Genomic DNA, 56899 nt, shown 5'->3' on the forward strand with positions numbered 1-56899 from the left:
GCACCGCGCGGCGGCATGATTGATGCCGGTAAACGTGGCGCGCGCCGTGGCATCCGGGCCTGGCTGATGGTGCTGTTTACGCTGGTCGTGCTGATGATCGCCGTCGGTGGTCTCACGCGTCTGACCGACAGCGGGCTAAGCATCACCGAGTGGAAGCCCGTGACCGGGGCGTTGCCGCCGATGACCGAGGCGGTCTGGGCTGAGGAATTCGAAAAATACAAGACCATTCCGCAATATGAACTGCTCAACAAGGGCATGAGCCTTGCAGAGTTCAAGGCGATCTATTGGTGGGAATGGGGCCATCGCCAGCTTGGTCGCTTTATCGGTCTGGTCTGGGCGATTGGGTTTTTCGGCTTCCTGCTGGCGCGTCAAATTCCGGTGGGCTGGAGCGGGCGATTGCTTGTGCTGGGCGCGCTTGGCGGTGCACAGGGGGCGATTGGCTGGTGGATGGTGGCCTCGGGGCTTGAGAGTGAGATGATCGCGGTGGCCTCTTACCGTCTGGCGACGCATCTTGGGCTGGCCTTTGTCATTCTGGGGGTGATTGCGTGGTTTGTCTTTCTTCTGGGGCGCGAAGAGCGCGATTTGATGCAGGCGCGGCGCGGCGGCGAGGCCAGACTTTTCGCGCTCTCGACCGGCTGGATGCATTTCGCGTTCCTTCAGATCATTCTTGGTGCGCTTGTCGCGGGCATTGATGCGGGGCGCAGCTTTACCGACTGGCCCCTGATGGCGGGGGGCATTCTGCCGCCCGATATGATGGGGATAGAGCCCGCCTGGCGGAACTTTTTCGAGAACCCCGGCACGGTGCAATTCATTCACCGGCTGAGCGGGTATCTGCTTCTGGCCTTCGCGATCTTCGTCTGGCTCAGGGGGCGGCGCAGCGCCAATGAGGCCACCGCGCGCGCCTTTTCGGTCGCTTTTGGGGCTCTTCTGGCGCAGGTCGTGCTTGGCATTGTGACGGTGCTTTATATCGCGCCCTGGCAGCTTGCGATCGCGCATCAGTTTCTGGCGGTCATCCTCTGGGTCCTGATCCTGCGCGCGCGTTTCCTGAGTCAGTACCCGCTGGCGCAATCTATTCGGAGGACCTGAGATGTCTACCTATGACGATCTGATGGCGCATGAGCGCGAAACGCAGGCCCTGTCACAGGTGGCAGGGCGTCTGGGGTGGGATCAGGAGACCATGATGCCACGCGGCGCGGCCCACCAGCGAGCCGAGGAAAGCGGTGCGATGCAGGCGGTGATTCATGCCCGGCGCACCGATCTGCGGCGCGGTGAGTGGCTCGCAAAGGCAGAGGCGGCGGATGATGTGGCGCGCGCGCAGCTGCGCCATATCCGGCGCGATTACGACCGGCTGTGCCGGGTGCCGGGCGATCTGGCGGTGGCCTTGGCGCGCCTGACAAGCCGGGCGCAGGGCGAATGGGCCGAGGCGCGCGCCAATGACGATGTCACGCGTTTTGCCCCGGTTCTGGCCGAGGTGATTGCGCTCAAGCGTCAGGAGGCGGCGGCCCTGGCAGAGGGTGGCGATCTTTATGACGCCTTGCTTGAGGATTACGAACCGGGCATGACCTCGGCGCTGCTGGACGAGATGTTTGCCGTCCTGCGCCCCCGTCTGGTGGATTTGCGCGCGCAGGCCCTTGCCGGGGCCGAAGCCCCCGCGCTCGCAGGGCAGTATGACGAGAGCGCGCAAATGCGCCTTGCGCGCGACCTTGCGCAGGTCTTTGGCTATGACGGGACACGCGGGCGGCTTGACAAGGCGGTACATCCGTTCAGCTCTGGGTCGGGCGATGACGTGCGCATCACCACACGCACCAGTACGGTTGACCCGTTCAATTGCATCTATTCGACCATCCACGAGGTTGGCCACGCCTGCTATGAACAGGCGATTGACCCGGCCTATGCCCTGAGCCCGCTGGGGCAGGGAGTGTCGATGGGGGTGCATGAAAGCCAGAGCCGGATTTATGAAAATCAGCTTGGCCGCAGCGCCGCCTTTTGCGGGTGGCTTTTCAAGCGGATGCAGTCGGTCTTTGGCGATATCGGGGTGGCGGATGGCGATGCCTTCTACCGGATCGTGAACCGGGTGCATCGCGGCTATATCCGCACGGAATCCGACGAGGTGCAATATAACCTGCATATCATGCTGCGCTATGACCTTGAGCGCGCCCTGATCAGCGGCGATTTGCAGGCGGGTGATCTTGAGGCCGCCTGGAACGACCGCTTTGAGGTCGATTTCGGCTATCCTGTGGATCGTGCGTCAAACGGGTGCTTGCAGGATGTGCATTGGTCGGTGGGCCTATTCGGCTATTTCCCGACCTATAGCCTTGGCAATGTCTATGCCGGCTGTCTGAATAAGGCGATGCAGGCCGACTTGCCGGGATTGGAGATGGATTTGGCCAAGGGCGACCTGAGCGCGCCAACAGCGTGGTTGCGCGACAAGGTGCAACGCCATGGCGGGTTATATGAGCCGCGCGAAGTGATCACCCGCGCCTGTGGAACAGAGCCGGATGCAGAACCGTTGCTCGCCTATCTGGAACAGAAATTCGCGGCATTGTACCCAGGTTAAGGCGGCGTTATTCGTTAACGCTGGCCTCGTCCACGGGATCGGTCTGTTCAATCCAGCGCGACAGAACGGATCTGAGCAGGGCGACATCGCGGGTTTCAATGGCCTCTGACAGTGATTTCAAGGCTTTGGCAAGCTCAATTTCCGACAGGTGCCCCTCTTGCGCGCGCAAAATCTTGGAATGCGGCGTGGTCAGCATATCGCTGCCGATCAAGAGCTCCTCATGCAGCTTTTCTCCGGGGCGTAGGCCGGTGATTGCAATCTCGATATCGCCGTCGGGATTGGCGGCGTCGCGCACGCTCAGCCCGCTGCCTTCGATCATCTTGCGCGCCATGTCGCGCACCGCAATCGGTTCGCCCATATCCAGCACGAAGACATCACCACCGCGCGCAAAGGAGCCGGCCAAAAGAACAAGCCTGGCAGCCTCTGGGATAGTCATGAAATAGCGCGTGACATCCGCATGGGTCAGAGTGACAGGCCCCCCCTTGGCGATCTGTTCAGCGAAGAGCGGAATGACCGAGCCGGACGAGCCCATGACATTGCCAAAGCGCACCATCGAAAAGCGCGTGGTGCTGGCGCGGGTGGCGAGATCCTGAACGATCATTTCGGCAAAGCGTTTCGAGGCGCCCATAACGCTGGTTGGGCGTACGGCCTTGTCGGTCGAAACCAGGATGAACCGCTCAACTCCGGCATCGCGGGCGGCGTTGGCTACGACCCGTGTGCCGATCACATTGTTGCGCATGCCCTCAATGGCGTTTTCCTCGACCAGCGGAACGTGCTTGTAGGCCGCTGCGTGCAGGACGATATCGACCTTCTTGGACTGCATCAGCACATTGACCAACGCCTTGTCGGTCACCGAACCAAGGATCGGCGTGACCTTGATGTCAGGGACCAGGCCATGCAATTCGCGCGCAATTTGAAACAGCGCATGTTCGCCATGATCCAGCAGAATCAAATTGGCCGGACGACAGCCGCCGATCTGGCGGCAAAGCTCTGATCCGATGGACCCGCCGGCGCCGGTGACAAGAATATTGCGCCCGGCGTAGGTATCGCTGACGCCGGGAAGCTGATCTTCCAGACCGTCGCGGCCCAGCAGATCGCCAAGGTCGACCGGACGGCTTTCATAAAGCGTGCTCGCATTGTTGGAAATCAGATCGGCAAAGGACGGCAGGGCATGCACCTCGCACCCGGTATCCGTCAGTTCACGGATCAGCTGAGTGCGCACATTCCGAGGCGCGCTTGGCATCGCAAGCACGATCCGCTGCACGTCATACCGGTCGACAAGTTTGCGGATCCCCGAGGGGTTGTACACCTTTAGACCGGCAATGGTCAGCGCCTGGAGGCGCGGTTCGTCGTCGACAAAGGCAACCGGCATCACAGTTTTGTCGGTGGCAAGGGCGTTGGCAAGCTGTTGACCTGTCTGACCCGCGCCATAGATCAGCACGCGCAAGCGCCGGTTTCCGCTTCGATAAATACGCAACAAGGCGACACGCATCACCAGACGCAACAGCACCGACAAGATCAAAAAGATCATCCCGGTGATTAAAAATATGGTCGGATGCGTGGATTGACCGGGCAACAGCAAAGAGTTGATCACGCTGATGCCGACAATCGCGACGGCGATGAAAGCCGAATCCACCATTCCCTGCATCTCGTAGGCGTTCAACTTTACCTTGTTAAGGCCAAACTTCACACTTAGCGCAGCAACAACGGCAAGGATGGCGGCAATGTCGATCAGGCTGTCGACGCTCAGAGCATTCATCCAATTGCTGCCAAGGAACATTGCCGAGGCCGCGCCATAGGCAATCACCGCGAGGACAAGATCCATGGCAAGGAAGATTGCATGTTTATGCGATGAGCGCAGTGAATTCACAAAGTTGTAGAACATGGCCAAGTGAAAGCCTTTCTCGCGCGCTCAAAAACGCATCATCCCGAAAACCAGGGTCTTTATAGCTCCAATGTCACGTTGGGCAATGCGCCCTAAACGCGCACCAACATAGCGTAGTACGCATACCCGAAACAAGGCACATTTTCTGCGCCTGCGAAAAGTCGCTGCCCCCTAAGTCTGGTGTCGTTGAAGATTAACTGTGTCGTTTCAACTGGGTAAAGGCCCGAATCAAGGTGCGCCAAATCAGGCGCAGATCGTAACAGGTGTTGCTATGGCGCGCCCAGATCAGATCAAGCCGGGCCTTGACCGGGATACAGCGCCGCACATAGGTGTCTTCGGTCGCTTCGCGCGTGTCGCAGGCCCGCAAAAGCCGTTCTTCGGTGCGGTGGTAAATCAATGTGGCAAGCCCGGTGACGCCGGGCCTGTTGCGCAGCACCTTGGCATAAAGCTCCGGGCGCAGCTCGACATAGCGGCGCAGGGGGGGGCGTGGGCCAACAAAGCTCATGTCTCCGCGCAGGATGTTGATCAACTGCGGCAATTCGTCCAGACGCTGGCGTCGCAGCCAGGCCCCAAGCGGCGTGATGCGGTTGCGTTTGTATCCCGCCGACACTCCGCCATCATCGCCGGTATTGCGCATGGTGCGGAATTTCCACAGGCAAAACGATGTGTCTGGGGTCTTCATCCGTTCCGAGAGGTAAAAGATCGGGCGCCCGTCGATGACCAGGATCGCGACAGCGACCGCCACGATCAAGGGAGACAGTATAACCGCAAGAATAAGTGCCAGTAGAACATCCATTAAACGCTTGGCCGGGGTCATGAAACAAATTCCAGGTTGCGCCAGTCGGCGATTAATTCTTGGGCGTTTCTAAGAAGTTTCATCTGTGGGAACAAGTGTTCAAGTCTTTTCCCGTCCATGGTGACGCATTGATGGGCAGAATCCGGCGCATCGCGCCAGACGACCGGACGTCCTGCTGCACGGGCCAGATCCTCCATTCGGACCGGAACGGGGGCTGTCACATTTACCACCTCCGGCAGCGCTTCGCCGGGCAGCGCGGCAAGCGCCAGTAGCACGCGAGCAAGATCGCCCGGCGCGATATAGCTGCGCAACGGGCCATGCCCATCGGCAAACCGGTCAAGTGTTATCGGGGCCTCTTGCGGAGCAAGGGCAGGGGCAAGGCTATCGGCGCCGACGACATTTGCAAGACGCAGGACACAGTGGCGGATGCCGTTTCGTGGCAGGGCACGGATCGTTTCTTCCATGGTAAGTTTGGACGCGCCATAGGCGTTTGCCGGGGTCGGGGGGCTTGTTTCGTCAAGCTCTGTGCCCGGCCCATAGATCGCCGCAGAGGAAAAATGCAGGATGTTTCTTGCGCCGCAGGCCTCGGCCAGGGCCACCGTATAGGGCACGAGATCGACATTTGTTGCCAGGTCGGCCGCATCGCCAGAGGTACAGCCCCAAAGTGCAATCACTGTGTCCATACCAGGCAGGGGCGGCAAAGGATCGCCCGGTGACCACAGGATATCTGTCGGCGCCCGACGTGCCATGCACAGCGGTGCAGGCCCCGGGCACTTGCGCCATGCCCGCCGTAAAAGCAAACCGAGTTTGCCATTGCTGCCAGTGACAAGACAGGTGACGTTGTGCGATGTTTTGGCCATGAACGGGGGGGCTCTGCCTCAAAGTTGAATTTTTGATTGTGTAGCACGGCGCCCGTGGGTTAGGAAGTTTATCAAAGCACCATATATTGAGGGGGACAGGCTTTGCGGCGGATTTCAAAAGCACATCTTGGTCTTGCTCTTGTATTGGTTCTCGCAGGCTGTGGCGTGCCGCGTGGGGCGGCATTGCAATCCGAGGTTCTGGCCGAGCAAGATGCTGAAAATCCTACGTTTCAAGTGGTGAAAGTCACACGCAATGCCATGCCGGATTTGTCCGCTTGGCCGGCCACCGGCTGGAAAGGCAAATACCATTGGCTGGGAGCCTCGCGCGGTCCTGATTCTTCGCTGATCCAAAGCGGTGACAGGCTTGATATCATTGTCTGGGACAACCAGGAAAACTCTCTGCTGGCCTCGGAGCAATCCAAATCGACAGTGGTGCCTACCATGACCGTTTCGTCGAGCGGTACGATCTTCATGCCCTATGTTGGCGAAGTTGGCGTGCGTGGTCTGACCGCTGGGGCGGCCCGCACTAAACTACAAAAACGCCTTGAAGATATCGCGCCCACGGCACAGGTTCAGGTGGCGATCGACCAGGGCGGCAACAACTCGGTCGATATGGTCGGCGGTGTTGGCGCACCTGGAACGATCCCGCTCAAGACCCGCAACACCCGAATCCTGAGTGTTCTTGCCCAGGCCGGCGGTATCAGCCCAAGCCTGCGCCACCCGCTTGTGGTGCTGCAACGTAACGGCAAGAGCTATGAAACCCGCGCCGAAGCGCTTTTGTCCGACCCCGCGCGCAACACGCTCGTGCGCGGCGGTGATCAGATCGTCGTGATCGAGGATGACCGAAGCTTCAACGTTCTCGGGGCGGCAGGTAGCCAGAGACTCGTCAATTTCGAGAAAGAAACCATGTCGGCGATGGAGGCGGTCTCGGTCGCGGGCGGGCTAAGTGCGGCGCGCGCAAACCCGAAGGGGTTGCTGGTCCTGCGCGAATACAAGCCCGGCGACGTTAGCCTGAGTGAAAAGACTCCGGACATGCAGCAAGTCATTTTCACGCTTGATCTGACCAATGCCGATGGTCTTTTTGCCGCACGCCAGTTCAATATCAATCCCAACGATACAGTGCTGGCAACCGAATCGCCGATCACAAGGGTCCAGACCATTCTTGGCCTCTTTGGCACCGTGCTTGGTGCCGGTGCGACGGCAAACAATCTGACACAATAAACGCGCGATCTCGCTTGCGGGGACGGCTTATCGCCTAGACCAGCGCCATCCTTTCGGCGCGCTCGGGGTCTGGATAGGGGCGGAAAAGGGCGAAATCGGCTTTTGCGATCTGCGAATGAACGCGGTCATGCAATTGCGCGGTTTCGTCATCATGCTGCCCGGTCAGGCGAAAGGCGCGATCCAGATGCGACAGATCAGCAACCTCGATGTCGAGCCGGAAATCGCGATAGGCGTCGGCGGCAAGGTTAAGCTTGCTGCGATAGAGCCGCCACTGGCCGATGGCGCCGTGCGATTGCAGATGGGTCATCCAGGCCTCTAGCGCGGCGGCAAAGGCAAGCGCCTTGGCGTCCTGTTTCAGGTCGATCATGCAGCAATAAAGGTTCATCTGGCACTATCCTGCGGGTCATAAGGGTGCTCGCATCCTGCCGCAGAAGGTTTGACAGCCGGTTAACCGCCGCAATTTCTAAAGATTTGCAAAGATATTGAGGATCTCTGGCTCATCCGCCTCTTTACCGGGGCGGCGCATCAGTCTGGCCCCTGTAAGCGCACGCCGAATCTCTTGTTGGATCGGGCGTTTGCCGCGTGTTGCAAGGGTAATGCGGCGCGGATTGACGTCTTTGTCGCAGGCACGTTGCAGCCGGGCCCGATAGCCCAGAACCGAGGCGCGACGCAGGGCAGGGCCGCTCAGGCCGGAGTAGGTCAGCAGCACCGCAGCACTCAATGTCAGGTCACGCCAGAACGCCGAGACAGAGCCCGGTACGACATGCATCATGTTCTGGGTCAGGCTGTTGGAAAAGACGAAAATCGCAAGACTGAGCGCCACAAGCCGAAGCCGAACGCCGGCCATCAAACAGGCGCTGAGCAAAAACATCAGGGTCGCGCCCAGAAGATCCGCCGCCAGGGGCGGCATCAGTGGCGCAAAAATCACCGCTGGATCAAGCCCTGCCACAAGACCGATCGAGAGTGCCATGAAATACGAGCCGATTACGATGCGGATCAGGTTGAGACCGGCCTGGTCGAGGGAAAACCGGGGTTTAAGGCTCATGCGGTGACGTCCTTGTGCGGTGAGGGCGCGACCAACAACCAAAGACACCTACAACCAAGCGCGCAAAACAAACCCCGGATAGTCACGATGAATGGGGCGAAACTCGGCCCAAACGGTGGCTATCCGGGGTTTATTCAGAACAGACGTCCTGTTTCTGCACTAGTTTTCGGTCTCTGCGCTGCCCTCTGCCGCGCCCTCAATATCCTCGTCCTCGTCGCCCTGATCGGCGATCCAGGCGACGCTGACCACGACTTCGCCGCGCCCGGTGTCAAACACCTTGACCCCGCCGGCACTGCGCGAACGGAAGGAAATGCCCTTGATTGGCACGCGGATTGATTGCCCCTTGGAGGTGGCAAGCATGATCTGATCCTCAAGCGTCACCGGGAAGGACGCCACAAGCTCGCCGCCGCGCATCGCCTTGTCCATCGCCGCCACACCCATGCCGCCACGCCCGCGCACGGGGTAATCGTGGCTTGAGCTAAGCTTGCCCGTGCCTTTGGCGCTAATGGTCAGGATAAGGTTCTCGGCCTCGGACATTTCGGCGTAGCGTTCGGGGCTGATGCTGACGTTTTCATTGGCCTCTTCATCGGTGCCGGCGTCCTCTTCGGTGACACCGGCAAGGGCACGGCGCATCTTGAGATAGGCGGCACGCTCGTCCGCCGTGGCCTCGAAATGGCCAATCACAGACATCGACACGACCCGGTCGTCGCCGCTCAGGCGGATACCGCGCACGCCAGTCGACTTGCGGCCCTTGAAGACCCGCACATCGGTGGTCGCAAAGCGGATCGCGCGGCCCGAATTGGTAAACAGCATCACGTCATCATCCTGCGAGGTGATGCGCGCATTGACCAGTTCGACCCCTTCGGGCAGATCCATCGCGATCTTGCCGTTGCGCTTCACATTGGTGAAATCCGACAGCGCATTGCGCCGCACATCACCTGCCGAGGTGGCAAACACGATCTGAAGCGCGTCCCATTCATCCTCGGGGCGATCCACCGGCATGATCGCGGCAATCGACACACCGGTCGGGATCGGCAGGATGTTGACGATCGCCTTGCCCTTCGAGGTGCGCCCGCCAAGCGGCAAACGCCATGTCTTGAGCTTGTAAACCATGCCATCGGTGGTGAAGAACAAAAGCTGGGTATGGGTATTGGCGACAAAGAGGGTAGTCACCGCATCCTCGTCCTTGGTGGACATCCCCGACAGGCCCTTGCCACCGCGTTTCTGGGCGCGGAAATCGTTCAGGGCGGTACGTTTGATATAGCCGCCCTGGGTGATCGTCACGACCATGTCTTCGCGCTCGATCAGGTCTTCGTCTTCCATGTCGCCGGACCAGTCGACAATCTGGGTGCGGCGCGGCACGGCGAACAACTCGCGGACCTCGCGCAGCTCGTCGGCGATGATCTGCATGATCCGCTCGCGGCTGGCCAGAATGGCAAGGTATTCCTTGATCTTGTCGGCCAGATCCTGAAGCTCGTCGGTGACCTCTTTCACGCCAAGCTGGGTCAGGCGTTGCAGACGCAGTTCAAGGATCGCGCGGGCCTGTATTTCGCTCAGGTTATAGGTGCCGTCGTCATTGGCCGGATGACTCGGGTCATCAATCAGCGCGATATAGGGCAGGATATCGCCCGCAGGCCAGCGCCGTTCCATCAGCTTTCGGCGTGCCTCGGCGGCATCGGCAGAGGCGCGGATCGTCGCCACGACCTCATCGACATTGGACACGGCAACCGCCAGACCACAGAGCACATGCGCGCGCTCGCGGGCCTTGCGCAGATCATAGGCGGTGCGGCGTGCAACCACCTCTTCGCGGAAGGTGATGAACAGCGACAGGAACCGGTGCAGCGTCAGCTGCTCGGGCTTACCGCCATTCAGCGCCAGCATGTTACAGCCAAAATAGGTTTGCATCGGCGTGAAGCGGTACAATTGGTTAAGCACCACATCCGGCGTCGCATCGCGCTTTAGCTCAATCACCACACGTACGCCGTTGCGGTCGCTCTCGTCCTGCACATGGGCGATGTTTTCGATCTTCTTGTCGCGCGCCGCCTCGGCGATCCGTTCGATCATCGTCGATTTGTTGACCTGATAGGGGATCTCGTCGATCACAACGGCATAGCGGTCCTTGCGGATTTCCTCGACCCGGGTCTTGGCGCGGATGATGACGCTGCCGCGCCCTTCAAGATAGGCTTTGCGCGCGCCGGTACGGCCAAGCATGATGCCCCCGGTGGGGAAATCGGGGCCGGGCACGTATTCGATAAGGTCTTCGCTTTCCAGATCGGGGTTGTCGATCAGCGCCAGCGTGGCATCAATCACCTCGCCAAGGTTGTGCGGCGGGATATTGGTGGCCATGCCAACCGCAATACCGCCCGCGCCATTGACCAGCATATTGGGAAAACGCGCCGGAAGAACGGTCGGCTCGCGGTCCTTGCCGTCATAGTTGTCCTGAAAGTTGACCGTCTCTTTTTCGATATCGGCCAGGAGATAGGCGGCCGGCTTGTCCATGCGCACTTCGGTATAGCGCATCGCGGCGGCGTTATCGCCATCCATCGAGCCAAAGTTGCCCTGACCATCCAGAAGCGGCAACGACATCGAGAAATCCTGGGCCATCCGCACCAGCGCGTCATAAATCGCAGAGTCGCCGTGCGGGTGGTATTTCCCCATCACATCGCCGACCGCACGGGCCGATTTGCGATAGGGTTTGTCGTGGGTATTGCCGCTCTCATGCATCGCATAGAGGATGCGCCGGTGCACCGGTTTCAGCCCGTCGCGCAGGTCCGGAATCGCCCGGCTGACGATCACACTCATCGCGTAATCGAGGTAGGATGTTTTCATCTCCTCCGCGATCGAGATCACCGGCCCGTCATACGCGGGGCGCTCTGGCATGTTTTCTTCTGTATCTTCAGGGGGTTGGGGCGTATCGCTCACGGTTTTTCCCGTCCTGTGCATTGGGTCTATATCTAGTTGCCTGCACTATATCAGAGGCAGGATATTGGGTGCAATGGGCCAGCGACGTGGCGCCTGGCAGCCACCGCGCATAAGTGCTAACATGCTGTTTTCATTGAAAAGTAATTTCTTTCTGGCATCATTGATCTTACAGGCAATTTTAGGAGCAGAAAAATGCAAATGTCAGAGACTGAAATGATGCTGAAAGGCTATGGGCTGACCACCGCGGAATTTTTCTATCGGATGCCCGATTATCAGAATGTTCTCAATACCTACACCTGGCAGGACTATGATCTTGCGCCGGACCACCCCAAGCTGTTCGATTTCATCGAATTCTGGCAGCGCGAGCTTGATGGTCCCTTGCATTCGGTGCGCTTTAGCCATCGCAAATTGATTGCGCCGGGCGAATGGCGCAATGTGGTGGGCGAATTCACGCTTCATTGACGCGCGTGGGTTTCACCCACCCTACAGGTCTATTGCAGGGCGGGCGCATCCACGATCCGCGTTACGGGATGATACGGCTGTATTTCATGCCTTCAAGCGAGATTCCAGCCATTGCGCCGGCTTGGCCGAAGATCACTGCGACCACGGGAGAGGTCGATGTTGTGGTTTCTGCACGCAGGTTTTCGCCGGTGTCGTTGAACACATATTCGATATCTGCGCCCGCAGCCCAGCCCGACGAACGGCGGAAGCGTTCAAGCGCGTCCTGGGTCATGAAAAACAGCACATGCGCGAATTGCTGTGCTCCGATCTGAAGGCCGACACTGCCCTTGGTGGCCGAATAGTAATCGACCGTCACGTCGTTGATTCGTAATGCGCCACGACCAAAGCCGCCGCCGACGAGAAAGCCCGCCTCTGTCACCACGGGCATGACCAGCATGCCGGTGGATTTCTCGGCAAGGGTGCGGGTGTTGGGGTACTTTTGGTACATGTGGTTGACGGTGGCATCGACGCGCGCGTCGATTTTGGCGGCGCCGCCGTTGCCCACACCATTGCCACATGCGGCCAACAGCGGCGTACCCGCCACAAGGCCGAGAGTGAAACTACGTCTTGTTAGAATGCTCATGTCATTGCCTGTGTGTTGCCTATTGGGGCCGGTCTTTTGGCATACCGGTCTGGCGCAGAGTATAGGGGCAGGGGCGCGCCCTGTCACTATGGATTGCGGTCGTGCGCGGGATGTTGCGTAAAACGCCTAGCCGCGCGCCAGAGCACGCGCCACGCGCGGCGCGAAATAGCTCAGCACCCCGTCACAGCCCGCCCGCCTGAACGCCATCAGGCTTTCAAGCATCGCCCGGTCACCATCAATCCAGCCATTCTGTGCGGCGGCCATGATCATCGCGTATTCGCCCGACACCTGATAGGCAAAGGTTGGTGCGCCGAAATTATCCTTTACCCGTCGGCAGATGTCCAGGTACGGCATGCCCGGTTTGACCATCACCATATCGGCGCCCTCGGCCAGATCACGTTCGACAAGGCGCAGCGCCTCATCGGTATTGGCAGGGTTCATCTGATAGGTTTTCTTGTCGCCTTTCAGGGCATTTGACGCACCAACCGCATCGCGGAACGGGCCGTAAAAGGCGCTCGCGTATTTGGCGGCATAGGACATGATCATCACGTTATGGTGACCTTTGGCCTCAAGCGCGGCGCGAATGGCGCCGATCCGGCCATCCATCATATCCGAGGGGCCGATGATATCGACCCCGGCCTCGGCCTGTGACAGCGCCTGTTTCACCAGCGCCTCGACGGTGGCGTCATTGACGATTTCACCGTCCACGACAAAGCCGTCATGGCCGGTGTCCGAATAGGGATCGAGCGCCACATCGGTCATCACGGTGATCCCCGGCACCGCCGCCTTGATCGCGCGGGTGGCGCGGTTGCTCAGGTTTTCGGGGTTCCAGGCCTCGGCGCAATCGGCGGTGCGGTTTTGCGCCGAAGTATAGGGAAACAGGCAGATCGCGGGAATGCCAAGATCGGCGGCCTCTTGTGCGGCCTCGACCACCTTGTCGATCGAACGCCGCTGCACGCCGGGCATCGAGGGCACGGGTTCTTCGACGCCTTTGCCATCGCGCACGAACAGCGGCCATATCAGATCGGCCGCGCTGAGCGTATTTTCCGCCACAAGCGCACGGATTGAGGGCGATTGACGGGTGCGGCGCAGGCGGGTGGCGGGAAAGGCGGCTTGTGTCGGGCGCATGAACAATCTTTCTGGATTTCTTCTTCTGTCTGAGTGCCATGGAATTTCGCGCATCTCAAGGGTAGGAATTGCCGCGCAGCGGCGCTAAGAGAGGCGACGGTGATGGTTTAAGGGCTCTGTCGTGGACTGGTATCAAAACGTTTTCGAGCTGATCGACTTTCGCAGCTTCAGTAATCTGTGGTTCTGGATCGCGCTTGCCGTGACCTGGTCATCGGCAAGCCATTGGGTGCTTGGTGTGCCATGGGATATGGCCGTGCGCGCCCACAAAGGCAAAAACGCACAATCCGTTGTCGACTTTGAAGACATGGTGCGTATCAACACCAACCGGATATTGTTCATTGCTCATGAATCCGGGCTTTTGCTGTGCGGGATGGTGGCCTTTGCGATGACGGTTCTGGTGCTTCTGGGGTTTGTCTATGACAACGAATTCTCGCAAGCCGTGTTTTTGCTCGGCATGCCGCTCATTCTGGTGGGGTTGTTGTCGGTGCATACCGCGACGCGCATTCAGGCCGAGGCCCTTACCGAGGCGGCGCTGATCAAGCGGCTTCACAGGCATCGCTTCATCATTCAGGTGATCGGTGTGGTCTCGCTGTTCTTTACGGCTATGTGGGGCATGTATCAAAACATGAACGCCGGCGTTCTGGGCTAAGCAAGGCCCGCGCCCGGCCATGAAGGTTGGACTGGCATGACATCTGCGACCCATATCACAGTCGGCGGCGCGCCCGAGGGCTATGACGCCGCTCTTCTGCTGAAAGAGGTTGAAAAGACCGGTGCGCCGCTGGTGCATGTGGCGCGCGATGACAAGCGGATGGCGGCGATGGCCGCCGCCTTGCGGTTCTTTGCGCCCGATATGCCGGTTGTCACCTTTCCCGGCTGGGATTGCCTGCCCTATGACCGGGTGTCGCCCAATGCCGATATTTCGGCCACGCGCATGGCGACGCTGGCGGGGCTTGTGCATGGCATGCCGGACCGCTTTGTTCTGCTGACCACGCTCAATGCCGCGAGCCAATACCTTCCGGCGCGCGAGGTTCTGCGCGATGCGGCGTTTTCGGCGCGGGTCGGCGAGCGGGTTGACGAGGCGGCGCTGCGCAACTTTCTGGTGCGCATGGGCTTTACCCAGGCCCCGACGGTGACCGAACCCGGCGATTATGCGCTGCGCGGCGGCATCATCGACATCTTTCCGCCGGGCGAGGGCGGGCCGGTGCGGCTTGATCTCTTCGGCGATGTGCTTGACGGCGCGCGCCGGTTTGATCCGGCCACGCAACGTACAACCGAAAAGCTTGATCTGATCGAGCTTGCCCCGGTCAGCGAGGTTATTCTCGACGAAGCCGCAATCCGCCGCTTTCGGCAGAATTACCGGATCGAATTCGGCGCCGCCGGCACCGATGATCCGCTCTACGAGGCGGTGAGCGCAGGGCGCAAACATGCCGGTGTCGAGCATTGGCTGCCGTTCTTTCACGCCCACCTTGAGACGCTGTTTGATTATCTGCCAAAGGCCACGATCAGCCTTGACGATCAGGTCACGCCAACCCGTCTGGCCCGCTGGGACAGCATCGCCGATCAATATGAAACCCGCCATTTGGCGCTGAGCCAGAAGTCACGCGGCGATACGATTTACAAACCGGTGCCGCCGGGCCTGCTTTATCTCGACGATGCCGCCTGGGAGGCCGCGACAGGCGCGCGCCGGGTGCTGCAGCTTGTGCCGCTGCCCCAGGCCACCGGGCCGGCGGTGATTGATGCCGGCGGGCGCATCGGGCGCAATTTCGCGCCGGAACGCCAGCAGGAAAACATAAATCTTTTCAGTGTCCTGAAGGATCATGTTGAGGCAAAGCTTGCCAATGGTCCGGTGCTCGTCGCGAGCTATTCCGAGGGCGCGCGCGAGCGTCTTGAAGGGCTGCTTGAAGATGAGGGCCTGATCGGCGCGGTGACCGTGACCGATGCCCGCCGGATCGCCAGGCGCGGGCTGCATCTTGCGGTCTGGCCGCTCGAACATGGCTTTGAATCGCCAGACCTGACGGTGATTGCCGAACAGGATGTGCTGGGGGAACGGCTGATCCGCTCGGCGGGGCGGCGGCGCAAGGCCGAGAATTTCCTGACCGAGGCGCAAAGCCTGAGCGCGGGCGATCTTGTGGTGCATGTCGATCATGGCATCGGGCGCTATCTTGGGCTTGAGGTGATCACCGCCGCCGGGGCGGCGCATGAATGTCTGGTGCTGGAATATGCCGAGACCGCCAAGCTTTACCTGCCGGTCGAAAACATCGAACTCTTGTCGAAATACGGCCATGACGAGGGGTTGCTCGACCGTCTTGGCGGCGGCGCCTGGCAGGCCAAAAAGGCCCGCCTCAAGGAACGCATCCGCGAGATGGCCGAGCGGCTTATTCGCGTGGCCGCCGAACGCGCGCTGCGCCGTGCCCCCGCGATCGAGGCCGAGCATCACGCCTGGGAGGCCTTTGCCGCCCGCTTTCCCTATCAGGAAACCGACGATCAGCTGGCGGCCATCGCGGATGTGATGGCCGATCTCGACAGTGGCACACCGATGGATCGTCTGATCTGTGGCGATGTCGGATTTGGCAAGACCGAGGTGGCGATGCGCGCGGCCTTTGTGGCGGCGATGTCGGGCCTGCAGGTGGCGGTGATCGCCCCCACGACCCTTTTGGCGCGCCAGCATTATCAGGAATTCGCCAAACGTTTTCGCGGTTTTCCGGTCTCGGTGCGCCCGCTGTCGCGCTTTGTGTCAAGCGCCGAGGCCGCCAAAACCCGCGAGGCGATGGCCAAGGGAACGGTCGAGATCATCATCGGCACCCATGCTCTTTTGGCCAAGTCGATCCGGTTTCATAACCTTGGTTTGCTTATCATCGACGAGGAACAGCGCTTTGGGGTGAACCATAAGGAACGCCTCAAACAGCTGCGCTCGGATGTGCATGTGCTAACGCTGACGGCGACGCCGATCCCGCGTACCCTGCAACTGTCGCTGTCGGGGGTGCGCGATCTGTCGATCATCGGCACGCCGCCCGTCGACCGGTTGTCGATCCGCACCTATGTCAGCGAGTTCGATAGTGTCACCATCCGCGAGGCGTTGTTGCGCGAACATTATCGCGGCGGGCAGTCGTTCTATGTGGTGCCCCGGATCAGCGACCTGCCGGAAATCGAAGCGTTCATGGCGGCGCAGATGCCGGAGCTGAGCTATGTCATTGCCCATGGCCAGATGGCGGCGGGCGAGCTTGATGACCGCATGAACGCCTTTTACGATGGCAAATACGATGTGCTTCTGGCGACGACCATCGTGGAATCCGGCCTTGATATCCCGACCGCCAACACGATGATCATTCACCGCGCCGATATGTTCGGCCTGAGCCAGCTTTACCAGATCCGTGGCCGGGTCGGGCGCTCGAAAACGCGGGCCTATGCCTATCTGACGACCAAGCCGCGCGTGCCGCTGACGCCGGGCGCCGAAAAGCGCCTGCGGGTGCTGGGGAGCCTCGATACGCTTGGCGCGGGCTTTACCCTTGCCAGTCAGGATCTTGATATTCGCGGGGCCGGTAACCTGTTGGGCGAAGAACAATCCGGCCAGATGCGCGATGTCGGCTATGAGTTGTATCAATCCATGCTGGAAGAGGCGATCGCCAAGATCAAATCCGGCCAGATGGAGGGGCTGTCGGAAGCCGATGAACAATGGGCGCCGCAGATCAACCTTGGCGTGCCGGTTCTGATTCCCGAGGCCTTTGTGCCCGATCTTGACGTGCGCCTTGGGCTTTACCGCCGCCTGAGCGGGTTGGAGACCAAGGTCGAGCTTGAAGGCTTTGCCGCCGAGTTGATCGACCGGTTCGGCAAGCTGCCGCGCGAGGTCAATATGCTGATGCTCGTGGTGCGCATCAAGGCGATGTGCAAACGCGCCGGGATTGCCAAGCTTGACGGCGGGCCCAAGGGCGCGACGATCCAGTTTCACAACGACAAGTTCGCCTCGCCGCAGGGGCTTGTGGAGTTCATCAACGATCAGCGCGGATTGGCCAAGGTACGCGACAACAAGATCGTCGTGCGCCGCGACTGGAAGGGTGAAACCGACCGTATCAAGGGCGCCTTCGCGATTGCCCGCGATCTCGCGGAAAAGCTTATTGCGGAAAAGAAAAAAGCGTCGGCAAAGGGCTGAGGCCGGGCAAGGGGGCGCTGCCCCCATCGCTTGCAGCGATTCCCCCGGGATATTTTTGGCCAGAAGAAACAGGGTGTTGTGCTCTGCCATGCACGGTCATAGCCTGTGACGGGACAGAGGGAGGCGGGCGATGGATATCACGGGGCTTGAGGCGGGCGATCTTGTCGGGATGCTGTCGCGCAAGGAGATCGGCGCGCAGGAACTGATGCGCGCCACGCTTGAGAGGATTGCGGCCACCAACGGGGCTGTGAATGCGATTGTTGAGCTGCGCGACGAAGATACCCTTATGAAAGAGGCGCGGGCGGCGGACAATGCGGCGAGCCGTGGCGCGCTTTTTGGCCTGCCGATGGCGGTCAAGGATCTGGCCAATGTGGCGGGGTTGGCGACCTCGCAGGGCTCGCCGTTGTTTGCCGGTCAGGTGGCGCAGACGGACGATCTTCATGTGGCGCGGATGCGCGCGGCGGGGGCGATTTTCATCGGCAAAACCAACACGCCCGAGTTTGGCCTTGGCAGCCATACGTTCAACCCGGTGCATGGGGTGACGCTGAACCCCTATGATCCCGGTCGCTCTTGTGGCGGATCATCCGGTGGGGCGGCGGTCGCCCTGGCCTGTGGCATGCTGAGCCTGGCCGACGGGTCGGACATGATGGGCAGCCTGCGCAATCCGGCGGGCTGGTGCAATGTCTATGGCATGCGCCCAAGCTGGTCGCTGGTGCCGAGCGAGCCGCGCGCCGATACCTTTTTGCATCAGCTCTCGACCAACGGCCCGATGGCGCGCAGCCCGCGCGACATGGCGCGGCTTTTGGCGGTCATGGCTGGGCCTGATCCGCGTCAGCCGCATGGCGCAGCCGCGCCGGATCTCGGCGATATCAGGCCAAAGGCCAAGGACGCGCGGATCGGCTGGTTGGGCGACTGGGGCGGGGCCTGGCCGTTTGAGGCGGGTATATTGGACCTCTCGGAAGAGGCCCTGCGGGTGTTTGAGGGGCTTGGCGCGACGGTCGAGCCGGTGCAACCGCCGTTTAGCCGTGATGCGCTCTGGCAAAGCTGGGTCACCCTGCGCCACTGGGCGGTTTCGGCCAATCTGACGCCGCTGCTGGAGAGTGGGCGGTTGAAGCCCGAAGCGGTCTGGGAGGTGGAACAGGGGCAACGGCTGAGCGCGCTGGATGTGCACAAGGCCAGCGTCATTCGCAGCGGCTGGTTTGCCGCCGCCGCGCGGGTGTTTGATCACTATGACGCTCTTGCCCTGCCGACGGCGCAGGTCTGGCCGTTTCCGGCCGATTGGACCTATCCCAAGGAGATCGCGGGCCAGCAGATGGACAGCTATCACCGCTGGATGGAGGTGGTGGTGCCGGCCTCACTGGCGGGCTTGCCTGCGGTGGCGGTGCCGGCCGGATTTGGCGAAAACTGCCTGCCGATGGGGATTCAGCTTATCGGGCGGCGCGGTGACGATGCGCGGCTTCTGGAGCTGGCGCAGGCCTATCACGAGGCAACGCTTTGGCCAACCCGGCGGCCGCCTGTGCCAAGCTGAGTTTGAGTTATATCTTTGCGACGGGGGCGGTCTTGGCTACCCTTCGGCAAAACCGAAAAGGGGGCAAGATGCCAGCCAATGAGATCAAGCCGCTTGGACGGCCCGAAATGGGGGAGGTGCGCTTTGCCATGCTGGGCGAGGCGTTGCGCCGGGGCTGGCGCGACATGCGCCGCGCGCCGGGCTATGCGGTTGCTTTTGCGGGTGTATATGTGGCAGTGGGGCTTGTCATGGCCGGGGTCACCTGGAGCACCGGCAAAAGTTACTGGCTCATCTTTGCCGCCGTTGGTTTTCCGCTGGTGGGGCCATTCGCCGCCGTAGGGTTTTACGAGGTCAGCCATCGCCTTGAGCAGGGCCGCGCGCTTGTTGCCACCGAGGTGATGGGCGTGATTGCCCATCAGCGGCGGCGCCAGTTGCCGTCGATCTGCGCGATCATCATCATGGTGTTTCTGTTCTGGTTCTTTCTGGCGCATATGATTTTTGCGCTGTTCCTCGGGCTTTCAAAGATGACCAATGTGTCTTCGTCGTTTGAGGTTTATCTTACGCCAGAGGGGCTGAGCATGCTCACCGTCGGCACCGCCGTTGGCGCGGTTTTTGCGCTTTTCATCTATGCAATCACGGTGATTTCCCTGCCGCTTTTGCTGGATCGTGAGGTGGATTTCGTGACGGCGATGCTGGCCAGCCTTGAGGTGGTTGTGCATAATCCCGTGCCGATGCTGGCCTGGGGCGTGATGATTGCGGTGCTGACCTTTCTGGCGTTGCTGCCGGGGTTTTTGGGGCTGTTTATTGTCTTGCCGCTTTTGGGGCATGCGACTTGGCATCTCTACAGGCAAATCTGCGCGGCGGGTAAGGGATGAGCCGCCTGGATATGCCCTTTCGAGGCAAGCCGTTTGGATGTACACACTTGCCTGCGGGAAACCGACCCTGATTTCACCATCACAAGAGGCGTCCATGACGCGTAGGGATACACACATCTTCAACCCTATCAGATCGGGGGTTTTGGCCCTGATCCTGCTATCCAGCGCCACTGGTGCTTTGGCGCAGGACGCGCTCAGCCGATCCGTGCAGGACGTCGAGGCGCGGATCGGCGGGCGTATCGGCTATGCCATGAGCGACCTGCACAGCGGGCAAACCTGGGGCTACAGGGCCGACGACCGGTTTCCCGTCTCAAGCACGTTCAAGGCTTTGTTGTGCGGCGTGATCCTGGCCCGCGTCGATGCCGGTGAAGAGGCTCTGGACCGTCTTGTCACCTTCGGCGCGGGTGATCTGGTCACCTATTCCCCGGTGACTGAAACCCGGCTCGCCACCGGGATGACCGTCGGTGAATTGTGCAAGTCGGCGGTTACGATCAGCGACAACACGGCGGGCAACCTGCTTCTGGCAACGGTTGACGGACCTGAGGGGTTCACCGCGGCCCTGCGCGATATCGGCGACACGACCACCCGGCTTGACCGCTGGGAAACCGCGCTGAACGAGGGCGCACCGGGTGACATGAAAGATACCACGACGCCGCAGGCGGCGCTGTCCACGCTCAGGGCGCTGCTTTTCGGGGAGGTGTTGACGCCGACCTCGCGTCGGCAACTGGCCGACTGGATGATCGCCGATGCGGTCGCCGACGATCTCTTGCGCGCCAGCCTGCCCGAAGCTTGGGTCATCGGTGACAAGAGCGGCGCGGGGGGCCATGGCTCGCGATCCATTATCGCCGTGATCTGGCCGACACCGGACCGCCCGGTTCTGGCCGCGATCTATATGACCGAAAACGACGCGGACATGCCCGCGCGCAATGCGGCCATCGCCGAGATTGGCGCGGCGATGTTTGCAGAGCTTCGGGCCCGGTAGGCGCCAAGGCGGCCTGTCAAAACCGGCCCGATCCGGCCCCGTTGACCGGTGCCGATTAATGGCATGGCTCTTGGTTTCATCGGCCTCTGAATGCGCAGGTTCGGCGGTTCAGATCACGCCTCGCGGCCATGCGCCACAAGGCGCGCATGCAGGGTTTGCGTCTCATGCGCGCCAGCCTCCAATGCAAAAACATAGGCGTGCGTGAGAAAGAAACAGGCGGCATCGGGATCGTTGGCCGTATTGGCCGCCTGCGTATAGAGCCAGACCAACGCCGCCTGATCATGCGCCTCATGCGCTGCGATCATCTGTGCGTGCAGATCGCTCATTCAGCCGCCTTTGCCTTGGCGCGGTGGGTCTCGACCTTGCCCGCAACCCAGGAATGAAAGCAATGTGTCGGGCTATCCATCACCGGCGAAAAACGGCCGCCGTCAAACATGTCGGCGTGGCGGCCCTTTTGCATGCCCTGAACCACAAAGATGTCTTCCTCGAACACGGTTTTCCAAAGCTGGGTGTTGCGCGCGCGCAGGCCTTCGTCGCTGTTGGGGACCGAATAATAGAGGTGGATATGCTCAACCGTTCTTTCCGGCCCCTTGGGGTTGAGAATGATGGCAAAGGCATGGTCGCGGTGTACCCCCAGCAGCACATTGGGGTAGACGGCGATATATTCCGCCTGTTCGTTCCATTTGGCTCCGACCTCTTCGAAATCAGGAAACCTGTCGCCGTTTTCGTTTGTAAGCTGGCGATAAACCATGGTGCCCTGACCGGAAAATTCGCCGGGTTTTTCGATGTGATAATGATCTTCCAGTTTGGAATAGCTGTTCAGGCCCGGATGCACCCAGGGCAGGTGGTAGCTCTCGCAATAGTTCTCGACCGCGAGCTTCCAGTTGCACTGTACTTCCAGATCAAAGCGGCTGTCGTGGCCACCGTGATAGACCGGCAGTTCAAATTCGCTCCAGCGCGCGATGATGTCTGCCATGGCGACCTCGAAGTCCGGCGCATCGCCCGAGACGTTGATCCAGACGACATCGCGCCAGATATGGCTGCGCACCTCATTCAGGCCAAGATCATCGCGCTTGATCGCCGCGTGGGTGTTATGGCCCGGCCCGCCCACATGCGGCGTGCTGATCAGGTTGCCCTTGGTCGAATAGCACCACGAATGATAAGGACAGCGGATGGCGCCTTCGATCTTGCGCGGCTCTTCCACCAGGATCATGCCGCGATGGCGGCAGATATTCTGAAACACCCGCACATCGCCATCCTTGTCACGGATCAGCAAAAGCGGCATCCCGAGAAATTCCAGCGGCTTGGCATCGCCCGGTTCGGGCACATCGGCGCCCACCGCAAGCCCGGCCCATTGCGAATAAAGCAGCGCGTGCTTTTCTTCCTCGAACACGGCGGGGTCGATGTAATGGGCATTGGGCAGGCCATTGGCCGTTTCCACGCTGGCGCTTACCTTGGACAGATCAGTCAACTGGGTCATCTTGGATCTCCGGGTCAATCATTGTCAAAACGATTGCCCAGACAGGGCCTTATTGGCCGCCTGTCTGCGACGGGACTTTTCTCAAGGCGACAAGTTTTCGGCGGGTCAGGGGCAATTGCGACCCGCCAGCCCGAAAAACGGCGCCCGCATGGCCCCGCTTCCCGGCATGCCATGGCAGAGCGATCAGAGGCCGCGGGGCAGGGCCGCCACGCCGGTGCGCGCCATTTCGACAAGGCCAAGCGGGCGCATCAGCTCGGCGAAGGCTTCGATCTTTTCGGGGGCGCCGGTGATCTCGAACACAAAACTGTTGAGGGTGCTGTCGACGGCATTGGCGCGAAAGATATCCGCAAGCCGCAATGCCTCGACCCGCTTTTCGCCCTCGCCTTCGACCTTGAACAGGGCTAGCTCGCGCTCGACCGAGGGGCCTTCAACGGTGAGGTCATGCACCGTATGCACCGGCACGATGCGGCCAAGCTGTGCCTTGATCTGTTCGATCACCTGCGGCGTGCCGGTGGTGACGATGGTGATCCGGCTGGTGTGACCGGTATGATCCACCTCGGCCACGGTCAGGCTCTCGATGTTATAGCCGCGTCCCGAAAACAGGCCGATCACCCGCGCCAGAACGCCGGGTTCGTTATCGACAAGCACCGCCAGCGTGTGACGCTCGGTGATATCCGAAAAGGTGGGACGCAGATTATAGGCCGAATGCTTGTTCGAGCCTTTCTTGATTTTCAGAGCAGACATGTGGTTTTTCCTTTGTTCTGGCAGCCTGGTGCCGGAATTTTAAAAAAATTCCGGACCGTTTTCTTCAAAAGAAAACGGATGTCACACTAGCACCGCGCCGCCTTCCTTGATCGCGTCCTTGGTGCTTGCATCGCCCAGAAGCATGTTGTTGTGCGGCTCGCCCGAGGGGATCATCGGGAAACAGTTCTCGTGCTTTTCGACCAGGCAGTCAAAGATCACCGGCCCGTCATGATCGAGCATTTCCATGATCGCATCATCAAGATCGGCAGGGTCCTTGCAGATGATTCCCTTGGCGCCAAACGCCTCGGCCAGCTTGACGAAATCAGGCAGCGATTCCGACCAGCTTGAGGAATAGCGCTCGCCATGCAGCAATTGCTGCCACTGGCGCACCATACCAAGGCGCTCGTTGTTCAGAATGAACTGTTTCACCGGCAGTTTATACTGCATCGCGGTGCCCATTTCCTGCATGTTCATAAGCCAGGACGCCTCGCCGGCGACGTTGATCACAAGCGCGTCCGGGTGGGCCATCTGCACCCCGATCGAGGCCGGAAAGCCATAGCCCATGGTGCCGAGGCCGCCGGAGGTCATCCAGCGGTTGGGATCGTTGAAGCCAAGATATTGTGCCGCCCACATCTGGTGCTGGCCGACCTCGGTGCAGATATAGCGATCCCGATCCTTTGTCAGCGCCTCAAGCCGCGCGAGGGCGTGCTGTGGCTTGATCACCGCGCCTTTTTGCTCGAAGCGCAGGCAATCGACCTTTTTCCATTCGGCAATCTTGGCGGTCCATTTCTGGATGCCCTCACGGTTGACCTTGCGGCCGCGCGATTTCCAGACCTTGAGAAGATCCTCAAGCACATGGGCAATATCGCCGACAATCGGGATATCGGTCTTGATCACCTTGTTGATCGAGGAGGGGTCGATGTCGATATGCGCCTTGATTGAATGTGGGCTGAACGCATCCAGACGCCCGGTGATCCGGTCGTCGAACCTTGCCCCGATATTGATCATCAGATCACAGCCATGCATCGCCATATTGGCCTCGTAAAGACCGTGCATGCCCAGCATGCCAAGCCAATGCTCGCCATTGGCCGGATAGGCGCCAAGACCCATCAGCGTGCTGGTGATCGGAATGCCGGTCGCCTCGACCAATTCGCGCAAGAGGTGGCTAGCGGCGGGGCCGGAATTGATCACGCCGCCACCGGTATAGAACACCGGGCGCTTGGCGGTTTCCATTGCCGCCACCAGATCGGTGATTGATTGCATGTCGCCCTTGACCTGCGGCTGATAGTGGCTGGTACGGGCCTTTTGCGGCGGGATGTAATCGGCGCTGGCGAATTGCACATCCTTGGGAATATCAATCAGAACCGGACCGGGGCGACCGCTTGTCGCCACATGAAACGCCTGATGCAGAACATTCGACAGATCCTTGGTGTCATTCACCAGCCAGTTATGCTTGGTGCAGGGGCGGGTGATGCCAACGGTATCGGCCTCCTGAAAGGCATCGGTGCCGATCATGAAGGTCGGCACCTGACCGGTCAGAACGATGATCGGTATGCTGTCCATCAAGGCATCGGTCAGCCCGGTCACCGCATTGGTGGCACCGGGGCCCGAGGTCACAAGCGCAACGCCCGGCTTGCCGCTTGAGCGGGCATAGCCTTCGGCGGCATGCACCGCACCCTGTTCGTGGCGCACCAGGATGTGGCGAATATCGTTTTGCTGAAACACCTCGTCATAAATCGGTAGCACAGCCCCTCCGGGATAGCCAAAGACGACGTCCACGCCCTGATCCTTGAGGGCCTGAACCACCATTTTCGCTCCGGTCATTTGACGTGTCATGTGCTTTGCTCCGTGTATGACATCACTTCAGATCGCATAAAAAAGCCCCCGGTTTGATCCGGGGGCGCATGGGGTTCCATTATGGGTGCCTTACCGGCCCATGCGCCATGTACCTGACTGTACGACTAGGTTTTCCATGCGGCGACTCCTTTGCTGCGTGTGCGAGACATTATGGCCGGGGGCGAGGGGCGTCAACCCGATTTGACCGAGAAAATGTCGCAAAACGGGGTGAAATCTTTGCATTTATTGCGCGGTTCGCCTGAATTCGATGATTTCAACCTGTTTTTGGAGAGATGACCTGGTATTTGCCCGAGGCTCGCGATTGTCGCAGGGTCGTGGCGCTGCGCCCCAAAAGGTCACTCTCTGTATTATACCTCTCGATTTGTTGTGTTGGAGCGCGCGACGCTGCTGGCTAGGATCAGGCGGGCTGTGGTGTCAAAGGCCGCGGCCCGGCGATAGATTGAACCGATATAAACGGCATGCCCTGAGAAAAGCGAACAGGGCGCGCCGCCATTGAACAGGAGAGCGATATGACAAAAGGCACGATTACGGCGCTTGCGGGGGCCCTGCTTCTGGCAGGTCTGGCACCCGCCACCGCGCAGGAGCACCCGATGGGCTTTTTCGTTACCAGCACCGGGCTCGGCGATGGTGCCAACCTTGGCGGGCTTGAGGGCGCGGATGCCCATTGCGATGCGCTTGCCACTGCCGCCGGATCAACCGGTCGCGAGTGGCGCGCCTATCTGAGCACTCAGGCCGAGGGCAAACGCGGTGTCTCGGCGCGCTACCGGATCGGGATCGGCCCCTGGTACAATGCCAATGGCGAATTGATTGCAAGCGATCTTGACGATCTGCATGTCATCCCGAACCTCAAGAAACGCACCGCCGTGGATGAGAACGGCAATCAGATCAACGGCTATGGCGATAGCCCGAACGTGCATGACATCCTGACCGGATCAATGGCCGATGGCATGGCCTATTTCCCGAGCGATCCCGCCGATCACACCTGTAGCAACTGGACCAGCAATGGCGAAGGCAGCGCGCAGGTCGGCCACAGCGACCGGCACGGCGGCGGCAATGTGTCGTGGAATTCGGCGCATGCCTCGCGCGGCTGCTCGCAAGAGAACCTCGCAAGCACCGGCGGGGCGGGCCTGCTCTATTGCTTTGCCGCTGACTAGAGGCGGCTAAAGCCGCACGCCAGTGCCCTGCAACACGCCATGTTCCATGGCATAGCGGGTCAGCCCGGCGGTGCTTGAAATCCCAAGCTTGCGCTTGATGTTCTTGCGATGCGTCTCAACCGTGCGCACCGAGATATCAAGCGCAAGCCCGACTTCCTTGTTGGATTTGCCCTGCGCCAGCTGCAACAGGATGGTCTGTTCGCGATTGGTAAGCTGTTCGCGGTCGCTGCTGTCATAGGGCGCAAGCGAGCCCTGCGCGCCGGTACAAAGATAGCGCTGCCCGGCCATCACCGCGTCAATCGCGCGCTTGATCTCGTCGGTCGGCACATCCTTGAGGACATAGCCGGCCGCGCCATGGCTAAGCGCGCTGGTGATATATTCCGGGCTGTCATGCATCGACAGGATCAGAATGCGGGTTTTGGGGCGGCGTTCAAGGATGATTTCGGCGGTGCTCAGCCCGCCAATCCCCGGCATGTTGAGATCAAGCAGGATCACATCGGGATTAAGCGCGCCAACCTGCTCGATGATCTCATGGCCGCTGGCCAGATTGGCGATCACCTCGACATCGTCATAGCTTTCAAGGATCGACTGAATGCCTTCGGCGACCATCGGGTGATCGTCAACGATTGCGATGCGGGTGCGGGGCGTGGTCATGCGTTTGCCTTTGTCTTTGGTTCGGAGAGCGGCGAGCGGCCCTGCGGTTGCAAAAGGTGGCTCAGTGGTACAGTGGCCTCGATCACGGTGCCGGATTTCGACGAGGTCACGTGCAGCACACCGTCAAGCTGTTCAACGCGCTCTTGCATATTGCGCAGGCCGAGCCCGCCATTGGGGGACTGCGCGCTGCTCGCCTGATCAAGACCACAGCCATTGTCGGAAATCCGCAGGGTCGCGCCGCCGGCATGGCCGCGCACGTCGATCATCACCCGGCTGGCGCCGGAATGCCGCTCGATATTGGTAAGCGCCTCTTGTGCGACGCGGTAAAGGGCGATCTTGGCCTCGTCATCCAGGCGGTTGCGAAACACCACGGTGCTGAATTCGGTCGTGATGCCGGTGCGGGTGCTGAAGCCCTCGGACAGCGCCTTGATCGCCGGGCCAAGGCCAAGATCGTCAAGCGCGCCGGGGCGCAGGTCGCGGCTGATGCGGCGGACCTCCTGAATGGCGCCAGAGAGATGCGTGATGCCCCGGTCAAGCGTGTCGCCCGCGCGGGTGTCGCCCGCCGCCAGCCGCCGCTTGGCAGTATCAAGCGCATAGCGCACGCCGACCAGAATCTGGCTGATGCCGTCATGCAATTCGCGCGCCACGCGGCCGCGTTCTTCTTCCTGGGCGTCAAATACCCGCTGGGTCAGCTTCTTGAGTTTGGCATCGGCAAGACGGCGTTCGCGGATATTGATGAACAAACCCGACACGAAGACCAGTAACAGCGCCGCCAGCATCGCCGCGCCGATGTAGAGAAAGGTCTTTTGCACCCGGTCCTCGACCTTTTCGCGCGAGGCCGAGACCGCCGCGACCACATCGTCGATGAACACGCCGGTGCCCACCGCCCATCGCCAATCCTGCAGGCCGATCACATAGGCGACCATCCGGGCGCGCTCGCCGGTGCTGGGTTTGCGCCACTCATAGCTGTGATACCCCCCGCCAGAGCGCGCCAGGCGGATAAGCTCGTCGGTGATCGGCGCGCCGCTCGGGTCTTCAAGCCCGGTCCAGTTGCGCCCGATCAAATCGGTGTTGCGCGGGCTGACAAGATTGTTGCCATCGTAATCGAACACAAAGAAATAGCCATCCTGCCCATAGAGCATGCCCGCGAGGATCTGGCTGACCTGAAGCATCGCGGCCTCGTCATCGGGCGCGGCGCGGCCATAGATGTTGACGAAAGCGGTGCGCGCGATCGACAGGTAATTCCTGAGCTCGGCACGCTTGGCCTCGATCAGCTGCGCCTCAAGCGTTTCGATCTCGTGCTCGGCCAGCTGGCGCGACTGCAGCGTCACCACCACCGAAATCGCCACCGCCGTCATGATCAGCGGCAGCGTCGCAATCAGGAAAAGCTTTTGCCCATAGTTGAGCCGAAAAGAGGTGAACAGACGGGTCATGGCAAAGCGATACGTCGAAACCACCGCGATATCCAGCGTTTCGGCGTGTCAGGCGTCGGGCGGGGTCCAATCGGCCTCAGGGATGTCGCGCCTGCGCAACCGAAGTGCAAGCCCAAGCGCAACCCCGACACCGATCGCCACCGTAAGATCCGCCAACACGGTCAGCACCAGCGTCAACACAAGCAACACCTTGTCCGATCTCCGCTCGGCCATATAGCCGCGCCATTTATGCGGCTCGCTCATGTTCCAGGCGGTCAGGAGCAACAGGCCGGCAAGGGCGGGCATCGCGAAATAGCCGGCAAGCGGCGCCACCAGAAGCATCACCAACAGGATGGTCAGCGCATGGATCATCCCCGCCACCGGGGTCTTGCCGCCGGCCCGCACATTGGTCGCGGTGCGCGCGATGGCCCCGGTCGCAGGCATCCCGCCAAACAGCGCCGAGCCGATATTGGCCATGCCATTTGCCAGCACCTCGGCGTTCGGGCGATAGCGCCCGCCGATCATCCGGTCGGCGACCGCCGCCGACAAAAGCGATTCCACCCCGGCGAGAAAGGCAATCACCAGGGCTGAGGGCAACAAGGCGATGATGCGTTGCAGACTCAATTCGGGCAGGCTTGGCAGGGGCAAGGAAGAGGGCAGCGTGCCAAAGCGCGAATACAGCGTATCGACCGGCAGCAGCCAGATCGCAACCACGGCTGAGGTTGCCCCGACCGCAACGATCAGCCCCGGAAAGCGCGGCGCTGCGCGGCGCAGGGCCACGATCAACACCATCGTCGCCAGCCCGATCAAAAGTGCCATGCCGTTGAATGTCTCGCGCGCCTCCCAGAGCGCAGCCAGCTTTTCCAGGAACTCGCCGGGTAGCGCATCCGTCTCAAGACCAAAGAGATCACGCAGCTGGCTGGTGGCAATGACGATGGCAATGCCGATGGTAAAGCCGTTGATCACCGCCTCGGGGATATGGCGAACAAGGCTTCCGGCGCGCAGATAGCCCGCGATAATCAGGATCCCACCGGCCATAAGCGTCGCCAGAACAAGCCCATCATAGCCAAAATCGGCAATCACGCCATAGACCACCACGATAAAGGCCCCGGTCGGCCCGCCGATCTGAACCCGGCTTCCGCCGAGGGCCGAAATCAGGAACCCGCCGATGATCGCGGTGATCAGCCCCGCGCCGGGTTCTGCCCCCGAGGCGATGGCGATGGCGATGCTAAGCGGAAGCGCCACCATGGCGACGCTGATGCCGGCAAACAGGTCGGCCTGAAATAATCCGGCGGTATAGCCGGGCAGGGTGGTCAGAATTTTGGGTTTCATGGCGTAATTAAACCTCACGGCCTAGCGGCTTCAAGCCCAAATTGTACCACGCCGTCCGCGACCCGATCACAAACCCGCGCACAGAGACCGGCGCGCGCCAAATAATCTGGTCTAAATGCGCTATGTACGCAGTATCCGGTATTTTCTCATTGCACCCGCGCCTCTAAGGTCGCCCCACTTCAAGTGATCCGCTGAGGGGCCGCAAAGGGCCCCAGGCATCAATATAATGGGGAGGAAAAAACCATATGGATCGTCGTTCGTTTCTGAAAAATACCGCTCTTGGTGGCGGCGCCGCCGTTGCCACATCGGCACTGGCTGCACCGCTTTACGCCCAGGGCAAGCGCACGCTGACCATGGTCACCACATGGGGCCGTGGCCTTGCGGGCGTGTTTGACGCCGCACAGCGTGTTGCCGACAACATCAACGGCATGGCCGATGGCGCGCTGACCATCGACGTCAAAGGGGCTGGTGAACTTGTTGGCGCATTCGAGGTGTTTGACGCCGTGACCGCCGGTCAGGCCGATATGTATCATGGCGCTGATTATTACTTCGTCGGCCAGCACCCGTCCTATGCCTTCTACACCTCGGTGCCTTTCGGCATGACCGCGCAAGAGCTGGTGAATTGGTACTACATGGACGGTGGCGCCGAGCTTCACGACGAGCTTGGCCAGATCTTTGGTCTGAAATCCTTTCTTGCGGGCAATACCGGCGCGCAGGCCGGTGGCTGGTTCTCGAAAGAAATCAACGGTCCGGAAGATTTCAACGGTCTCAAGTTCCGCATGCCCGGTCTTGGCGGCAAAGCCCTTGGGAAACTGGGCGCGAGCGTGCAGAACATCCCCGGCGCCGAGGTTTATCAGGCGCTTGCCAGCGGCGCGATTGACGGCACCGAGTGGATCGGCCCCTGGGCGGATGAAAAGGCCGGCTTTCAGGAAATCACCAAGTTCTACTACACCGCCGGCTTCCACGAGCCGGGCGCGGGTCTGTCGATCGGCATGAACCGCGAAGTCTTTGAAAGCCTGACCCCCGCGCAACAGAAAATGGTCGAAATCGGCTGTGCCGAAGCGCACCAGTGGAACCTGGCGCAATTCCTGTCCAACAACGGTGCGGCGCTTCAGCGTCTGCAATCGAGCGGTGTGAAAACCCTGGAATTCCCCGATAGCGTCTGGAATGCCTTCGGTGAGGCCGCGAATGCGGTGCATCAGGAAAACATGGACGATGAGATCTATAAGCGCACCTACGACAGCTATATGGCGTCGCTGAAATCCTCTTCTGGCTGGATCAAGAAAGCCGATGGCGCCTATACCGCACAGCGTGACCGTGTTCTGGGCTGAGCCCCTCGCGTGATACGGGATATGGCAGGCTCCGGTTGATCCGGGGCCTGTATCCACAGGCAAAACAGGTGACCCGGACCTGACGAACCGGGCAAAGGGGGGAAGAGATGCTGGACGCAATCCTCTGGGTGTTCCAGAACATCGCGATGGCGTTTTACAATCTGGCCTACGCCGTAAGTCATCCACAGCTCTGGCTGGACTGGTCGGACAAACAGGCCATCATGCGGGTCGTCTATTACGGCGGCTCGGTCGAGCTTTTCTTTGTGGCTTTCACGACATTTCTGGTTCTGACCGCGATCGGGATCTGGAAAACGGGCTTTATGTGGGGCCTCGTGCGCGGGCTTGAGGGCTTTGCCAATACGGTCGGCCGCTTTGCCGCCTGGGCGGGGCTCATCATGGTGATCCAGCAGATCATCATCGTCTTTATCCAACGCATCTTTGCGCGCCCTGATCTTGTGATCGGCTTTGGTATCCCGCTTCAGTTCGACGTGAGCTGGTATTCCGAGGAACTCAAGCTTTACAACGCGTTGATCGTCACACTTTGTGCGACTTATACCTTTGTTCAGGGCGGGCATGTGCGGGTTGATCTGATCTATTCCGCGGTGGGGCACAGCACCAAGCGGGTGATCGACATGGTCGGCTCGCTGATCTTCATGATGCCGATGGCGGTGCTGACCTGGATGTATGGCTGGTATTTCATGTGGCGCCACCTGATCGTGCCGAACCCTTCGGCGAGCGACGGGCTTGACCGGCTGTTGATGAAATCGCGCGCCCTGCGCTGGAACGTGGAGACCATCGGCTTTAGCCCGAATGGCTTTAACGGTTATTTCCTGTTCAAGGTGCTGCTGATCTCATTCGCCGGCATGGTGTTCCTGCATGCCATGGCGTTTTTCTGGCGCTCTTATCTGGAATTCAGGGAAGGCCCCGAGAGCGCGAATAAATACCTCGACAAGGACACGCTTGGCGCAGGTGAAGAAGCCTATGAAGGCACACATTAAAGGGGCAGGGCACAATGCTATTCGGACTTGACGGCGTCGAGATCGGCCTGATCATCGTATTTCTTTGCCTCTTCGGGGGTATTCTATCCGGCTTTCCCGTGGCCTTTGCCATTGGCGGGGCCGGGATCATTTCCTTTGGCATCATTGCCGCGCTCGACAGCGGCGGCATCCTGATCCACCAGGCGATCGACACCGGCAGCGAGGCCTATAACGCCCTTCGTGCCAGCGGCGTGCGGGGCGATGCGATATCGGTGTTTCGCTATCCCGACCTGCCACGCATCGCACAGCCCGTTTTTGAACGTGGCTGGGAAGTGGCGCTAGATCGCAACGTGTCTTTCATCGTGAACCGGATCAATGAACGCGTACTTGCGGGCGCTTCGATCGAGACGCTTCTGGCGGTGTTGATGTTCGTGATGATGGGCATCACGCTGGAACGCTCGAAAATCGCCAATGACCTTTTGACCACCATGGCGCGGGTGTTTGGCCCGCTACCCGGTGGCCTGGCCGTATCAGTTGTGGTTGTGGGCGCGTTTCTTGCCGCCTCGACCGGGATCGTGGGCGCCACGGTGGTGACCATGGGCCTCTTGAGCCTGCCGACCATGCTGCGCGCAGGCTATAGCCCGCAGATTGCCACCGGGGTGATTGCCGCCGCCGGCACGCTGGGGCAGATCATTCCGCCCTCTATCGTGATCGTGCTGTTGGGCACGCTGGCGGGTGATCTTTACTCGGTTGCACAGGAAAACCGCGCCCTGTCGGTCGGCTGTAGCGATGCGCTGACCTATCTTGGCGAACCGGCGGTGGTATCGGTAGGCACGCTGTTTCAGGCCGCCCTTTTGCCGGGTATCCTTCTGGCGCTGCTCTATGCGCTCTATGCCTTCGGCTATGCTCTGATGAATCCCTCCAAGGCGCCCGCAGTGCAGATGGCGCCGGGCAACACCGGCGATGTGATCACCCGTAGTGAAAGCTTTACCTGGTTCCTTGGCGTGCCCGTTGCCCTGATAGCGGGGGTCATGCTTTTGTCCTCGCTCGGGGTTGTCGGCTCGCAAAACCTGATCGTCGACAGCTTTACCGATCAGGGCCAGAACGCGTCGCTGCGCACCAATGTGGGGCCTGAGTGTCAGGCGGCGATGATCGAGCTGCACGGTCAGGAGGCCTGGGATATCGCACTGGCCGAAACCGCCGCCATCGACGCCGCTGGCGGGATCGAGCAAAGCGTGCGCCTGAGCCCGGAAGAGATTACCGCGCTGATCGCCGAGAAAGAGGCCGACGCGGCCCCCATCGGTAGCGGTGTGGCGACGATCTTTGTCATTCTCGGGCTCGTCCTGGCAGTGGCGCGGGGTGTCAAACCCTCGGCGACTGCCGCGCCGCTCTTGATCGGCGCACTCGGGATCGTGTTAGGGCTATTGGTGGATATCGCGCTGATTGCCCCGTCAACCAGCGCCGGGGCGACGGTTCTGATGCTGGCGATCCCTCTGGCTCTGGCGCTTTATGGCTGTGCCCATGGCGCCGCCCGCATGGCCCGGAACGAGATCATTCGCGTGGTCTTTCCGCCGCTTGTCCTTATCGTGGCGGTGCTTGGCTCGATCCTGGGCGGGATCACCAACCCGACCCCGGCGGCCGGCCTTGGGGCGGGCGGGGCGATCATGCTCGCGGCCTATCGCAAGCTGCGCGATCAGGACCGCTCTCCCAAGATCATCATTCTGGCCACGCTGGCCGTGGTGGTGGCGATCCTGATGGGCATAAACTTTGATCTGCGCATCAATCAGGACGGCGTCAGTTTCGAATCCTGGGTGGCGTTCTTTGTCGCCTATGCGGCCTATCTCTATGCCGCCTTCGGTCTCTTGTTCGGCTGTTGGGTGCTTTATACCGGCGGGGTTCTGACACCGATCGTGCGCGAGACGGCCAAGGTCACCTCGATGGTGTTCACCATTCTCATCGGCTCGCAACTGCTGAACCTTGTGGTCATAAGCTTTGGCGGCGAGCATTACATTCAGGAATTCCTCAAGAGCTTCGACAACGAGTTCAAGGTTTTCCTGATCGTGATGCTGGTGCTGTTCGTGCTCGGCTTTGTTCTTGATTTCCTTGAGATCATCTACATCGTGATCCCGATTGTCGGCCCGGTGATCTATGGCGGCACCTTTGATCCCAAATGGGTGACGATCATGATCGCGGTGAACCTGCAAACCAGCTTTCTCACGCCGCCATTCGGCTTTGCGCTATTCTATCTGCGCGGGGTGGCGCCCAAGGAGGTCACGACCGGACATATCTATCGCGGTGTGTTCCCCTTTGTGCTTATTCAGGTGGTCGGGCTGGCGATCTTGTGGTTCTTCCCCTCGATCGTCACCATCGTGCCGGCCCTGATGCCAAACTAGGCCGGGCAGGCGATGAAAATACGAAACGCCGGGGTCATTGCCCCGGCGTTTCGCGTCTGTGCCAACTAAAAGGCGCCGCGTTAAACCATCATTTCCTTGGTCGAGGTCAGGGCCACATCCGGATAGTCGCGCGTCACCCGGTCGATATCCCACTGCATCCGCGTGAGATACACAACATCGCCGTCATTATCGCGCGCAATATGCTGTTTATTGGCCTCACAGAATTTATCGACCGCCGCCTTGGGGCCATTGACCCACCGCGCAGAGGTGAATTGCGAATTCTCAAAGCGCACCGGCAGGCCGTATTCCTGCTCGATCCGGCTGGCCAGCACCTCGAATTGCAGCGCGCCGACGACGCCCACGATAAAGCCCGAGCCAAAGGTCGGCTTGAACACCTTGGCGGCGCCTTCTTCGGCGAATTGCATCAGCGCCTTTTCCAGATGCTTGGCCTTCATCGGATCGCCCGCGCGGGCCTGTTGCAACAACTCGGGCGCAAACGACGGAATGCCCGTTACCCGCAGATCCTCGCCCTCGGTCAGGGTGTCGCCGATGCGCAATTGCCCGTGGTTGGGAATGCCGATGATATCGCCAGCCCAGGCCTCTTCGGCAAGCTCGCGGTCAGAGGCGAGAAACAGCACCGGCGCGGTCACGGTCATCGGTTTTTTGGAGCGCACATGCGTGAGCTTCATGCCGCGTTTGAAATGCCCCGAGGCAAGGCGCACAAAGGCGACCCGGTCGCGGTGGCGCGGGTCCATGTTTGCCTGAACCTTGAAGACAAAACCGGTGACCTTGGTTTCTTCCGGGGCAATCGCGCGCGGGGTGGCCTTTTGCACTTGCGGCTCGGGGCCGAAGTCTGCGATCCCGGTCATCAACTCCTTGACCCCGAAGGAATTGATTGCAGAACCAAACCAGATCGGCGTCATATGCCCCTCAAGCACCGATTGTGGGTTGAGGGCGGGCAAAAGCTCTCGCGCCATCGCCACCTCTTCGCGCAGTTGCGCCACGAGGGTGGCGGGCACATGTTCGTCCAGCTTGGGGTCGTCCAGCCCGTTGATCTCGATGGATTGTGCGACCTTGTTGCGATCGGCGCGATCCATAAGCTCAAGCCGGTCATTCAACATGTCATAACAGCCCATGAAATCGCGCCCGACCCCGATCGGCCAGCTGGCCGGGGTCACGTCAATCGCAAGGTTTTCCTGAATTTCGTCAATGATATCGAAGGTATCTCGGCTTTCGCGGTCCATCTTGTTACAGAAGGTCAGGATCGGCAGATCGCGCAACCGGCAGACCTCAAAGAGCTTCTGGGTCTGGCTTTCCACACCCTTGGCGCCGTCAATCACCATCACCGCCGCATCGACCGCCGTCAGCGTGCGATAGGTATCTTCCGAGAAATCCGAGTGACCGGGCGTGTCGACAAGGTTAAAGCGGAAGGGGCCGAAATCAAACGACATCGCCGAGGCCGAGACCGAGATTCCGCGATCCTTTTCCATCTGCATGAAGTCCGAGCGCGTGCGCCGTGCCTCGCCTTTGGCGCGCACCTGGCCGGCCATCTGAATGGCGCCGCCATAAAGAAGAAACTTCTCCGTCAGGGTGGTTTTGCCGGCATCGGGGTGCGAAATGATCGCAAAGGTGCGGCGCCGGGCAATCTCGGCCGGCAGATCGGGGCGGTTTGAGGCGGTGTCTAACATGACCGCGCATATAGAGGGCCAGAGAGAAGGGCGCAATAACGCTGTGGCAGGCGGCCATTTTCTTCGCGAAGAAAATGGACCAGAAAATTCGTCTAATTTTCTGGGGGCTACCGCGTCGAAGCGCGTTTAAGGATTTCTGCCGCGTCGGGATGGTCAAGCAGGGCTTGGCCAACCTCGAATTCCATATGCGCGCGTGCGCTGTGACCGATGCCGCCGGATGTCAGCGCCTCGCCGAGATCGGCCGGCAGTGCGGCGCGCGTGCGCGGATCAACCAGCAGGGTTTCGGCGGCGATGCCTTCGGCATAGATAATCTGATGGGCATCAAACAGAATCTGGAAGTAATCCACAAACCCGCCGGAGTCGCGCAGTACGGTATCGCCGTTCACAAGGTGGCGCGCGCGCACCAGAACCTCGTGACGCCCGGCCCCGAGGGCATCGGAGCGTTGATAGATGAACAATCGGTGATCGGGGCTGACCAATAGGTCGTTTTCGTTATGCAAGGCCCCTGCGCGAATGCGGATCGGGGCGAAATCGCCGACCGCGCGCACCGTCGACTGACCGATCCAGCGGATCGCCTGCGGGCCATCGTCGCGGGTCAGCACCATATCGCCAAGCGCAAGCTCCTCGACCCGGCGCTGTGCGCCCGAGGCCAGCGTGATATGGGTGCCGCGCGAAAAGGATACACAGGCCACCTGCGCAAATTTCTGCAATGCGGTGTCGCGATCCACCCCGACAAGCGCATAGCCTGTCTTCGGCGCCATTTGAGCCAGCGGCATGGCATAGATATCCGCCACATCGCCCGCGCCATCGACCTCGACAAGCACCAGCAATTCGCTGGTGCGGCCGGTGCCCGACATTAGCGTCAGGCAGGAATCAAGGTGCAGGTGAGAGCCGGGCGTACCCAGCTCTGTGTCGGGCGCGAGGATGAACGGCCCGGCCCCGTCAAGCACGAGCGACAGGCGGTACTGTCGCGCCTGCGGGCGCAATTCATAGACATCGTCAAGATCAAGCTCACTGGCGAAGGACAGCGCATCGCCGAGATTGGCGCCGCTCACCACACGCAGATCCACCGCCTGAAAGACAGGAACGGATTGCGCGGGGCGGGGGCTGGTCTTGGTCATGTAAATCGGCCGATATGAAAGGGGTGGGCAGGAAAGGTCCTGTTCTGGGTTATAGCTTAGAATTATGGCAGCATATGGTCAATGAGCGGGAAATCCTGAGCAGTTTCAGCAAGGTAAAGCGGCATCGCGGGGCTCCGTCGACAGCGGGCCTTTGGCAATTGTCTGGCCATTTTAATCCGGGCAGTGTTAATTCCGGGTTGAAACAACAGGGAGGTGCGACATGGACTTGGGGATTAAGGGAAAGCGGGCGCTGGTATGTGCGTCCTCAAAGGGGCTTGGGCTTGGCTGTGCGCGGGCATTGGCCGAGGCGGGGGTGAACCTTGTGATGAACGCCCGCGGCGCCGAGGCGCTTGAGGCCTCTGCGGCGGCGATCCGCGCCGATTACGGTGTCGATGTTGTCACGGTGGCCGCCGATGTCACCACCGAAGAGGGGCGCGCTCGCTTGCTCGCGACCGCGAACGATGTTGATATCCTGGTCAATAACGCCGGTGGCCCGCCGCCAGGCAAGTGGACAGACTGGGAGCGCGAGGATTTCATCAAGGCGCTGGATGCCAACATGCTGACGCCGATTGCCCTTATCAAGGCGCTGGTGCCGGGCATGATGGAGCGCGGCTGGGGTCGGGTGGTCAACATCACCTCGCAATCCGTCAAGGCGCCGATTGCCGTGCTGGGCCTTTCCAACTCTGCGCGCGCCGGGTTAACCGGCTATGTCGCGGGCACCTCGCGCCAGGTCGCGGGCAAGGGTGTGACGATCAACAACATGCTGCCCGGCATTCACGCCACCGACCGCGCGATCTCGCTTGATACGGGCGTGAGCGAAGCACAGGGCATTTCGATGGAAGAGGCCAGGGCGCAACGCTGTGCGGGCATTCCGGCGGGCCGGTATGGCACCCGCGAAGAGTTCGGCGCAACCTGCGCGTTTTTGTGCAGTCAGCACGCCGGCTTTATCGTCGGGCAGAATATCCTGCTGGATGGCGGCGGCGTGAACGCCACGCTTTAAGGGCCGATCAAAATCCTGGCCCGCCCGGATTTCGGGCGGGGCAAAGGCGCAACGGCGAGTCTATTCACAAATCCGTAGGTAGCTCTAATTCGTCTGGTCGCTGTGCGGGGCGGCTGCTAGGCAATTGACAGGCAATCCGCAACGGGGGCGTAATCTTGATGCAAGCGATGGTTATTATGGGGCTTTTCGGGCTTGTGGTTGTCGCCAGCCTTGTGGTGTCGCCGCGTCGCGCCACGATTGAAGGCTTCTTTAGCGGCGCCGGAGAGAACGGGCGCGCACCGGGGTTGATGGTGCTGGTGCTGAGCCAGGTGACCACCTGGATTTTTGCCCGCTCGCTGATGAATTCGGCGATCCTTGGCTATTTCTACGGCATCTGGGGCACGCTGGCCTATGCCGCCTATTATGGCTCTTTCCTGACCGGCGGGTTTATTGTCGGGCGGCTGCGCGCCGGTGGGGCGCGCTCGGTTCAGGACTGGCTCGGCACAAGGTTTGGCGCGCTCGGGGGGGCCTGTTACAACCTGGTGATCGGTCTGCGGCTGTTGTCCGAGGTGTTTGCCAATCTGCTGGTGGTGGGGCTGATCTTTGCCGCCGCCATGCCAGAGGTCGGTTTTGCGCGCGAGGCCTCGATCCTTGTCGTTGCGGTGCTAGGGCTGGCTTATAGCGCCTGGGGCGGGCTAAGTGCGGCGTTGCGCACGGATGTGTTGCAGATGGTTGTCTTTCTCGGGGTGTTTGCGGCGGCCTTTCTGGCGCTTGTGCTTAGCCCCGGTTTTGATCTTGGCGCAGTTCTTACCTCCAAGGGCACCTCGGGATCGTGGAACGGTCAGGTGCTGTTGCTGGTCGCGCTGCTTCAGGTGTTTTCCTACCCGGCGCATGATCCGGTGATGATGGATCGCGGCTTTCTCGCCGATCCGGCGACGACGCGGCGCTCGTTCCTGCATGCCTTCTGGATTTCGACGCTTTGCATCATCGGGTTCGGGTTTTTCGGCATTCAGGCGGCGCTTGTGGGCGCGGAATACGAGGGCCAGCTGATCGGCACTTGGGCGGGCATGTTTCCGCCCTGGCTTTTCGTGGCGCTTCTGGTGTCGTTGTTGATCTCGGCGCTCAGCACGCTGGATTCCGCGCTTGCCAGTGCCGCGCGCCTTGTGGTGGACGAGCTGCGCCTGAGCCCGCGCACCCTTGGCGGCGGGCGTGCCGCGATGGTCGTGTTCATGGTGCTTGGCACGCTTCTGACGCTTTGGGACAATCAGACGCTGTTTGATGCCACCGCCGTGAGCGGCACCGCAAGCATGTTCCTCACACCGGTGCTTGTGGTCGGGCTTGTGATGCGCCGCGAGATTGCGCTCTGGGCCTATGTGCTGGCCTTTGGCGCCGCGCTGCTTGGCGCCGCGGCCTATTTCGCGCGCGAGGCGCCATGGGTGGCGGCGATCCTGCCGGAAGGCCATAAATACGAACAGCTTCTGGCGATTTGCGTGGTCGTGCTGGTGACCGGCTTTGCGGCGGTGATCGCGGGCGCGCGGCGGCGCGCCTGAGGTTTTGACGGGCAGGGGCGCGCTCGTCAGGCCTGACAGCCTGCCTCGCGAGGCACACCGCAAGCTGTGCAGAGCCGCGCGGATGTCAAAGCAAATGCCCTGATTTGGCGGCCTTGGTGGCCAGATAGGCGTGGTTATGGGCGTTCTCGCCCAGTTTGAGCGGGACACGCTCGACCACCTCAATCCCGTTCTGGCACATCATCGCGATCTTGGCGGGGTTATTGGTCAACAGCCGCACCGCCGAAAACCCCATCAGCGTCAGGATCTGCGCGCCGATCCGGAAATCGCGCTCGTCATCCTCAAAGCCAAGCCGGTGGTTGGCCTCGACCGTGTCGAACCCCTGATCCTGAAGCGAATAGGCGCGCATCTTGTTGGCAAGGCCGATCCCGCGCCCCTCCTGATTGAGATACAATAGCACGCCGGCGCCCTCTGCGCCCATCTGCGCAAGCGCGCCGCGCAATTGCGGGCCGCAATCGCATTTCAGGCTGCCCATCAGATCGCCGGTGAAACAGGCCGAATGCAGCCGCGTCAGAACCGCTCTGTCGCGCGGCGGCTGGCCGATCTCGATCGCGTAATGCTCTTCGCCGCCATCCTCGGGGCGAAAGATGTGTAACCGCCCGGCCTCGGAGACATCCAGCGGCAGGCGCGCGCTGACCACCGGGTGCAGCGGGCTTGAGCGCAACAGATGCGCCGCGGCCTCTTCCCCCCTGATCAGCGTCAGACCGTTTTGCGCCGCAAACACGGCCCCGCCCGCAAGGCGCAGCACAAGGGCCGCGGGCAAAAGCCGCGCGGACTTCACAAGCTGCAACGCGATCCGGTGCAAATCGACGGTGCCATCGCGCTCGGTTGCAAGCGGCCCCTTCATCGGGGTCTTGAGGTCATCCGCCGGATCAGCCAGCCCCAGAACCCAGGGCAAACCCGCATCGGGCGGCACGATCACCCGCGCCAGATCGCCGTCATAGGCACGGGCCTTGAGGGTTTCGGCGCGCCGTGCCGTGATTGCCAGAACCGGCGTGCCGCCAAGCGCACGCAGATCGGCCAGACGCTGCGCATCCACCGTTTCCGCCGCCATCACAAGCGCGGCCCCCTCAGGCCCCGAAATCACCACCGGCACCCCCATGCGCAGGTCGCTGCGCGCGCGGGCGATTATTTCGGTGATGTCAGGGGCGAGGGTCATGGCGAAACTTTCCGATAGCAATCAACTGTATGTAGGCGGTTTTGAAATGAATTGAAAGAAACGCTCTCTTGGCAACACTTGGGCGTGATTGTTGTGTTGCAAACCTTGCCGCTGCGCGCCTTGTCTATCATGTTCTCACAAAGAACGAGGAAAAGCAAAATGGCACAAGTCAAAAAGATTCTGTTGGTGGATGACGACGACGACCTGCGCGAGGCGTTGGGCGAGCAATTGATCATGACCGAGGATTTCGATGTGTTCGAGGCCGCGAGCGGCGCGGATGCGATGACCAAGATCAAGGACTTGATCTATGATCTGGTCATTCTCGATGTGGGTCTGCCCGATACCGACGGGCGCGAGCTGTGCCGTCTGATGCGCAAGCAGGGGGTCAAGGCGCCGGTGATGATGCTGACCGGGCATGACGGCGATGCCGATACCATCCTCGGCCTTGATGCGGGGGCCAACGACTATATCACAAAGCCGTTCAAGTTTCCCGTGCTTCTGGCGCGTATCCGCGCACAGCTGCGCCAGCACGAGCAATCCGAGGACGCGGTGTTTCAGCTTGGACCCTATACCTTCAAGCCGGCCATGAAGATGCTGATCACCGAGGATGAGCGCAAAGTGCGCCTGACCGAGAAAGAGACCAATATCCTGAAATACCTCTATCGCTCGACAGAGGGCGTGGTGGCGCGCGACATCCTGTTGCACGAGGTCTGGGGGTACAATGCGGGGGTCACCACCCACACGCTTGAGACCCACATTTATCGCCTGCGCCAGAAGATCGAGCCCGATCCTGGCAATGCGCGCCTGCTTGTCACGGAATCCGGCGGCTATCGTCTGGTGCTCTGAGCGCGGCCTAAGATCAAAGTAGTATGCACAAGTCATGTTTATGTGCTACTATACGTTGTATGTGCGGTAACGCATATACCTCCCTGTTGGACTACCCCGGCCAGTGTGCCGGGGTATTTTTTTATGTGAGCCTCTTTTCCTAGATAAAGTTTCGCGCCGATTTCTGGGGTGAAAGACACCGCATTTGCGGAGCCCTCAAATGTCTGTCGAACTCTCTTTAATCTGTCAAAATATCGCCCCAATCCGCTCATAGCCTGCGGTCTATGGCAGATGGAAATTGGAAGATTGGCCCGTCGATTGAACGCGTTGCGGTTCTGGTGGATGGCGACAACATAAACGCAATGCATGCCGAGCAGGTTCGTTGCGCGGGGCGGCGGCTTGGCCGGGTCGATGTTACGCGGGTTTATGCGGCTGCGAATATCAAGTCGGATTGGCTGACCACACCGGGGTATCGCGTCATGCATGCGGGCTCCGGCAAGAATGCCGCCGACATTCTGTTGTGCATTGACGCGATGGAACTTGCGCTGACCAGTGGGATTGAGAATTTTGTGATCGCAACATCGGATGGCGATTTTAGCCATGTGGCGCAGCGCCTGCGCGAAAGGGGGCTGCATGTGCATGGAATGGGCGAGGCAAAATCACCCCAAAGTTTTCGTCTGGCCTGTACCACTTTCACCGTTCTGAAAACAGCGCGGTGCAGCGTCGCGACACCCGTCGCCAAACCACCGACACCTGTCGCAAAGCCACCCGCGCCGGTGGCGAAATCATCGCAGCCAGATGTGAGTGAGCTTGACCGCAACATCAAGGCCATGATCGCCTGCCATAGTGTGAAAGGGGGCGGCATGCGGCTTCAAGATCTTGCACTCAAAATGTGTCAAGCACATGGTACGCGGATCAGCACGCTGTCGGAAAAAAATTGGCGGGCTTACCTGGCCAAACGCCCCAACCTCTATGTCCTTGACCCACGCGGTCCCAACGCAACCGTCCGGCTTCACAGCAAAGCCTTCGCCTCGGCCTCGGCCTAGGGCAGGGCACCCGTCGCCGACCCCACTTTTTCACCGCCCCCCGTCGTTCCGGCTGGTGCCTTGGCGCGCATCGCTTTAGGGTCTGGCGCGACACCGGAACAGGAGACGCGGCATGGCTTTCACGATTGCAACATGGAACATCAATTCGGTCCGCCTGCGCGAAGGGCTTGTCTCGCGGTTGTTGCGCGAAGAGGCGCCCGATGTCCTGTGCCTTCAGGAATGCAAGAGCCCGGTCGAGAAAATGCCGCTGGAGAGCTTTGCCGCTCTTGGCTATGGACACGTCGTTGCGCGCGGGCAAAAGGGCTATAACGGGGTTGCGATCCTGTCGAAACTGCCGATTGAGGATGCGGGCGACAAGGATTTCGCGGGCCTCGGCCATGCCCGCCATGTGGCCGCGCGGCTTGAAAACGGTGTCACGATCCACAATTTCTATGTGCCCGCAGGCGGCGATATCCCGGATCGCGACAAGAACGAGAAATTTGGCCAGAAGCTCGATTACCTCACTGAAATGCGCGACTGGTTCCGCGACAGCCGCCCGGAAAAATCCATTCTGGTCGGCGATCTCAACATTGCCCCGCGCGAAGACGATGTCTGGAGCCACAAGAAACTTTTGAAGATCGTCAGCCACACCCCGATCGAGGTCGAGCATTTCCATGATGTGATGGAGGCCGGCGGCTGGGGCGATGTGACCCGCTCCGATATTCCCGAGGGGCTGCTCTATAGCTGGTGGTCGTATCGCGCCAAGGACTGGTCGGCGGCGGACAAGGGGCGGCGGCTTGATCATGTCTGGGCCTCGGGCGATATCGCCGCCGCGGCCCATTCAAGCTGCATCCTGCGCGATGTGCGCGGATGGGAAGGCCCAAGCGACCACGCCCCGGTTTTTGCAACATTTGATCTTTGAAAACGACGCAGGCTTGCTCATATAGGGGGCAAGCGAATGGAAGGAAGACAGTGATGATTGAGCTTGGCCAATCCCAAAATGCCCCGGCGGCGGGCGACCTGATCAAGGACGTCTCCGAGGCCGATTTCATGACCGAGGTTGTTGAAGCCTCCCAGACCGTGCCGGTGATCGTTGATTTCTGGGCACCCTGGTGTGGCCCTTGCAAAACCCTTGGACCGGCGCTTGAGGCGGCGGTGACAAAGGCCAAGGGTGCCGTGAAGATGGCCAAGGTCAACGTCGATGAAAACCAGATGATCGCGGGCCAGTTGCGGGTGCAATCCATCCCGACGGTCTATGCCTTCTGGCAGGGCCAGCCGGTTGACGGCTTTCAGGGCGCTGTGCCACCCTCCGAGATTGACGCCTTCGTGGCGCGTGTGATCGCGGCGGGCGGCGGCGCCGCCGATGGCGGGCTTGACGAGGCGCTTGATGCGGCCGACGAGATGCTGGAAGCGGGCGCTGCGGCCGATGCAGAGCAAACCTATGCGGCCATTGCTCAGGAAGATCCCAACAATACGCGCGCCTACGCCGGCATGGCGCGGGCGCATGTTGCCTTGGGCGATCTTGATCAGGCCGAGGCGATCCTGAACGGCGCCCCGGCCGAAATCGCCACCGCCCCCGAGCTTGAGGCGGTGCATGCCCAGATCGCCCTTGCGCGTCAGGCCGCAGATGCTGGCCCTGTCGCCGAATTGCGCGCCGCCGTTGACGCCGACCCAAGCGATCATCAGGCGCGCTTTGACCTTGCGCAGGCGCTTTATGCCAATGACGAGGCAGAAGAGGCGGTTGACCAATTGCTGGAGATTTTCCGCGCCGATCGCGAATGGAATGACGGGGCCGCCAAGGCCCAGCTTTTCACCATTTTCGAGGCGCTCAAGCCCAACGACCCGATTGTCCTGAACGGGCGGCGAAAATTGAGCTCGATGATATTTGCCTGAGGCATTTGCCGGGCTAGGTAAGGTGCATGACAAAAAACGTCGATCTGCCTGAGATTATTCCGGTTTTCCCCCTGCCGGGCGCGCTGCTCTTGCCGCGCTCGCGCTTGCCGTTACACCTGTTCGAGCCGCGCTATCTGGCGATGCTTGAGGATGCGATCAAAACGCCCACGCGGCTGATCGGGATGGTTCAGCCGAACCGCATTCCAGGGCGCGAAGAGGGGACCGGCCTTCATACCATCGGCTGTGTCGGACGGGTGACGCAGTTTTCCGAAACCGAAGACGGGCGGTATATGATCACGCTTACCGGACAATCGCGGTTTCGCCTTTTGGAAGAGGTCGAGGGGTTCATGCCCTACCGGCGTGCCAAGGTGTCATGGGCCGGGTTCGAGCGTGACATGGGACCGGAGGATGAAGACCGCTATTTTGACCGCGACGCCTTCATGAACCTGTTGGCGCGCTACTTTTCCGCGCGCGAGCTTCAGACCGACTGGGAGTCTTTGAAAGAGGCCGAAGACGAGCTTTTGATCAATTCGCTGTCGATGCTTCTTGGGTTTGAGCCCGAGGACAAGCAGGCCCTGCTTGAGGCGCCATCGCTCAGCACCCGGCGCGAAACGCTCGTCACGTTGATTGAATATGCGCTGCGCGGCGGCGACAGTGAGGATATCATGCAATGACCGACACAATTGAGCCAACACCCGCCTTTGACCGGCGCATGCTTGAGGCCCTGATTTGTCCGCAGACCCACCAGACCCTGCGCTATGACGCAGAGCGCCAGGAACTGATAAGCAAGGGCGCGGGTCTGGCCTTTCCCATACGCAACGGTATCCCGGTGATGCTGTTGGATGAGGCGCGCAGGATCGACGACTGACGCGCCGGGGCGGCGCGCCCGCTCAGGGCGCGCGGCTGGCGGTCAGATCGACCTTGATATCAACGCCAAAGCCAAGCGAGTTGGGATCGGTCATGCCGGTGCCAATATCAAATTCACGCCGATCCACCGACAGGCCGCCGCTCACGGTGGCGGTGTCGCCCTCGATCACAAGGTCAAAAGGCATCTCGACCGGCACCGATTGGTCGCGAATGGTAAGCGTGCCGCGCGCCACATGGCCCTGATCGGTCTTGATCAGATCGGCGCTGAATTGCGCGGTCGGAAAGCTGCTGACATTGAAATAATCCGGCCCCATCGCCTGTTTGGTGACCGAGCCAAGCGAGAGCGACTCGATGGCGATGGTGACCTCGACAGAGCCGTGCTTGCCGCTCGCATCGCCGGTTTCGTCATAGGTGATGTCGGCGGTCCAATCGGCAAAGCTTCCCTGCACCGATGATCCCATCTGTTGCACGGTGACCTGCAATTGGCCGTCCTGCACGCTCCAGTCGCTTTCGACCTGGGCAAGGCCGGTGGCCTGTGCGTTCTCGCCCGCAGCAAACCAGCCAAGCATGCCGGCCCCGCCAAGCGCCGCCAGCCAGACCGCAAGCGCGGTGACAAAGGGCAACAGATGACCGGGCTGGCGCGTCGTGGGCTGACCGGGGGCATGGCCCGGCAGCATCCGGCGCAGCGTGGCATCGCGATCCAGCAGATGATGCTTGAGCGCGCCCGCAACATGCGCGCCAATCGCGCCGATCAGCACCCATTGCAGGATATAATGCAGCGTGCTGGCAAGCGCCGACAGTGTCTCGGATTTCGGCACCAGCGGCAGGGTCTGACCAAAGGGCCACCAGATTGGCGCAAAACCAGAGGTCGCCGCGTGATGCACCCAACCCGAAAGCGGGACCAGCACAAGCGAGCCATAAAGCAGCCAATGCACGGTTTCCGCCGCCCAGGCCTCGGCCCATTTGTCGCCATTGAGCAGCCCCGGCTTGGGCTGGCTGATCGCCCAGGTGATGCGCGCGAGGGCCACGAAAAATATCGCCACGCCAATGGTTTTATGCAGCGAAAACAAAAACGCGGTGCGATTGATCAGGGTCTCGGTCGGGGCGATCTGAACCTCATGTGCAAGATCGCTTGCGATAAGGCCAAGCGGGATGTTGGACAGGATCAAGAGCGCAATCAGCCAATGAAAGGTTTTGGTCACACTGCCGTAGGTGCTGGCCGAGTTGGTAAGTGGCATCGCGCTGTTCCTTGTGGTTGCGCGCCCAATCTAGCCAAATGCACGCGCGGGGCAATCACATCTGGCGCACAGGCCCCGTGCGGCCCTGCGATATATCCGAAGGGCGTTGCCATAACCGGCCCGGCGCGGTATCCGGGGGCAGTTTCAGGGAGGCATAAAGCATATGAACCGAGCATTCGTATTTCCCGGGCAGGGGGCACAGACCATCGGCATGGGGCAGGCATTGGCCGAGGCCTATCCGGCGGCGCGGGCGGTTTTCGACGAGGTCGATGAGGCGCTTGGCGAAAAGCTGTCGGCGCTGATCTGGGAGGGCGAACAGGACAGGCTGACCCTCACAGAGAACGCCCAGCCGGCCCTGATGGCAACCTCACTTGCGGCGCTGCGCGCGCTTGAGGCGGAGGGCGTCGAGATTGCACAGGCGGCTGGATTTGTGGCCGGGCATTCGCTTGGGGAATATTCGGCCCTTGCGGCGGCTGGCGCGCTCAGCATTGCCGATACGGCGCGGCTCTTGCGTATTCGCGGGCGCGCCATGCAAAAGGCGGTGCCGGTCGGGGTTGGCGCGATGGCCGCCATTCTTGGGCTTGATTATGATACCGCGCGCGCCCTGGCCGAAGAGGCCGCGCAAGGCGAGGTCTGTCAGGCCGCCAATGACAATGACCCCGGTCAGGTCGTGGTCTCGGGCCACAAGGCGGCGGTCGAGCGCGCGGTTGAACTGGCCAAGGCCAAAGGCGCCAAACGCGCGCTGCTGTTGCCGGTCAGCGCGCCGTTTCATTGCGCCCTGATGGCCCCCGCCGCCGAGGAAATGGCCGCAGCCCTGGCCGAGGTCAGCTTTGCTATGCCGGTGGTGCCGCTGGTGGCCAATGTGCGCGCGAGCGCCGTGCAGGAGCCCGATGACATTCGCGCCCTGCTGGTCGAGCAGGTGACCGGCGCGGTCCGCTGGCGGGAATCGGTGCTTTACATGGCCGCCGAGGGCGTCACCGAAGCCTGGGAAATCGGCGCAGGCAAGGCGCTCTCGGGGATGATCCGGCGGATTGACCGCGACATGGCCTGCCGCGCGGTCGGCACCCCGGATGACGTCACGGCCGCCGCAGAGGCGTTTGCAGGCACCTGATCCACCAGAATTTTATTAAGAAAGGACCATAGATGTTTGATCTGACAGGAAAATCCGCACTGGTGACTGGCGCATCCGGTGGCATTGGCGCCGCGATTGCCCGCGTGCTCCACGGTGCGGGGGCAACCGTTGGCCTGAGCGGCACGCGGGTTGAGCCGCTTGAGGCTTTGGCCGCCGAACTTGGTGAGCGCGCCCATGTTCTGCCCTGCAATCTTGGCGACAAAGACGCGGTCGAGGCCCTTCCCAAAACCGCCATCGCCGCGATGGGCAGCCTTGATATCCTGGTCAACAATGCCGGGATCACCCGCGATCAGCTTTTCATGCGGATGTCGGACGAGGACTGGCATGATGTGATCGACGTCAACCTGACGGCGGCGATGCGTCTGTGTCGTGGGGCGGTGCGCCCGATGATGAAATCCCGCTGGGGCCGAATCATCAATATCGGTTCGATCGTGGGCACGAGCGGCAACCCCGGACAGGTGAATTATGCCGCTGCCAAGGCCGGTCTGGTCGGCATGACCAAATCCATCGCCTATGAGGTTGCGAGCCGCGGGATCACGGCCAATGTGGTCTCGCCGGGCTTTATCGCCACGCCGATGACGGACAAGCTGAGCGATGAGCAGAAAGCGGCAATCAATACGCAAATTCCCGCCGCGCGCATGGGCACGCCGGATGAGATTGCAGCAGCCGTGCTTTATCTTGCCAGCGCCGAGGCGGGCTATGTCACCGGCACCACATTGCATGTGAATGGCGGCATGGCGATGATCTAAACCGGATCCGGCTGGCGGGTTCAAATTGAGCGCTTCCGCGCACTTGATTTGCGAAAATGGAAAGGCGACGCTCTTGTCTCGAAGGGCGCGCCTTTTTGCCCGGAGAGGAATTTGAGTATTTGTGGAACGGTGAAAGCCCAGTTGCGCGTGGCGTGAGTCTGAGCCCCCGTGAGATCGCGCCTGGCGCGTCCGGGACTGGCCGGGATGTCGCGAGGAGAATCAGGTGATGGGATGTGCGGGAGGCTGTGAAATCGACAGGTCGGCCGTTCCCTGGTCTTGCCCGGCGGGATATCTTGGGGTTGTGAAAGCATTTGCCAACGCCGCGCCATGTGCTATAGGCGGCGCAGAATTACCGGAGGAACAAGCGGATTCCCCCGGTGGGCCGCAGTTTGCGGGTAGTCGAGAGCCGCCCGCTGGGGCACTATCAAAGCCGCTCCCTGATTTATCGGGGGCATAAAACGGGCAAGAGTGCCCATGAAACGATGAGGATTATGACATGAGCGATATCGCAGACCGCGTTAAAAAGATCGTTGTGGAACACCTGGGCGTTGAAGAGGACAAGGTTGTCGAAAAAGCCTCGTTCATCGACGATCTTGGCGCAGACAGCCTGGACACGGTCGAACTGGTCATGGCCTTCGAAGAGGAATTCGGCATCGAGATCCCTGACGATGCTGCCGATACGATCCAAACCTTTGGCGACGCAGTGAAGTTTATCAGCGAAGCGTCCTGAGTTTTTCGCCATGTGCGAGGAAAGGCCCTGCCATCCGGCGGGGCCTTTTGCGTTTTATCGGGCATGTTTCGCTTTGGTTGGATCGCCGCGAAAGGCCCATATGATGCCGATTTGAGACAAGTCATTGTGCCTCTCGACAGGCACAATTGATTTCGTCCGGTACAACAGCCGGGGGTTTGACCTTGAAAAGGGCGCGATGATGATCCTCTATCCGACGTTGGAAATTCTGAACGGTAAATGCGTTAGCCTGACGCGTGGACGGCTGGACGAGCCGGTGATCTGGCATGTGGATCCGGTCGAGACGGCCCGCAGCTTTGCGGCGGCCGGGGCGGACTGGATGCATCTGACGGATATGAATGGGCTGCGTGGCGAGGGCGGTAACGATGATTTGATCGCCGAGATCATTCGCGCGGCAGGCATTCCCGTGCAACTCGGCGGTGGCTTTCGCTCGCGCGAGGCGGTCAGCCGCTGGATAGACAAAGGTGCGGGGCGCATCGTTCTTGGTACCCTGGCGGTGCATGACCCCGCGGCCGTAAAGGAACTTGCCAAGTATCACCCGGATCAGATCGTTGTCGCCGTGGATATCTTTCAGGGGCAGATGATGACCGACGGTTGGCGCAGTTCAAGTGCGATAAGCCCGGAGACCTTTATTCAGGCCTTTGACGGCGTGCCACTTGCGGGGATCATCGTGACCGATATTGACGCCGATATCGAGGATAGCGATGGCAGCCTCGGGGTGATTTCGGGGCTTGCGGCCAAAACCCGTTTGCCGGTTATCGCCCGTGGCACGGTGCGCACAGCGGATGATGTGTCGCGGCTGAAGTATATGCCCAATATTGCCGGTACATTGATTGGCCGCGCGCTTTTGGCCAAGGATGTCGATCTTGGCGCCGCGCTTGCGCTTGCGCGTGCGGTATCAGAACCGACGGCACCGTTCGCATAGACCGACAGGGCCGGGTGACGTAGCCGCAACCCCGGAAAACTCGGCATGCTGCCGCGTAGCAATGCGCGCGGCTCTTGCCCCCCGGGGGTAAGCCGGGGTAAGAGCTTTTGAAGAATAAGCACTGAAAGGGCAGCATTATGCGGCGTGTCGTTGTCACCGGTCTGGGTTTGGTTACCCCGCTTGCATCCGGGGTTGAAGAAAGCTGGAAGCGTCTTCTGGACGGGCAGTCAGGTGCGGGCACCATTACCCGATTTGATCCCTGTAACGTGCTGACCACCTACGCCTGTGAGGTGCCGCTTGGCGATGGCAGCGATGGCACCTTCAATGCCGATCATTACATGCAGCCCAAGGAACGCCGCAAAGTCGGCGATTTCATTCTCTACGGTGTGGCGGCTGCCCAGCAGGCGGTGGAAGATGCCGGTTGGATGCCCGAGGATGAGGAAAGCCGCGCGCGTACCGGCGTGATGATGGGATCGGGCATTGGCGGGCTGAGCTCGATCGAAGAGACCACGCTTGTGATCCGCGACAAGGGCGCGCGTCGGGTGTCGCCGTTTTTCATCACCAGCGCGCTGATCAACCTGATCAGTGGACAGGTCAGCATCCGTCACGGTTTCAAGGGGCCGAACCACGCGGTTGTCACGGCCTGCGCAAGCGGGGCGCATGCGATTGGCGATGCGGCACGGCTGATCATGTTCGACGATGCGGATGTGATGCTTGCCGGTGGCGCCGAGGCGGCGATCTGCGAGATTGGTATTGCCGGGTTCAACGCCTGCAAGGCCCTGTCGACCAAACGGGCCGATAACCCAAAGGCCGCCAGCCGCCCCTATGACGCGGACCGTGATGGTTTCGTGATGGGCGAAGGGGCCGGTGTGGTGGTTTTGGAAGAGCTTGAACATGCCAAGGCACGCGGCGCCAAGATCTATGCCGAGGTGCTGGGCTATGGCCTGTCCGGCGATGCCCATCACATCACGGCACCTGCCGAGGATGGCGATGGCGGCTATCGCGCGATGAAATCGGCGCTCAAGCATTCCGGCCTTGAACCAGGGGATGTGGATTACATCAATGCCCATGGCACAAGCACGATGGCCGACACGATCGAGCTTGGGGCGGTAGAGCGGCTCTTGGGCAATGCCGCGGCCAAGACCTCAATGAGTTCGACCAAATCGGCCACCGGGCATCTGTTGGGGGCGGCAGGCGCGGTCGAGGCGGTTTTCTCGATCCTGGCGCTGCGGGATCAGGTGGTGCCGCCGACGATCAACCTGGACAATCAGGCGGTGGATACCCCGCTTGATCTGGTGCCGAATGTCAAACGCGAGCGTGAGGTGAATGTGGTCATGTCCAACAGCTTTGGCTTTGGTGGGACCAATGCCTCGGTCTGTTTCGGGAAACTGCGCTGATGTGGCGGCATATCGCCTCGAATTTCCTTACGCTTCTGGTTGTTATCGTCTTTCTGCTTGGGGGCATGATCCTCTGGGGCCAAAAGGAATACGGCACCAGTGGCCCTCTGAGCGAGGCGATGTGCCTCCGGGTTGAACCCGGTAGCACGATGCGACGCATTTCGCGTCGTCTGGAAGATGAGGGCGCGATTGCCAGCGGGACGATCTTTCGTATCGGCGCGGAATATGGCGACAAGAGCGATGACCTCAAGGCCGGCAGCTGGCTCATCCCCGAAGGCGCCAGCATGGCGCAGATCACCGAGATCATAACCCGTGGCGGCGCCAGCAGCTGTGGCACAGAGGTGGTCTATCGCATCGGTATCACCAACGCCGAGGTGGTGGTGCGCGAGCTTGACACCGGCACCGGGCGCTACGAGGAAAAGATCTCGTTTGATCCGGGAGTCGACGAGGCGCGCCCCGATCTTTTCACCCGCGTGCGCGGCCAGGCCGACACCCGCTATCGCATTGCGCTTGCCGAAGGCGTGACAAGCTGGCAGGTGGTCGAAGAACTGAAATCCGTCGATGTGCTTGAGGGCACAGTCGAGGAAATGCCCGCAGAAGGCTCGCTCGCGCCCGATAGCTATGAGGTGCGTGCAGGCGACACCCGCGAGAGCGTCATCGCCCGCATGCGCGCGGCGCAGGATATTATCCTTGCCGAGGCCTGGCAAAATCGCGCCGAGGACGTGCCGCTTGCAAGTGCCGATGAGGCGTTGATCCTTGCCTCGATCATCGAAAAGGAAACCGGCGTTTCCGAAGAGCGCCGACAAGTGGCCAGCGTTTTTACCAACCGCCTCAAGCGGGGCATGAGGCTGCAAACTGACCCGACGGTGATTTATGGTGTGACCAAGGGGCAGGGAATTCTGGGCCGTGGTCTGCGCCAAAGTGAATTGCGCGCCGCGACGCCCTGGAACACCTATGTGATCGACGCCCTGCCGCCGACCCCGATCGCAAATCCGGGCCGCGCCAGTATTGAGGCGGCGGTCAATCCAGACAGCACAGATTACATCTTCTTCGTGGCCGATGGAACCGGCGGACACGCCTTTGCCCGAACCCTGGAAGAGCATAATCGTAACGTCGCAAAATGGCGCGAAATCGAAGCAGAGCGCGCGGCCAACTAGAAGGGCCTGCGCGCGGTGGCCACCGTGGATTGAGTATTTATGGAAAGATGAAAGCCGGATGCCACGCTCTGGTTTCTTCTGGCCGTAAATATCCCCGCCGGAGGCTCCCCCGGCCGAAACGGAGTGCAGGGATTTGGGGCAGGTGCGCCTTAGCCATTGGCGCATGAAATACAGCGCGTCGCGGCCGGGTCAAGCACCAGACGGGCCTGGGCAATATCGTCGCCACAATCTTCGCAATAGCCGAAATCTCCCTCATCCATGCGCCGCAAAGCCATTTCAAGCCGGGTTTTGAGGGTCTGGCGGCGCATATGGCTGGCCTTGGCCATGGCCTGATTTTGCAGCGCGTCCATCCGGCTCAGCCGACCCACCGCCTGTTGATCAAGCTCGACTGTGGCCTGCCCCGAGTGACCAAGCGCATCCTCTTTTGCCAGGTCGATCAACAGGGCCTTGATCCGGGTGCGAAATTGGCTCTGGTCGTTCTCATTCATTTTGCTTATCCCCCCGATCACGCCTTTGCATTTCACTGATCCTGCCTATCTGTTACACTCGACCCAATCCAGAGGAGCATACACGTGGCGAAAACACATTCAAAACTGGCGGAGCTTGATCCGGTCTGGGCTCGGATTGCGTCCGAGGCGAAACAGGCGATTGCCGATGAGCCGCTCCTGGGCGGGCTGATCCATTCAAGTGTTCTGCACCATGATACCTTCGAATCGGCGCTGGCCTATCGGATTTCTCTCAAGCTGACCTCGAATGAAATGCCCGAACAGATTCTGCGGGAGATTTGCGACAAGGCGCTTGGCTCTGATCCTGACATCGGGCTTGCGGCACGTGCCGATATCGTTGCGGTGAATGATCGCGATCCGGCCTGTGACCGCTTTATTCTGCCGCTGTTGTTCTTCAAGGGCTTTCAGGCGGTGCAGGCCTACCGCATCGCCCATTGGCTCTGGACCTCCGGCCGTCGTGATCTGGCGCGGTTCTTTCAGATGCGCGCCTCTGAGGTGTTTGGCGTCGATATTCACCCCGCCGCGCGGATCGGCAAGGGCATCATGATCGACCATGCCCATTCCATCGTGATCGGCGAAACGGCAGTTGTCGGTGACAATGTCTCGATGCTGCATTCGGTGACCCTTGGCGGCACCGGTAAGGAAGAAGAGGACCGCCATCCCAAGATCGGCAATGGCGTTCTGATTGGTGCCGGGGCCAAGGTGCTTGGCAATATCCTCGTCGGCAATTGTAGCCGCATCGCCGCCGGTTCGGTGGTGCTGGAAGAGGTGCCGCCCTGCAAGACGGTGGCGGGGGTGCCTGCGCGCATTGTCGGCGAGGCGGGCTGTTCACAACCCTCTGTCAGCATGAACCAGCTTTTGGGTGTACGCGGCGAGGAAAATGGCGCCGATTGATCCGGCGTTTTCGACATTGCAGGACAAATTACGCCCCCGGATGGAGTGTTTCCAGCCGGGGGCGGTGTTGTTTCAGGCCAGCATGACCATCGGGTTTTCCAGATTTTCGACGATCTGGTTCAAAAGATCGGCGCCCATTGCGCCGTCAATCACCCGGTGATCGACACTTAGCGTGACCGACATGACTGTGGCCACGGCCAGCTCTCCGTCGCTGCCGACAACGGGCTGCTTCTTGCCCGCACCGACCGCCAGGATCGCGCCATGCGGCGGGTTGATCACCGCGTCGAAATTGTCGATGCCGAACATGCCGAGGTTGGAAATCGCGAAAGTACCGCCCTGATATTCCTGCGGCGCAAGCTTGCGGTCGCGGGCGCGGGCAGCGAGGTCTTTCATCTCGGTCGAGAGCGCCGAGAGCGATTTCATCTCGGCATCCTTGAGGACCGGCGTGAACAGCCCGCCCTCGATCGCCACGGCCACCGCCACATCCGAGGGTTTCAGCTTGAGCACCTTGTCGCCTGCCCAGACCGCATTGGCATCCGGCACCGCCTGGAGCGCAAGCGCACAGGCCTTGATGATGAAGTCATTCACCGAGAGTTTGACGCTGCGCGCTTCAAGCTGTTTGTTCAGCTCAGCCCGGAATTTCATCAGCGCATCGAGCTTGATATCGCGGCGCAAATAGAAATGCGGCACTGTCTGTTTGGCCTCGGTCAGGCGCGCGGCGATTGTCTTGCGCATCCCGTCAAGCTTGACCTCTTCATAGTCGCGATCCTGATACATCGCCATGACCGCATCCGAGGACGGGCCAGAGGCCGCCGCCGCCGGGGCAGGGGCCTTGTCGGTAGATTTCGCGGTCTCTTTCGTTGATGCGGCGGAGGGCTTGGCGCTCTCCACATCCGCCTTGACGATCCGGCCATGCGGGCCAGAGCCGGAAATACCGGCAAGATCAACGCCCTTGTCGGCGGCAATCCGGCGCGCGAGGGGCGAGGCGAAGATACGCCCGCCATCACCGTCAGTCGGCGCTGCGGGCGCCTTGGTCTGGGGGGTGTCAGGCGCGGGTTTGTTGCTGTCGCCCGTCTCGGGCTTTTCCGCCGCTTCGGACTTTGGCGAGGCGGCCTCGCCCGAGGCCGAAGAGCCGCCAGCCTCGATGTCATCGGCGCTTTCACCCTCTTCCAGAAGCACGGCGATGGCGGTGTTCACTTTCACGCCCTCACTGCCCTCTTCGATCAGGATCTTGCCGATCGTGCCTTCATCGACGGCCTCGAATTCCATCGTGGCCTTGTCGGTTTCAATCTCGGCCAGAAGGTCGCCGGAACTGACCGTGTCGCCCTCTTTGACAAGCCATTTGGCAAGGGTGCCCTCTTCCATGGTGGGGGACAGGGCGGGCATCAGAATTTCAATTGGCATCGCTCTATGTCTCCTTACCGATAGGTCACTTGGCGCACGGCATCGAGCACCTCATCCACGGATGTCAGCGCCAGCTTTTCAAGGTTGGCTGCATAGGGCATGGGCACATCCTTGCCGGTGCAGTTGATGACAGGCGCGTCAAGATAATCAAATGCGCGCTCCATCAGGGTGGCCGAGATGTGGTTGCCAATCGAGGCCACCGGCCAGCCTTCCTCGACAGTGACACAGCGGTTGGTCTTCATCACGCTGGCAATCACCGTGTCATAATCAAGCGGGCGCAGGGTGCGCAGGTCGATCACCTCGGCGCTGACGCCGTCTTCGGCAAGCTTGTCCGCCGCCTCAAGCGCATAGGTCATGCCGATGCCAAAGCTGACGATGGTCACGTCAGAACCCTCGCGCCAGATCTTGGCCTTGCCGAAGGGAATGGTGAAATCATCCAGTTTCGGCACCTCGAAGGAGCGCCCGTAGAGGATTTCGTTTTCAAGGAAAATCACCGGGTTCGGGTCGCGGATCGCCTGTTTCAAAAGACCCTTGGCACAGGCCGCCGAATAGGGCTGTACCACCCTCAGGCCCGGAATTTGCGCGTACCAGGCCGCGTAATCCTGGCTGTGCTGGGCGCCGACACGGGCGGCGGCACCGTTGGGGCCGCGAAACACGATTGGACAGCCCATTTGCCCGCCGGACATATAAAGCGTCTTGGCGGCAGAGTTGATGATCTGGTCAATCGCCTGCATGCCAAAGTTCCAGGTCATGAATTCGACAATTGGACGCAGGCCGCCAAAGGCCGCGCCAACCCCGATCCCGGCAAAGCCATGCTCGGTGATCGGCGTGTCGATCACCCGCTTGCCGCCGAATTCTTCCAGCAGGTTCTGGGTGATCTTGTAGGCGCCCTGATATTCGGCCACCTCTTCGCCCATGATAAAGACCGTCGGATCGTCGCGCATTTCCTCGGCCATGGCGGCGTTGAGAGCCTCGCGCACGGTCTTGGTTTCCATCTCGGTGCCCTCGGGCCAGTCGGGGCTTGTGTCGGCCTTCGGCGCCTCGGGCGCTTTGGCCTCGGCGGGGGCGGATTTTTTCGGGGCTGGGGCCTCGTCTTCCGGCGCGCTTTCCGGGGTGGCGACGCTTTCGATGTCGTCGGCGCTTTCGCCCTCTTCCAGAAGCACGGCGATGGCGGTGTTGACTTTCACGCCCTCGGTGCCCTCTTCGATCAGGATCTTGCCGATGGTGCCTTCATCGACGGCCTCGAATTCCATCGTGGCCTTGTCGGTCTCAATCTCGGCC

50 protein-coding genes (2 of these 50 only partly in view) are annotated in these 56899 nt (G+C 60.8%); 28 read left to right on the forward strand and 22 right to left on the reverse strand.

Features of this window, described 5'->3' with window-relative positions; translation table 11 throughout:
* Together ctaA and BMZ91_RS07845 are read left to right on the forward strand one after the other, a co-directional pair.
* On the forward strand, positions 1-1086 hold the 3' portion of the coding sequence (gene ctaA, locus BMZ91_RS07840; RefSeq protein WP_092836665.1) for a heme A synthase. It extends 60 nt beyond the left edge of the window; only the last 1086 of its 1146 coding nucleotides appear in the window; its start codon lies beyond the left edge, outside the window; the stop codon is at positions 1084-1086.
* Position 1087: 1 nt separating this feature from the next.
* Positions 1088-2557, forward strand: coding sequence for a carboxypeptidase M32 (locus BMZ91_RS07845; protein WP_092836668.1), 1470 nt, complete (start codon positions 1088-1090; stop codon positions 2555-2557).
* A gap of 7 nt (positions 2558-2564) precedes the next feature.
* Here BMZ91_RS07845 and BMZ91_RS07850 read toward each other — a convergent pair whose 3' ends face one another.
* The 3 genes from BMZ91_RS07850 to BMZ91_RS07860 form a co-directional block, all read right to left on the reverse strand.
* A complete protein-coding gene (locus BMZ91_RS07850) occupies positions 2565-4442 on the reverse strand; it encodes a polysaccharide biosynthesis protein (protein ID WP_092836671.1) in 1878 nt (625 codons plus the stop codon).
* Between the two features lie 193 nt (positions 4443-4635).
* Complete coding sequence (locus BMZ91_RS07855) at positions 4636-5259, reverse strand: sugar transferase (RefSeq protein ID WP_092836676.1); 624 nt, start codon at positions 5257-5259, stop codon at positions 4636-4638.
* On the reverse strand, positions 5256-6098 hold the full coding sequence (locus BMZ91_RS07860; RefSeq protein ID WP_092836679.1) for an NAD-dependent epimerase/dehydratase family protein: 843 nt from the start codon (positions 6096-6098) through the stop codon (positions 5256-5258). Before BMZ91_RS07860 ends, BMZ91_RS07855 begins: the two co-directional genes overlap by 4 nt.
* A gap of 102 nt (positions 6099-6200) precedes the next feature.
* Here BMZ91_RS07860 and BMZ91_RS07865 point away from each other — a divergent pair, with 102 nt between their 5' ends.
* A complete protein-coding gene (locus BMZ91_RS07865; RefSeq protein WP_245736257.1) occupies positions 6201-7319 on the forward strand; it encodes a polysaccharide biosynthesis/export family protein in 1119 nt (372 codons plus the stop codon).
* Between the two features lie 34 nt (positions 7320-7353).
* Here the strand turns inward: BMZ91_RS07865 and BMZ91_RS07870 are convergent, their stop codons facing one another.
* From BMZ91_RS07870 to gyrA, 3 genes are all read right to left on the reverse strand, one after another.
* Positions 7354-7704, reverse strand: coding sequence for a DUF6614 family protein (locus tag BMZ91_RS07870; protein WP_092836682.1), 351 nt, complete (start codon positions 7702-7704; stop codon positions 7354-7356).
* 78 nt (positions 7705-7782) lie between these two features.
* Positions 7783-8364, reverse strand: coding sequence for a hypothetical protein (locus BMZ91_RS07875; RefSeq protein WP_092836685.1), 582 nt, complete (start codon positions 8362-8364; stop codon positions 7783-7785).
* A gap of 159 nt (positions 8365-8523) precedes the next feature.
* On the reverse strand, positions 8524-11244 hold the full coding sequence (gene gyrA / locus BMZ91_RS07880; protein ID WP_092836888.1) for a DNA gyrase subunit A: 2721 nt from the start codon (positions 11242-11244) through the stop codon (positions 8524-8526).
* A gap of 234 nt (positions 11245-11478) precedes the next feature.
* Between gyrA and BMZ91_RS07885 the strand changes: the two genes are divergently transcribed.
* Entirely contained in the window at positions 11479-11748 is a 270-nt protein-coding gene (locus BMZ91_RS07885; RefSeq protein WP_092836687.1) for an usg protein, read from the forward strand.
* A 61-nt stretch (positions 11749-11809) separates the two neighbouring features.
* On the opposite strand, the gene BMZ91_RS07890 is transcribed toward BMZ91_RS07885, so the two are convergent.
* Both BMZ91_RS07890 and hemB read right to left on the reverse strand, forming a co-directional pair.
* Positions 11810-12370: a lipid-binding SYLF domain-containing protein gene (locus BMZ91_RS07890; protein WP_092836690.1), complete on the reverse strand. Its 561-nt coding sequence runs from the start codon at positions 12368-12370 to the stop codon at positions 11810-11812.
* 126 nt (positions 12371-12496) lie between these two features.
* The gene (gene hemB / locus BMZ91_RS07895) at positions 12497-13498 is read right to left on the reverse strand and encodes a porphobilinogen synthase (protein ID WP_092836693.1); all 1002 of its coding nucleotides are present in this window, start codon (positions 13496-13498) and stop codon (positions 12497-12499) included.
* Positions 13499-13619: 121 nt separating this feature from the next.
* Here hemB and BMZ91_RS07900 point away from each other — a divergent pair, with 121 nt between their 5' ends.
* From BMZ91_RS07900 to bla, 5 genes are all read left to right on the forward strand, one after another.
* Complete coding sequence (locus BMZ91_RS07900) at positions 13620-14147, forward strand: component of SufBCD complex (RefSeq protein WP_092836696.1); 528 nt, start codon at positions 13620-13622, stop codon at positions 14145-14147.
* A 36-nt stretch (positions 14148-14183) separates the two neighbouring features.
* Positions 14184-17645 (forward strand): transcription-repair coupling factor, encoded by a 3462-nt coding sequence (mfd, locus tag BMZ91_RS07905; protein WP_092836699.1) that lies wholly within the window; start codon positions 14184-14186, stop codon positions 17643-17645.
* Between the two features lie 130 nt (positions 17646-17775).
* Complete coding sequence (locus BMZ91_RS07910) at positions 17776-19173, forward strand: amidase (protein WP_092836702.1); 1398 nt, start codon at positions 17776-17778, stop codon at positions 19171-19173.
* Positions 19174-19241: 68 nt separating this feature from the next.
* Positions 19242-20027: a DUF2189 domain-containing protein gene (locus tag BMZ91_RS07915; RefSeq protein WP_092836890.1), complete on the forward strand. Its 786-nt coding sequence runs from the start codon at positions 19242-19244 to the stop codon at positions 20025-20027.
* Between the two features lie 94 nt (positions 20028-20121).
* Positions 20122-21009: a class A beta-lactamase gene (gene bla / locus BMZ91_RS07920; protein WP_092836705.1), complete on the forward strand. Its 888-nt coding sequence runs from the start codon at positions 20122-20124 to the stop codon at positions 21007-21009.
* 113 nt (positions 21010-21122) lie between these two features.
* Here the strand turns inward: bla and BMZ91_RS07925 are convergent, their stop codons facing one another.
* The 4 genes from BMZ91_RS07925 to BMZ91_RS07940 all read right to left on the reverse strand — a co-directional run bounded on the left by BMZ91_RS07925 (position 21123) and on the right by BMZ91_RS07940 (position 25069).
* Positions 21123-21335, reverse strand: coding sequence for a hypothetical protein (locus tag BMZ91_RS07925; RefSeq protein ID WP_092836708.1), 213 nt, complete (start codon positions 21333-21335; stop codon positions 21123-21125).
* The gene (locus BMZ91_RS07930; RefSeq protein ID WP_092836711.1) at positions 21332-22489 is read right to left on the reverse strand and encodes an aromatic ring-hydroxylating oxygenase subunit alpha; all 1158 of its coding nucleotides are present in this window, start codon (positions 22487-22489) and stop codon (positions 21332-21334) included. Before BMZ91_RS07930 ends, BMZ91_RS07925 begins: the two co-directional genes overlap by 4 nt.
* Positions 22490-22672: 183 nt before the next feature.
* Entirely contained in the window at positions 22673-23233 is a 561-nt protein-coding gene (gene ilvN / locus BMZ91_RS07935) for an acetolactate synthase small subunit (protein WP_092836714.1), read from the reverse strand.
* Positions 23234-23314: 81 nt separating this feature from the next.
* Positions 23315-25069, reverse strand: coding sequence for an acetolactate synthase 3 large subunit (locus BMZ91_RS07940; RefSeq protein ID WP_092836717.1), 1755 nt, complete (start codon positions 25067-25069; stop codon positions 23315-23317).
* 530 nt (positions 25070-25599) lie between these two features.
* Here BMZ91_RS07940 and BMZ91_RS07945 point away from each other — a divergent pair.
* Positions 25600-26244, forward strand: coding sequence for a hypothetical protein (locus tag BMZ91_RS07945; RefSeq protein ID WP_092836720.1), 645 nt, complete (start codon positions 25600-25602; stop codon positions 26242-26244).
* Positions 26245-26250: 6 nt separating this feature from the next.
* Here the strand turns inward: BMZ91_RS07945 and BMZ91_RS07950 are convergent, their stop codons facing one another.
* The 3 genes from BMZ91_RS07950 to BMZ91_RS07960 are packed head-to-tail and all read right to left on the reverse strand — an operon-like array spanning position 26251 to position 29642.
* Positions 26251-26898 carry a response regulator gene (locus tag BMZ91_RS07950; RefSeq protein ID WP_092836723.1) on the reverse strand — a complete coding sequence of 216 codons (648 nt, stop codon included), beginning with the start codon at positions 26896-26898 and terminating at the stop codon, positions 26251-26253.
* A complete protein-coding gene (locus BMZ91_RS07955; RefSeq protein ID WP_092836726.1) occupies positions 26895-28331 on the reverse strand; it encodes a cache domain-containing protein in 1437 nt (478 codons plus the stop codon). Before BMZ91_RS07955 ends, BMZ91_RS07950 begins: the two co-directional genes overlap by 4 nt.
* Before the next feature lie 48 nt (positions 28332-28379).
* Positions 28380-29642: a SulP family inorganic anion transporter gene (locus BMZ91_RS07960; protein WP_092836729.1), complete on the reverse strand. Its 1263-nt coding sequence runs from the start codon at positions 29640-29642 to the stop codon at positions 28380-28382.
* Between the two features lie 245 nt (positions 29643-29887).
* Between BMZ91_RS07960 and BMZ91_RS07965 the strand changes: the two genes are divergently transcribed.
* The 3 genes from BMZ91_RS07965 to BMZ91_RS07975 all read left to right on the forward strand — a co-directional run bounded on the left by BMZ91_RS07965 (position 29888) and on the right by BMZ91_RS07975 (position 34343).
* Positions 29888-30973, forward strand: coding sequence for a TRAP transporter substrate-binding protein (locus BMZ91_RS07965; RefSeq protein ID WP_092836732.1), 1086 nt, complete (start codon positions 29888-29890; stop codon positions 30971-30973).
* A gap of 107 nt (positions 30974-31080) precedes the next feature.
* Positions 31081-31971, forward strand: coding sequence for a TRAP transporter small permease subunit (locus BMZ91_RS07970; protein WP_092836735.1), 891 nt, complete (start codon positions 31081-31083; stop codon positions 31969-31971).
* A 14-nt stretch (positions 31972-31985) separates the two neighbouring features.
* On the forward strand, positions 31986-34343 hold the full coding sequence (locus BMZ91_RS07975; RefSeq protein WP_092836738.1) for a TRAP transporter large permease: 2358 nt from the start codon (positions 31986-31988) through the stop codon (positions 34341-34343).
* An 80-nt stretch (positions 34344-34423) separates the two neighbouring features.
* Here the strand turns inward: BMZ91_RS07975 and BMZ91_RS07980 are convergent, their stop codons facing one another.
* Both BMZ91_RS07980 and BMZ91_RS07985 read right to left on the reverse strand, forming a co-directional pair.
* The gene (locus BMZ91_RS07980; protein WP_092836741.1) at positions 34424-36031 is read right to left on the reverse strand and encodes a peptide chain release factor 3; all 1608 of its coding nucleotides are present in this window, start codon (positions 36029-36031) and stop codon (positions 34424-34426) included.
* 107 nt (positions 36032-36138) lie between these two features.
* Entirely contained in the window at positions 36139-37152 is a 1014-nt protein-coding gene (locus tag BMZ91_RS07985) for a Hint domain-containing protein (RefSeq protein WP_092836744.1), read from the reverse strand.
* A 220-nt stretch (positions 37153-37372) separates the two neighbouring features.
* Here BMZ91_RS07985 and BMZ91_RS07990 point away from each other — a divergent pair, with 220 nt between their 5' ends.
* Together BMZ91_RS07990 and BMZ91_RS07995 are read left to right on the forward strand one after the other, a co-directional pair.
* Complete coding sequence (locus BMZ91_RS07990) at positions 37373-38152, forward strand: SDR family oxidoreductase (protein ID WP_092836747.1); 780 nt, start codon at positions 37373-37375, stop codon at positions 38150-38152.
* Positions 38153-38310: 158 nt separating this feature from the next.
* Complete coding sequence (locus BMZ91_RS07995; protein ID WP_092836750.1) at positions 38311-39681, forward strand: SLC5/6 family protein; 1371 nt, start codon at positions 38311-38313, stop codon at positions 39679-39681.
* An 85-nt stretch (positions 39682-39766) separates the two neighbouring features.
* Here the strand turns inward: BMZ91_RS07995 and ribA are convergent, their stop codons facing one another.
* Positions 39767-40858 carry a GTP cyclohydrolase II gene (gene ribA, locus BMZ91_RS08000; RefSeq protein ID WP_092836753.1) on the reverse strand — a complete coding sequence of 364 codons (1092 nt, stop codon included), beginning with the start codon at positions 40856-40858 and terminating at the stop codon, positions 39767-39769.
* A 159-nt stretch (positions 40859-41017) separates the two neighbouring features.
* Between ribA and BMZ91_RS08005 the strand changes: the two genes are divergently transcribed.
* The 6 genes from BMZ91_RS08005 to BMZ91_RS08030 all read left to right on the forward strand — a co-directional run bounded on the left by BMZ91_RS08005 (position 41018) and on the right by BMZ91_RS08030 (position 45469).
* Positions 41018-41704 carry a response regulator transcription factor gene (locus BMZ91_RS08005; protein WP_092836893.1) on the forward strand — a complete coding sequence of 229 codons (687 nt, stop codon included), beginning with the start codon at positions 41018-41020 and terminating at the stop codon, positions 41702-41704.
* A 263-nt stretch (positions 41705-41967) separates the two neighbouring features.
* Positions 41968-42729, forward strand: a complete 762-nt coding sequence (locus tag BMZ91_RS08010; RefSeq protein ID WP_092836756.1) for an NYN domain-containing protein — start codon at positions 41968-41970, stop codon at positions 42727-42729.
* Positions 42730-42841: 112 nt separating this feature from the next.
* Positions 42842-43630: an exodeoxyribonuclease III gene (locus tag BMZ91_RS08015; RefSeq protein ID WP_092836759.1), complete on the forward strand. Its 789-nt coding sequence runs from the start codon at positions 42842-42844 to the stop codon at positions 43628-43630.
* Between the two features lie 53 nt (positions 43631-43683).
* Entirely contained in the window at positions 43684-44601 is a 918-nt protein-coding gene (locus BMZ91_RS08020) for a thioredoxin family protein (protein ID WP_092836762.1), read from the forward strand.
* Positions 44602-44627: 26 nt separating this feature from the next.
* A complete protein-coding gene (locus tag BMZ91_RS08025) occupies positions 44628-45275 on the forward strand; it encodes an LON peptidase substrate-binding domain-containing protein (protein ID WP_092836765.1) in 648 nt (215 codons plus the stop codon).
* Positions 45272-45469, forward strand: a complete 198-nt coding sequence (locus BMZ91_RS08030; protein WP_092836768.1) for a Trm112 family protein — start codon at positions 45272-45274, stop codon at positions 45467-45469. The genes BMZ91_RS08025 and BMZ91_RS08030 overlap by 4 nt, the downstream gene beginning before the upstream one ends.
* 22 nt (positions 45470-45491) lie before the next feature.
* Here BMZ91_RS08030 and BMZ91_RS08035 read toward each other — a convergent pair whose 3' ends face one another.
* Positions 45492-46706 (reverse strand): cytochrome b/b6 domain-containing protein, encoded by a 1215-nt coding sequence (locus BMZ91_RS08035; RefSeq protein ID WP_092836771.1) that lies wholly within the window; start codon positions 46704-46706, stop codon positions 45492-45494.
* A gap of 163 nt (positions 46707-46869) precedes the next feature.
* Here BMZ91_RS08035 and fabD point away from each other — a divergent pair, with 163 nt between their 5' ends.
* The 6 genes from fabD (at position 46870) to mltG (ending at position 52814) form a co-directional block, all read left to right on the forward strand.
* Positions 46870-47817 (forward strand): ACP S-malonyltransferase, encoded by a 948-nt coding sequence (gene fabD, locus BMZ91_RS08040; protein WP_092836774.1) that lies wholly within the window; start codon positions 46870-46872, stop codon positions 47815-47817.
* A gap of 32 nt (positions 47818-47849) precedes the next feature.
* Complete coding sequence (fabG, locus tag BMZ91_RS08045; RefSeq protein ID WP_092836777.1) at positions 47850-48587, forward strand: 3-oxoacyl-[acyl-carrier-protein] reductase; 738 nt, start codon at positions 47850-47852, stop codon at positions 48585-48587.
* Positions 48588-49083: 496 nt separating this feature from the next.
* Positions 49084-49317 (forward strand): acyl carrier protein, encoded by a 234-nt coding sequence (locus tag BMZ91_RS08050; protein WP_092836780.1) that lies wholly within the window; start codon positions 49084-49086, stop codon positions 49315-49317.
* Positions 49318-49516: 199 nt separating this feature from the next.
* Positions 49517-50260 carry a 1-(5-phosphoribosyl)-5-[(5-phosphoribosylamino)methylideneamino] imidazole-4-carboxamide isomerase gene (locus BMZ91_RS08055; protein WP_092836896.1) on the forward strand — a complete coding sequence of 248 codons (744 nt, stop codon included), beginning with the start codon at positions 49517-49519 and terminating at the stop codon, positions 50258-50260.
* Positions 50261-50397: 137 nt separating this feature from the next.
* Positions 50398-51657 carry a beta-ketoacyl-ACP synthase II gene (gene fabF, locus BMZ91_RS08060; protein ID WP_092836783.1) on the forward strand — a complete coding sequence of 420 codons (1260 nt, stop codon included), beginning with the start codon at positions 50398-50400 and terminating at the stop codon, positions 51655-51657.
* Positions 51657-52814 (forward strand): endolytic transglycosylase MltG, encoded by a 1158-nt coding sequence (mltG, locus tag BMZ91_RS08065; RefSeq protein ID WP_092836786.1) that lies wholly within the window; start codon positions 51657-51659, stop codon positions 52812-52814. Before fabF ends, mltG begins: the two co-directional genes overlap by 1 nt.
* Before the next feature lie 149 nt (positions 52815-52963).
* Here the strand turns inward: mltG and BMZ91_RS08070 are convergent, their stop codons facing one another.
* The gene (locus BMZ91_RS08070; protein ID WP_092836899.1) at positions 52964-53302 is read right to left on the reverse strand and encodes a TraR/DksA family transcriptional regulator; all 339 of its coding nucleotides are present in this window, start codon (positions 53300-53302) and stop codon (positions 52964-52966) included.
* 84 nt (positions 53303-53386) lie between these two features.
* Here BMZ91_RS08070 and cysE point away from each other — a divergent pair, with 84 nt between their 5' ends.
* Positions 53387-54214: a serine O-acetyltransferase gene (gene cysE / locus BMZ91_RS08075; protein WP_092836789.1), complete on the forward strand. Its 828-nt coding sequence runs from the start codon at positions 53387-53389 to the stop codon at positions 54212-54214.
* A 72-nt stretch (positions 54215-54286) separates the two neighbouring features.
* Here cysE and BMZ91_RS08080 read toward each other — a convergent pair whose 3' ends face one another.
* Together BMZ91_RS08080 and BMZ91_RS08085 are read right to left on the reverse strand one after the other, a co-directional pair.
* Positions 54287-55618: a pyruvate dehydrogenase complex dihydrolipoamide acetyltransferase gene (locus BMZ91_RS08080; protein WP_092836792.1), complete on the reverse strand. Its 1332-nt coding sequence runs from the start codon at positions 55616-55618 to the stop codon at positions 54287-54289.
* Between the two features lie 14 nt (positions 55619-55632).
* Positions 55633-56899 carry the 3' portion of a pyruvate dehydrogenase complex E1 component subunit beta gene (locus BMZ91_RS08085; RefSeq protein WP_092836795.1) on the reverse strand. Its footprint extends 107 nt past the window's final position, so only the last 1267 of its 1374 coding nucleotides appear in the window; its start codon lies beyond the right edge, outside the window; it ends in the stop codon at positions 55633-55635.

Source organism: Roseovarius lutimaris (genome assembly GCF_900115165.1).
In the GTDB taxonomy this organism is placed as follows: Bacteria; Pseudomonadota; Alphaproteobacteria; order Rhodobacterales; family Rhodobacteraceae; genus Roseovarius; species Roseovarius lutimaris.

Coding starts and splice junctions, on each gene's coding strand:
- BMZ91_RS07845 (WP_092836668.1), top strand. CDS start 1,088: ATGTCTACCTATGACGATCTGATGGCGCATGAGCGCGAAACGCAGGCC.
- BMZ91_RS07850 (WP_092836671.1), bottom strand. CDS start 4,442: ATGTTCTACAACTTTGTGAATTCACTGCGCTCATCGCATAAACATGCA.
- BMZ91_RS07855 (WP_092836676.1), bottom strand. CDS start 5,259: ATGACCCCGGCCAAGCGTTTAATGGATGTTCTACTGGCACTTATTCTT.
- BMZ91_RS07860 (WP_092836679.1), bottom strand. CDS start 6,098: ATGGCCAAAACATCGCACAACGTCACCTGTCTTGTCACTGGCAGCAAT.
- BMZ91_RS07870 (WP_092836682.1), bottom strand. CDS start 7,704: ATGAACCTTTATTGCTGCATGATCGACCTGAAACAGGACGCCAAGGCG.
- BMZ91_RS07875 (WP_092836685.1), bottom strand. CDS start 8,364: ATGAGCCTTAAACCCCGGTTTTCCCTCGACCAGGCCGGTCTCAACCTG.
- gyrA (WP_092836888.1), bottom strand. CDS start 11,244: ATGCCAGAGCGCCCCGCGTATGACGGGCCGGTGATCTCGATCGCGGAG.
- BMZ91_RS07885 (WP_092836687.1), top strand. CDS start 11,479: ATGCAAATGTCAGAGACTGAAATGATGCTGAAAGGCTATGGGCTGACC.
- BMZ91_RS07890 (WP_092836690.1), bottom strand. CDS start 12,370: ATGAGCATTCTAACAAGACGTAGTTTCACTCTCGGCCTTGTGGCGGGT.
- hemB (WP_092836693.1), bottom strand. CDS start 13,498: ATGCGCCCGACACAAGCCGCCTTTCCCGCCACCCGCCTGCGCCGCACC.
- mfd (WP_092836699.1), top strand. CDS start 14,184: ATGACATCTGCGACCCATATCACAGTCGGCGGCGCGCCCGAGGGCTAT.
- BMZ91_RS07910 (WP_092836702.1), top strand. CDS start 17,776: ATGGATATCACGGGGCTTGAGGCGGGCGATCTTGTCGGGATGCTGTCG.
- BMZ91_RS07915 (WP_092836890.1), top strand. CDS start 19,242: ATGCCAGCCAATGAGATCAAGCCGCTTGGACGGCCCGAAATGGGGGAG.
- bla (WP_092836705.1), top strand. CDS start 20,122: ATGACGCGTAGGGATACACACATCTTCAACCCTATCAGATCGGGGGTT.
- BMZ91_RS07925 (WP_092836708.1), bottom strand. CDS start 21,335: ATGAGCGATCTGCACGCACAGATGATCGCAGCGCATGAGGCGCATGAT.
- BMZ91_RS07930 (WP_092836711.1), bottom strand. CDS start 22,489: ATGACCCAGTTGACTGATCTGTCCAAGGTAAGCGCCAGCGTGGAAACG.
- ilvN (WP_092836714.1), bottom strand. CDS start 23,233: ATGTCTGCTCTGAAAATCAAGAAAGGCTCGAACAAGCATTCGGCCTAT.
- BMZ91_RS07940 (WP_092836717.1), bottom strand. CDS start 25,069: ATGACACGTCAAATGACCGGAGCGAAAATGGTGGTTCAGGCCCTCAAG.
- BMZ91_RS07945 (WP_092836720.1), top strand. CDS start 25,600: ATGACAAAAGGCACGATTACGGCGCTTGCGGGGGCCCTGCTTCTGGCA.
- BMZ91_RS07950 (WP_092836723.1), bottom strand. CDS start 26,898: ATGACCACGCCCCGCACCCGCATCGCAATCGTTGACGATCACCCGATG.
- BMZ91_RS07955 (WP_092836726.1), bottom strand. CDS start 28,331: ATGACCCGTCTGTTCACCTCTTTTCGGCTCAACTATGGGCAAAAGCTT.
- BMZ91_RS07960 (WP_092836729.1), bottom strand. CDS start 29,642: ATGAAACCCAAAATTCTGACCACCCTGCCCGGCTATACCGCCGGATTA.
- BMZ91_RS07965 (WP_092836732.1), top strand. CDS start 29,888: ATGGATCGTCGTTCGTTTCTGAAAAATACCGCTCTTGGTGGCGGCGCC.
- BMZ91_RS07970 (WP_092836735.1), top strand. CDS start 31,081: ATGCTGGACGCAATCCTCTGGGTGTTCCAGAACATCGCGATGGCGTTT.
- BMZ91_RS07975 (WP_092836738.1), top strand. CDS start 31,986: ATGCTATTCGGACTTGACGGCGTCGAGATCGGCCTGATCATCGTATTT.
- BMZ91_RS07980 (WP_092836741.1), bottom strand. CDS start 36,031: ATGTTAGACACCGCCTCAAACCGCCCCGATCTGCCGGCCGAGATTGCC.
- BMZ91_RS07985 (WP_092836744.1), bottom strand. CDS start 37,152: ATGACCAAGACCAGCCCCCGCCCCGCGCAATCCGTTCCTGTCTTTCAG.
- BMZ91_RS07990 (WP_092836747.1), top strand. CDS start 37,373: ATGGACTTGGGGATTAAGGGAAAGCGGGCGCTGGTATGTGCGTCCTCA.
- BMZ91_RS07995 (WP_092836750.1), top strand. CDS start 38,311: ATGCAAGCGATGGTTATTATGGGGCTTTTCGGGCTTGTGGTTGTCGCC.
- ribA (WP_092836753.1), bottom strand. CDS start 40,858: ATGACCCTCGCCCCTGACATCACCGAAATAATCGCCCGCGCGCGCAGC.
- BMZ91_RS08005 (WP_092836893.1), top strand. CDS start 41,018: ATGGCACAAGTCAAAAAGATTCTGTTGGTGGATGACGACGACGACCTG.
- BMZ91_RS08010 (WP_092836756.1), top strand. CDS start 41,968: ATGGCAGATGGAAATTGGAAGATTGGCCCGTCGATTGAACGCGTTGCG.
- BMZ91_RS08015 (WP_092836759.1), top strand. CDS start 42,842: ATGGCTTTCACGATTGCAACATGGAACATCAATTCGGTCCGCCTGCGC.
- BMZ91_RS08020 (WP_092836762.1), top strand. CDS start 43,684: ATGATTGAGCTTGGCCAATCCCAAAATGCCCCGGCGGCGGGCGACCTG.
- BMZ91_RS08025 (WP_092836765.1), top strand. CDS start 44,628: ATGACAAAAAACGTCGATCTGCCTGAGATTATTCCGGTTTTCCCCCTG.
- BMZ91_RS08030 (WP_092836768.1), top strand. CDS start 45,272: ATGACCGACACAATTGAGCCAACACCCGCCTTTGACCGGCGCATGCTT.
- BMZ91_RS08035 (WP_092836771.1), bottom strand. CDS start 46,706: ATGCCACTTACCAACTCGGCCAGCACCTACGGCAGTGTGACCAAAACC.
- fabD (WP_092836774.1), top strand. CDS start 46,870: ATGAACCGAGCATTCGTATTTCCCGGGCAGGGGGCACAGACCATCGGC.
- fabG (WP_092836777.1), top strand. CDS start 47,850: ATGTTTGATCTGACAGGAAAATCCGCACTGGTGACTGGCGCATCCGGT.
- BMZ91_RS08050 (WP_092836780.1), top strand. CDS start 49,084: ATGAGCGATATCGCAGACCGCGTTAAAAAGATCGTTGTGGAACACCTG.
- BMZ91_RS08055 (WP_092836896.1), top strand. CDS start 49,517: ATGATCCTCTATCCGACGTTGGAAATTCTGAACGGTAAATGCGTTAGC.
- fabF (WP_092836783.1), top strand. CDS start 50,398: ATGCGGCGTGTCGTTGTCACCGGTCTGGGTTTGGTTACCCCGCTTGCA.
- mltG (WP_092836786.1), top strand. CDS start 51,657: ATGTGGCGGCATATCGCCTCGAATTTCCTTACGCTTCTGGTTGTTATC.
- BMZ91_RS08070 (WP_092836899.1), bottom strand. CDS start 53,302: ATGAATGAGAACGACCAGAGCCAATTTCGCACCCGGATCAAGGCCCTG.
- BMZ91_RS08080 (WP_092836792.1), bottom strand. CDS start 55,618: ATGCCAATTGAAATTCTGATGCCCGCCCTGTCCCCCACCATGGAAGAG.